This window comes from Phreatobacter sp. AB_2022a (assembly GCF_026847585.1).
Classification (GTDB): domain Bacteria; phylum Pseudomonadota; class Alphaproteobacteria; order Rhizobiales; family Phreatobacteraceae; genus Phreatobacter.
Genome location: NZ_JAPSET010000017.1, coordinates 55,760 through 111,642 on the forward strand (window position 1 = coordinate 55,760; position 55,883 = coordinate 111,642).

51 protein-coding genes and 3 tRNA genes (2 of these 54 running past the window's edge) are annotated in these 55,883 nt (G+C 67.9%); 33 read left to right on the forward strand and 21 right to left on the reverse strand.

Translation table 11 applies throughout. The annotated features are described in order from the left end of the window. On the forward strand, positions 1–258 hold the 3' portion of the coding sequence (gene rplM, locus OZ671_RS14245; RefSeq protein ID WP_268861367.1) for a 50S ribosomal protein L13. It extends 204 nt beyond the left edge of the window; 258 of the gene's 462 nt are visible here — the last part of the coding sequence; its start codon lies beyond the left edge, outside the window; its stop codon occupies positions 256–258. Positions 259–260: 2 nt separating this feature from the next. Continuing rightward, positions 261–737 (forward strand): 30S ribosomal protein S9, encoded by a 477-nt coding sequence (gene rpsI, locus OZ671_RS14250; protein WP_038311693.1) that lies wholly within the window; start codon positions 261–263, stop codon positions 735–737. Between the two features lie 86 nt (positions 738–823). Here rpsI and OZ671_RS14255 read toward each other — a convergent pair whose 3' ends face one another. Beyond that, complete coding sequence (locus tag OZ671_RS14255) at positions 824–1,210, reverse strand: VOC family protein (RefSeq protein ID WP_268861368.1); 387 nt, start codon at positions 1,208–1,210, stop codon at positions 824–826. Positions 1,211–1,398: 188 nt separating this feature from the next. After that, positions 1,399–3,414 (reverse strand): PhoX family protein, encoded by a 2,016-nt coding sequence (locus OZ671_RS14260; protein ID WP_268861421.1) that lies wholly within the window; start codon positions 3,412–3,414, stop codon positions 1,399–1,401. Positions 3,415–3,686: 272 nt separating this feature from the next. Between OZ671_RS14260 and OZ671_RS14265 the strand changes: the two genes are divergently transcribed. Beyond that, positions 3,687–3,899, forward strand: coding sequence for a hypothetical protein (locus tag OZ671_RS14265; protein WP_038311695.1), 213 nt, complete (start codon positions 3,687–3,689; stop codon positions 3,897–3,899). A 206-nt stretch (positions 3,900–4,105) separates the two neighbouring features. Here the strand turns inward: OZ671_RS14265 and glnA are convergent, their stop codons facing one another. Both glnA and OZ671_RS14275 read right to left on the reverse strand, forming a co-directional pair. Beyond that, a complete protein-coding gene (glnA, locus tag OZ671_RS14270; protein ID WP_038311696.1) occupies positions 4,106–5,515 on the reverse strand; it encodes a type I glutamate--ammonia ligase in 1,410 nt (469 codons plus the stop codon). Between the two features lie 61 nt (positions 5,516–5,576). Continuing rightward, positions 5,577–5,915: a P-II family nitrogen regulator gene (locus tag OZ671_RS14275; RefSeq protein WP_038311697.1), complete on the reverse strand. Its 339-nt coding sequence runs from the start codon at positions 5,913–5,915 to the stop codon at positions 5,577–5,579. Between the two features lie 356 nt (positions 5,916–6,271). Here OZ671_RS14275 and OZ671_RS14280 point away from each other — a divergent pair, with 356 nt between their 5' ends. Further along, positions 6,272–7,750: an NAD(P)H-hydrate epimerase gene (locus OZ671_RS14280; protein ID WP_268861369.1), complete on the forward strand. Its 1,479-nt coding sequence runs from the start codon at positions 6,272–6,274 to the stop codon at positions 7,748–7,750. Between the two features lie 35 nt (positions 7,751–7,785). Here the strand turns inward: OZ671_RS14280 and OZ671_RS14285 are convergent, their stop codons facing one another. Then, positions 7,786–8,409 (reverse strand): TetR/AcrR family transcriptional regulator, encoded by a 624-nt coding sequence (locus tag OZ671_RS14285; RefSeq protein ID WP_103168614.1) that lies wholly within the window; start codon positions 8,407–8,409, stop codon positions 7,786–7,788. A 193-nt stretch (positions 8,410–8,602) separates the two neighbouring features. Here OZ671_RS14285 and OZ671_RS14290 point away from each other — a divergent pair, with 193 nt between their 5' ends. Genes OZ671_RS14290 through OZ671_RS14300 form a run of 3 tightly spaced genes read left to right on the forward strand, consistent with a single transcriptional unit; the run spans position 8,603 to position 13,168 of the window. Next, a complete protein-coding gene (locus OZ671_RS14290) occupies positions 8,603–8,827 on the forward strand; it encodes a hypothetical protein (RefSeq protein ID WP_268861370.1) in 225 nt (74 codons plus the stop codon). Between the two features lie 2 nt (positions 8,828–8,829). Then, positions 8,830–11,994 carry an efflux RND transporter permease subunit gene (locus tag OZ671_RS14295; protein WP_268861371.1) on the forward strand — a complete coding sequence of 1,055 codons (3,165 nt, stop codon included), beginning with the start codon at positions 8,830–8,832 and terminating at the stop codon, positions 11,992–11,994. Between the two features lie 16 nt (positions 11,995–12,010). Continuing rightward, positions 12,011–13,168, forward strand: coding sequence for an efflux RND transporter periplasmic adaptor subunit (locus tag OZ671_RS14300; protein WP_268861372.1), 1,158 nt, complete (start codon positions 12,011–12,013; stop codon positions 13,166–13,168). A gap of 146 nt (positions 13,169–13,314) precedes the next feature. Here OZ671_RS14300 and OZ671_RS14305 read toward each other — a convergent pair whose 3' ends face one another. Next, entirely contained in the window at positions 13,315–14,667 is a 1,353-nt protein-coding gene (locus tag OZ671_RS14305) for a multicopper oxidase family protein (RefSeq protein WP_268861373.1), read from the reverse strand. A 403-nt stretch (positions 14,668–15,070) separates the two neighbouring features. Between OZ671_RS14305 and OZ671_RS14310 the strand changes: the two genes are divergently transcribed. The 4 genes from OZ671_RS14310 (at position 15,071) to clpX (ending at position 18,971) form a co-directional block, all read left to right on the forward strand. After that, positions 15,071–15,155: transfer RNA gene (locus OZ671_RS14310), tRNA-Leu, on the forward strand. A gap of 55 nt (positions 15,156–15,210) precedes the next feature. Next, on the forward strand, positions 15,211–16,566 hold the full coding sequence (gene tig / locus OZ671_RS14315; RefSeq protein ID WP_268861374.1) for a trigger factor: 1,356 nt from the start codon (positions 15,211–15,213) through the stop codon (positions 16,564–16,566). Between the two features lie 222 nt (positions 16,567–16,788). Next, the gene (clpP, locus tag OZ671_RS14320) at positions 16,789–17,424 is read left to right on the forward strand and encodes an ATP-dependent Clp endopeptidase proteolytic subunit ClpP (protein ID WP_268861375.1); all 636 of its coding nucleotides are present in this window, start codon (positions 16,789–16,791) and stop codon (positions 17,422–17,424) included. 290 nt (positions 17,425–17,714) lie between these two features. Next, positions 17,715–18,971: an ATP-dependent Clp protease ATP-binding subunit ClpX gene (gene clpX / locus OZ671_RS14325; RefSeq protein WP_038311711.1), complete on the forward strand. Its 1,257-nt coding sequence runs from the start codon at positions 17,715–17,717 to the stop codon at positions 18,969–18,971. An 859-nt stretch (positions 18,972–19,830) separates the two neighbouring features. Here clpX and OZ671_RS14330 read toward each other — a convergent pair. Continuing rightward, positions 19,831–20,193 carry a hypothetical protein gene (locus tag OZ671_RS14330; RefSeq protein WP_268861376.1) on the reverse strand — a complete coding sequence of 121 codons (363 nt, stop codon included), beginning with the start codon at positions 20,191–20,193 and terminating at the stop codon, positions 19,831–19,833. 246 nt (positions 20,194–20,439) lie between these two features. Next, positions 20,440–21,891: an aldehyde dehydrogenase family protein gene (locus tag OZ671_RS14335; protein ID WP_268861377.1), complete on the reverse strand. Its 1,452-nt coding sequence runs from the start codon at positions 21,889–21,891 to the stop codon at positions 20,440–20,442. 499 nt (positions 21,892–22,390) lie between these two features. On the opposite strand from OZ671_RS14335, the gene lon reads away from it, so the two are divergent. The 3 genes from lon to OZ671_RS14350 all read left to right on the forward strand — a co-directional run bounded on the left by lon (position 22,391) and on the right by OZ671_RS14350 (position 25,606). Further along, positions 22,391–24,817, forward strand: a complete 2,427-nt coding sequence (gene lon, locus OZ671_RS14340) for an endopeptidase La (RefSeq protein WP_268861378.1) — start codon at positions 22,391–22,393, stop codon at positions 24,815–24,817. A gap of 199 nt (positions 24,818–25,016) precedes the next feature. Further along, positions 25,017–25,292, forward strand: a complete 276-nt coding sequence (locus OZ671_RS14345; protein WP_038311714.1) for an HU family DNA-binding protein — start codon at positions 25,017–25,019, stop codon at positions 25,290–25,292. A 238-nt stretch (positions 25,293–25,530) separates the two neighbouring features. Further along, a tRNA-Val gene (locus tag OZ671_RS14350) sits at positions 25,531–25,606 on the forward strand. Positions 25,607–25,649: 43 nt separating this feature from the next. Here the strand turns inward: OZ671_RS14350 and OZ671_RS14355 are convergent. Continuing rightward, entirely contained in the window at positions 25,650–26,765 is a 1,116-nt protein-coding gene (locus OZ671_RS14355; RefSeq protein ID WP_268861379.1) for an oxidoreductase, read from the reverse strand. Positions 26,766–26,994: 229 nt separating this feature from the next. Between OZ671_RS14355 and OZ671_RS14360 the strand changes: the two genes are divergently transcribed. Together OZ671_RS14360 and OZ671_RS14365 are read left to right on the forward strand one after the other, a co-directional pair. Next, positions 26,995–28,209 (forward strand): MFS transporter, encoded by a 1,215-nt coding sequence (locus OZ671_RS14360; protein ID WP_268861380.1) that lies wholly within the window; start codon positions 26,995–26,997, stop codon positions 28,207–28,209. 425 nt (positions 28,210–28,634) lie between these two features. Continuing rightward, positions 28,635–30,776, forward strand: a complete 2,142-nt coding sequence (locus OZ671_RS14365; protein WP_268861381.1) for a sodium-translocating pyrophosphatase — start codon at positions 28,635–28,637, stop codon at positions 30,774–30,776. A 121-nt stretch (positions 30,777–30,897) separates the two neighbouring features. Here OZ671_RS14365 and OZ671_RS14370 read toward each other — a convergent pair whose 3' ends face one another. Next, complete coding sequence (locus OZ671_RS14370; RefSeq protein ID WP_268861382.1) at positions 30,898–31,404, reverse strand: outer membrane protein assembly factor BamE; 507 nt, start codon at positions 31,402–31,404, stop codon at positions 30,898–30,900. A 125-nt stretch (positions 31,405–31,529) separates the two neighbouring features. Between OZ671_RS14370 and OZ671_RS14375 the strand changes: the two genes are divergently transcribed. The 7 genes from OZ671_RS14375 to OZ671_RS14405 all read left to right on the forward strand — a co-directional run bounded on the left by OZ671_RS14375 (position 31,530) and on the right by OZ671_RS14405 (position 36,657). Beyond that, positions 31,530–32,060: a ubiquinol-cytochrome C chaperone family protein gene (locus tag OZ671_RS14375; RefSeq protein ID WP_268861383.1), complete on the forward strand. Its 531-nt coding sequence runs from the start codon at positions 31,530–31,532 to the stop codon at positions 32,058–32,060. Between the two features lie 163 nt (positions 32,061–32,223). Next, positions 32,224–32,769 (forward strand): YceD family protein, encoded by a 546-nt coding sequence (locus OZ671_RS14380; RefSeq protein ID WP_268861384.1) that lies wholly within the window; start codon positions 32,224–32,226, stop codon positions 32,767–32,769. A 138-nt stretch (positions 32,770–32,907) separates the two neighbouring features. Then, positions 32,908–33,972, forward strand: coding sequence for a phosphate acyltransferase PlsX (gene plsX / locus OZ671_RS14385; RefSeq protein WP_038311719.1), 1,065 nt, complete (start codon positions 32,908–32,910; stop codon positions 33,970–33,972). Further along, positions 33,966–34,943 carry a beta-ketoacyl-ACP synthase III gene (locus OZ671_RS14390; protein WP_268861422.1) on the forward strand — a complete coding sequence of 326 codons (978 nt, stop codon included), beginning with the start codon at positions 33,966–33,968 and terminating at the stop codon, positions 34,941–34,943. The genes plsX and OZ671_RS14390 overlap by 7 nt, the downstream gene beginning before the upstream one ends. A gap of 158 nt (positions 34,944–35,101) precedes the next feature. Next, entirely contained in the window at positions 35,102–35,416 is a 315-nt protein-coding gene (locus OZ671_RS14395; protein ID WP_038311727.1) for an integration host factor subunit alpha, read from the forward strand. A 120-nt stretch (positions 35,417–35,536) separates the two neighbouring features. Further along, complete coding sequence (locus tag OZ671_RS32080) at positions 35,537–36,364, forward strand: MerR family transcriptional regulator (protein ID WP_268861385.1); 828 nt, start codon at positions 35,537–35,539, stop codon at positions 36,362–36,364. A gap of 38 nt (positions 36,365–36,402) precedes the next feature. Next, complete coding sequence (locus OZ671_RS14405; protein WP_268861386.1) at positions 36,403–36,657, forward strand: hypothetical protein; 255 nt, start codon at positions 36,403–36,405, stop codon at positions 36,655–36,657. A gap of 170 nt (positions 36,658–36,827) precedes the next feature. Here the strand turns inward: OZ671_RS14405 and rpsU are convergent, their stop codons facing one another. From rpsU to OZ671_RS14425, 4 genes are all read right to left on the reverse strand, one after another. Beyond that, complete coding sequence (gene rpsU, locus OZ671_RS14410) at positions 36,828–37,112, reverse strand: 30S ribosomal protein S21 (RefSeq protein WP_268861423.1); 285 nt, start codon at positions 37,110–37,112, stop codon at positions 36,828–36,830. A gap of 32 nt (positions 37,113–37,144) precedes the next feature. Beyond that, on the reverse strand, positions 37,145–37,390 hold the full coding sequence (locus OZ671_RS14415; protein WP_268861387.1) for a hypothetical protein: 246 nt from the start codon (positions 37,388–37,390) through the stop codon (positions 37,145–37,147). Between the two features lie 171 nt (positions 37,391–37,561). After that, complete coding sequence (locus tag OZ671_RS14420) at positions 37,562–37,774, reverse strand: cold-shock protein (RefSeq protein ID WP_268861388.1); 213 nt, start codon at positions 37,772–37,774, stop codon at positions 37,562–37,564. Between the two features lie 363 nt (positions 37,775–38,137). Then, on the reverse strand, positions 38,138–38,629 hold the full coding sequence (locus OZ671_RS14425) for a hypothetical protein (RefSeq protein ID WP_268861389.1): 492 nt from the start codon (positions 38,627–38,629) through the stop codon (positions 38,138–38,140). A gap of 187 nt (positions 38,630–38,816) precedes the next feature. On the opposite strand from OZ671_RS14425, the gene OZ671_RS14430 reads away from it, so the two are divergent. Further along, positions 38,817–39,155: a YnfA family protein gene (locus OZ671_RS14430; protein ID WP_268861390.1), complete on the forward strand. Its 339-nt coding sequence runs from the start codon at positions 38,817–38,819 to the stop codon at positions 39,153–39,155. Between the two features lie 94 nt (positions 39,156–39,249). Here OZ671_RS14430 and OZ671_RS14435 read toward each other — a convergent pair. The 3 genes from OZ671_RS14435 to OZ671_RS14445 form a co-directional block, all read right to left on the reverse strand. Then, a tRNA-Pro gene (locus OZ671_RS14435) sits at positions 39,250–39,326 on the reverse strand. Positions 39,327–39,340: 14 nt separating this feature from the next. Beyond that, positions 39,341–40,636 carry an O-antigen ligase family protein gene (locus tag OZ671_RS14440; RefSeq protein WP_268861391.1) on the reverse strand — a complete coding sequence of 432 codons (1,296 nt, stop codon included), beginning with the start codon at positions 40,634–40,636 and terminating at the stop codon, positions 39,341–39,343. Continuing rightward, entirely contained in the window at positions 40,633–42,177 is a 1,545-nt protein-coding gene (locus OZ671_RS14445; protein WP_268861392.1) for an undecaprenyl-phosphate glucose phosphotransferase, read from the reverse strand. Before OZ671_RS14445 ends, OZ671_RS14440 begins: the two co-directional genes overlap by 4 nt. 407 nt (positions 42,178–42,584) lie before the next feature. Here OZ671_RS14445 and OZ671_RS32085 point away from each other — a divergent pair, with 407 nt between their 5' ends. Continuing rightward, on the forward strand, positions 42,585–42,803 hold the full coding sequence (locus OZ671_RS32085) for a DUF1127 domain-containing protein (protein ID WP_268861393.1): 219 nt from the start codon (positions 42,585–42,587) through the stop codon (positions 42,801–42,803). A gap of 101 nt (positions 42,804–42,904) precedes the next feature. Here OZ671_RS32085 and OZ671_RS14455 read toward each other — a convergent pair whose 3' ends face one another. Both OZ671_RS14455 and OZ671_RS14460 read right to left on the reverse strand, forming a co-directional pair. Next, a complete protein-coding gene (locus tag OZ671_RS14455; RefSeq protein ID WP_268861394.1) occupies positions 42,905–44,029 on the reverse strand; it encodes a glycosyltransferase in 1,125 nt (374 codons plus the stop codon). Then, on the reverse strand, positions 44,029–44,688 hold the full coding sequence (locus OZ671_RS14460) for a polysaccharide biosynthesis/export family protein (RefSeq protein ID WP_268861395.1): 660 nt from the start codon (positions 44,686–44,688) through the stop codon (positions 44,029–44,031). Before OZ671_RS14460 ends, OZ671_RS14455 begins: the two co-directional genes overlap by 1 nt. Positions 44,689–44,820: 132 nt before the next feature. Between OZ671_RS14460 and OZ671_RS14465 the strand changes: the two genes are divergently transcribed. Continuing rightward, positions 44,821–47,169, forward strand: coding sequence for a GumC family protein (locus OZ671_RS14465; protein WP_268861396.1), 2,349 nt, complete (start codon positions 44,821–44,823; stop codon positions 47,167–47,169). A 19-nt stretch (positions 47,170–47,188) separates the two neighbouring features. Here the strand turns inward: OZ671_RS14465 and OZ671_RS14470 are convergent, their stop codons facing one another. Further along, positions 47,189–48,127, reverse strand: a complete 939-nt coding sequence (locus OZ671_RS14470) for a LysR family transcriptional regulator (protein ID WP_268861397.1) — start codon at positions 48,125–48,127, stop codon at positions 47,189–47,191. A 133-nt stretch (positions 48,128–48,260) separates the two neighbouring features. Here OZ671_RS14470 and OZ671_RS14475 point away from each other — a divergent pair, with 133 nt between their 5' ends. The 7 genes from OZ671_RS14475 to OZ671_RS14505 all read left to right on the forward strand — a co-directional run bounded on the left by OZ671_RS14475 (position 48,261) and on the right by OZ671_RS14505 (position 54,841). Next, complete coding sequence (locus tag OZ671_RS14475) at positions 48,261–48,797, forward strand: flavin reductase family protein (RefSeq protein WP_268861398.1); 537 nt, start codon at positions 48,261–48,263, stop codon at positions 48,795–48,797. Between the two features lie 82 nt (positions 48,798–48,879). Beyond that, entirely contained in the window at positions 48,880–50,103 is a 1,224-nt protein-coding gene (locus tag OZ671_RS14480) for an LLM class flavin-dependent oxidoreductase (RefSeq protein WP_268861399.1), read from the forward strand. Positions 50,104–50,253: 150 nt separating this feature from the next. Further along, the gene (locus OZ671_RS14485; RefSeq protein ID WP_268861400.1) at positions 50,254–51,393 is read left to right on the forward strand and encodes an ABC transporter substrate-binding protein; all 1,140 of its coding nucleotides are present in this window, start codon (positions 50,254–50,256) and stop codon (positions 51,391–51,393) included. Between the two features lie 57 nt (positions 51,394–51,450). Then, positions 51,451–52,338 (forward strand): branched-chain amino acid ABC transporter permease, encoded by an 888-nt coding sequence (locus OZ671_RS14490; protein WP_268861401.1) that lies wholly within the window; start codon positions 51,451–51,453, stop codon positions 52,336–52,338. Continuing rightward, complete coding sequence (locus tag OZ671_RS14495) at positions 52,335–53,345, forward strand: branched-chain amino acid ABC transporter permease (protein WP_268861402.1); 1,011 nt, start codon at positions 52,335–52,337, stop codon at positions 53,343–53,345. Before OZ671_RS14490 ends, OZ671_RS14495 begins: the two co-directional genes overlap by 4 nt. Beyond that, positions 53,342–54,118, forward strand: coding sequence for an ABC transporter ATP-binding protein (locus OZ671_RS14500; protein ID WP_268861403.1), 777 nt, complete (start codon positions 53,342–53,344; stop codon positions 54,116–54,118). Before OZ671_RS14495 ends, OZ671_RS14500 begins: the two co-directional genes overlap by 4 nt. Positions 54,119–54,121: 3 nt before the next feature. After that, a complete protein-coding gene (locus OZ671_RS14505) occupies positions 54,122–54,841 on the forward strand; it encodes an ABC transporter ATP-binding protein (RefSeq protein WP_268861404.1) in 720 nt (239 codons plus the stop codon). 48 nt (positions 54,842–54,889) lie between these two features. On the opposite strand, the gene OZ671_RS14510 is transcribed toward OZ671_RS14505, so the two are convergent. Further along, positions 54,890–55,883, reverse strand: the 3' portion of a protein-coding gene (locus OZ671_RS14510; RefSeq protein ID WP_268861405.1) for a GNAT family N-acetyltransferase. The gene runs 200 nt beyond the window's last position; only the last 994 of its 1,194 coding nucleotides appear in the window; the start codon falls outside the window, past its right edge — the gene reads right to left on this strand; the stop codon is at positions 54,890–54,892.

Below are 55,883 nucleotides of genomic sequence, written 5' to 3' on the forward strand. Positions count from 1 at the left end.
TGGGACCAGAAGGCCTACTATCACCACACCGGCTATCCCGGCGGCATCAAGGAGCGGATCGCCAAGAAGATCCGCGACGGCCGTTTCCCGGAGCGGATCATCGAGAAGGCCGTGGAGCGCATGATTCCGCGCGGCCCGCTCGGCCGCCAGCAGCTGTCGAACCTGCGCGTCTACGGCGGCGACCAGCATCCGCATGAGGCGCAGTCGCCGGCCAAGCTCGACGTCGGCGCCATGAACTCCAAGAACGTGAGGAACTGACGATGGCCGAGACCGTCTCGTCTCTCGAGGGCCTCGCTTCCCTCAAGCCGGCCGCCGCCGAGGCGCCGAAGCACGTGCAGAAGCTCGACAAGCAGGGCCGCGCCTATGCCACCGGCAAGCGCAAGAACGCGGTCGCCCGCGTCTGGGTCAAGCCGGGCAAGGGCACGATCACCGTCAACGACCGCGCGCTCGACGTCTATTTCGCGCGCCCGGTGCTGCGCATGATCCTGAAGCAGCCGCTGGTGCTCGCCGGCCGCGACACCCAGTACGACATCGACGTCACGGTGGCCGGCGGCGGCCTTTCCGGCCAGGCCGGCGCCGTGCGCCACGGCATTTCCCGCGCTCTCACCTTCTACGAGCCGGAACTGCGCGGCGTGCTGAAGAAGGAAGGCTTCCTGACCCGCGACAGCCGCGTGGTCGAGCGCAAGAAGTACGGCAAGGCCAAGGCCCGCCGCAGCTTCCAGTTCTCGAAGCGCTGATCCGGGCTCGCCCCGACCGAACCATGGAAAAGCCGGGCCTCGTGCCCGGCTTTTTCTTTGGAGCGGCGATGCGACGCAGGGCCCGCTCAGACCGCGGTCGCGATCCACCAGGTATTGCCGGCAGGATCGGCAAAGCCGCCGCGCCGGTCGCCGTCGCCCTTTTCGGTCGGCGACTGGACGACGGTTGCGCCGTGGCCGAGCGCCGTCGCATAGGTCTCGCCGACATCGGGCACGTAGACGTGCAGCCAGACCGGGAAGGCCGGGTATTCGGGCGTGGCGTCGGCGATCATCACGACGCTGTCGCCGATCCTGACCGAGGCATGCATGACGCTGCCGTCCGGGCGGTCGTGGCGCAGCACCGTGGTGGCGCCGAAGACGGTGCCGAGAAAGTCGATCAGCCTGGCGGCGCCGGCGACCATGATATAGGCCGAAACCGTGGAGTGGTCGGCGCGCTGGAAGTTTCCGCTCGTCATGGCATGGCCTCGTTGCCCGCTCTGGTGCGACGCTCTCGGGCCCGGCCAGGCCTCGCGTGCCGCCGCATGCTACGCCCATCCGCGCGCAACGCGCGAGATCGCGGCTTGCCGCGCGCCGATGGCCTTCACCTGAACCAACGAGCCGGACAGAGCCGCGTTCCCGCGGCCCGTCCGTCGTCATGCATGGGTCAGACGGCGATCTTGCCGCCGCCCTTCCTGGTGATGGCCACCACGGAGGGCCGCGGCGGCATGTCCGGCTTGAAGTCGGGCCAGCGGGTCGACGGGTTTTCGAAGGTCGCCGGCTCGGCGCGCGGGTTCTCGTCGTCGGCCTCGCCCGGGTGCTGGACCGCGACGAAGAAGGTCTCGCCGTCGGGAGTGAATTCGGGCCCGCACATTTCCGCGCCCATCGGCACCTTGAAGAACAGTTTCGAGGTGCCGCGCGCCGGTCCTTCGGTCTCCATGGCCCAGATGCCGTCGTTGCGGCCGGTCTTCGAGGGCATGTTGCCGTCGGTCGCGACCCACAGCCGGCCTTCCGAATCGATGGCGCAATTGTCGGGCATGCCGAACCAGCCGTCCTTGGTGGTGGCGGCATTGAAGGTGGCGCCGACCGCCGCCACCGAAGGATCGCCGCAGCGCACGAGAATGTCCCAGGTGAACTTCGCCGCGGCATGGTCGCGGCCATCGGGGAGCATCTCGATGATGTGACCGAAACGGTTGTCGGAGCGCGGATTGGCCGCGTCGACCTGGTCGCCGGTGCGCCGGACATTGTTGGTCAGCATCACGTAGACCTTGTCGGTTTTCGGATTGGCCTCGACGTCCTCGGGACGGTCCATGCGCGTGGCGCCGAGGAGATCGGCCGCCCGGCGCGCCTCGATCAGAACGTCGGCCTGCGAGGCGAAGCCGTTTTCCGGCGTCAGCGGTCCCTGGCCGTGGACCAGCGGCAGCCAGTCGCCGGTGCCGTCGACATTGTAGCGCGCGACATAGAGCGTGCCGTTCTCGAGGAGATTCATGTCCTCGGCGCGGTTGCCGGTGACGCGGCCCGCGGTGACGAACTTGTAGACGTGGTCGAAGCGCTCGTCGTCGCCGGCATAGATGACGTACTGGCCGCCCTTGGCGGTGATGCCGGCGGCGCCCTCGTGCTTGAAGCGGCCGATGGCAGTGCGCTTCTTGGGCACGGAGTTCGGATCGAACGGGTCGATCTCCACCACCCAGCCGAAGCGGTTGGCCTCGTGGGGCTCCTTGTTGATGTCGAAGCGGTCGTGATAGTCCGACCAGTTCATCGCCCGCGTCGGGATGCCCATGCGCTTGAAGTTGCGATATTCCGGGTGGTCGTCGGCGAGCGTGCCGCCGAAATAGAAGTTGATGTTCTCCTCGCAGGTCACCCAGGTGCCCCAGGGCGTGCGGCCCCCGGCGCAGTTGTTGATCATGCCGCGCACCTTGCGGCCGCCTGGATCATAGCTTGTGCGCATGCGCGGGTGGCCGGCCGCGGGGCCGGTGATCTCCATCTCGGTCTCGGCGGTGATGCGCCGGGCATAGCGGCTGTCGGGCACGACGCTCCAATGCTCGCCCTCGCGCCGGATCTCGATGACCGAGCCGCCGTGGGCCATCATCTCGACGCTGGCAAGCTCGGGCGTCATCTTGGCGAAGGGCGTGCCGCCACGCGCCTGGACCCGGACGTCCTGCACGCCGATGCCAGGGAACATCAGCTCCTCGTTGGTATATTCGTGATTGATGCAGAGCAGGCCGTGGCGCGAGGGATTGGCCGCGCCTGGCATCGGAATGTAGCCGAGATAGTCGTTGTTGTAGCCGAACTGGCGGGCCTGCGAGGCGCCGGTCTGGTTGCGCGGATCGAAGGCCGGCGCGTCCGGCAGAACCGGGTCGCCCCAGCGGATCAGGACATTGGCGTCGTAGCCCTCGGCGACCTCGGCCCGCTCGGTCGGCGCCGAGGAGAGCTCGGTGAAGGCGAAGGACGGCGTCGTATTGGTGCCGGCGGCCTGCGCGGCGGTCGCCAGCGCCAGCGGCGAGACGGTCGCGGTGATCGCGCCGACGCCGAGAATGCCCTTCATCAGGTCACGCCGGTTGAAGCGCTGGGCGATGATGTCGCCGATGGTCGGATTGTCGGCCGGGCTGGAGCCGCGATTCTCGGCCTCCTCGGCCTGCTGGGAGCGGCTGAGCACCTGGGCTGCCGGGTCCGCGGCCGCCATGGCATTGAGAGGATTGGGCTCGGATTCGCCGGTCATGACACGCTCCAGGATCAGGTTCGCATCGAACTTGCATGGCAAGCGCGACAAAGCCGTGACTTATACGCCACGCCTCCCGGTTTGAAACATTCGTCCCATTTCGGCCGTCCGGACGTCATCCGACGGACATGCGGCGCAGCTAATCGGGACAGCATTCCGAGGCTAAAGGCATCGTTTACGGCCTTCGGCTATTTTGAAATGTGGTGGGTCAGACAGTATCGCGTTGGAGTTGAGCCATGGACCGGGTTCTGGGTTTCCAGACGATCGAAGCCGATCTCGCAAAGCTGATGCGGGTCGCCGAGCGCGCCGGTCTTGCCCTCGGCTGCATCGATCCGGAAGAAACCCAGCTCGTCCTGCCCGGCGACGACACCGCGCCGCGCTGGAGCCTCGGGCGCATCGGCGCCTGGACCATCACCGGAGCCCTGGCGGTCGCCTTCCTGGTGTTGTGACCGCGCCGCCCGATCCATCCCGGACGAATCTCTGACGCGACGCCTTGCCCGGCGGCGCATGGGCCGTGGTCTGCCGCGTCAGCCCGGCGCCGGCGATGTGCCGTTGCGCCGCGCGCAAAAAAAACGGGCGCCGCGCGGCGCCCGTTTCCCATCGATGCGTGATCCGGCGAGGGGAGCCCGGCGCGGTGCCGCGCCGGGACGACGCCTCAGACCGAGTAGTACATGTCGAACTCGACCGGGTGCGGCGCCATTTCGAAGCGCATCACCTCGGTCATCTTCAGCTCAATATAGCTGTCGATGAAGTCGTCGTTGAACACGCCGCCGGCCTTCAGATAGGCCCGGTCCTTGTCCAGGGCGGCGAGGGCTTCGCGCAGGCTGCCGCAGACGGTCGGGATCTTCTTCAGCTCCTTCGGCGGCAGGTCATAGAGATCCTTGTCCATGGCGGCGCCCGGATCGATCTTGTTGACGATGCCGTCGATGCCGGCCATCAGCAGCGCGGCGAAGGCGAGGTAGGGATTGGCGGTCGGGTCGGGGAAGCGGACCTCGACGCGCTTGGCCTTCGGGTTCGACGTCCACGGAATGCGGCAGGACGCCGAGCGGTTGCGCGCCGAATAGGCGAGCAGGACCGGCGCCTCATAGCCCGGAACCAGACGCTTGTAGGAGTTGGTCGACGGATTGGTGAAGGCGTTCAGCGACTTGGCGTGCTTGATCACGCCGCCGATGTACCACAGGCATTCCTGGCTGAGGTCGGCATATTTGTTGCCGGCGAACAGCGGCTTGCCGCCCTTCCAGATCGACTGGTGCACGTGCATGCCCGAGCCGTTGTCGCCGAAGACCGGCTTCGGCATGAAGGTGGCGGTCTTGCCGTAGATGTGGGCGACCTGGTGGATGCAGTACTTGTAGACCTGCATCTGGTCGGCCATGTGGGTGAGGGTGTCGAACTTCATGCCCAGCTCGTGCTGGGCGGAGGCGACCTCGTGATGGTGCTTTTCCACCTTCACGCCCATTTTGGCCATGGACGAGAGCATCTCGCCGCGCATGTCCTGCAGGCTGTCGACCGGCGGGACCGGGAAATAGCCGCCCTTGACGCGGACGCGGTGGCCGAGATTGCCGCCTTCATAGTCCGTGTAGGAATTGATCGGCAGCTCGCTCGAATCGAGCTTGAAGCCCATGTGATAGGGCTCGGCGGAGAACTTCACGTCGTCGAACACGAAGAACTCGGCCTCGGGGCCGACGAACACGGTGTCGCCGATCTTGGTCGACTTCAGATAGGCCTCGGCCTTCTTGGCCATGCCGCGCGGGTCGCGGCCATAGGGCTCGCCGGTGGTCGGCTCCAGAACGTCGCAGACGATCGACAGGGTGGTGTCGGCGAAGAACGGGTCGATGACCGCGGTCGCCGGGTCGAGCATCAGAAGCATGTCCGACTCGTTGATCGCCTTCCAGCCGGCGATCGAGGAGCCGTCGAACATCGTGCCCTCGGCGAAGATCTCCTCGTCGATCATCGAGATGTCGAAGGTGACGTGCTGCCACTTGCCACGCGGGTCGGTAAAGCGGAGATCGACATACTTCACGTCGTTCTCCTTGATCATCTTCAGAACGTCCTTGGCAGTCGTCATTGGTGCTTCCTTTTACGTTTGCACGTTCGGTAGAGCGGCAGGCCCCCCGGGGCCGCCGGAATCAGATGGCGTCGAGACCGGACTCGCCGGTGCGGATGCGGATCGCTTCCTCGATGCTGGACACGAAAATCTTGCCGTCGCCGATGCGCCCGGTCTGGGCGGCCCTGCGGATCGCCTCGATGGCCTTTTCGACCATCTCGTCGGGCATCACGATCTCGATCTTCACCTTGGGCAGGAAGTCAACGACATATTCGGCGCCGCGATAGAGCTCCGTATGCCCTTTCTGACGCCCGAAGCCCTTCGCCTCGGTGACGGTGATGCCCTGGAGGCCGACCTCCTGCAGGGCTTCCTTCACCTCATCGAGTTTGAACGGCTTGATGATCGCCTCGATCTTTTTCATTCCGGTCTGCTCCTATGGTTCCAGGACCGATGAAGGGCACCGGCGCTCGAACCATTTCGCGGGCTTGCAGGACGCGTGCCAGAACCGCCCGGCGGGAAAAGGCACGTGTTTTCAAGGGGCCCAGGTGTTCGCCCGGGAAAAGGATCGCCCCGCGGCCGGGAGTTTGACATCAGATTGGGCATGATGACTAAATTTAAGGCAGATTGTTCGTGCTGCGGCGCGGCAAAGTGGGAGACCGTCCTTCCGATCTGCATGCTTTTTAGGCAATTCGGGGCGATCCGGCCAATTTTCACCATGCCGGCAGCCGTGTTCAACGCGCGGTTGACGCAAACGACCGCTTCCGACCAGTCTTTCGCATGTCCGCGCTGCTCACGCCCGCCGAAATGGCGGAGGCCGATCGACTGACCGTCGCCTCGGGTCTGTCCGGTCAGGTGCTGATGGCGCGTGCCGGCCTGGCCGTCGCCGATGCCGTATCGCATCAGGCTCCGCTCGGCGGCCGCGTCGCGATCCTCTGCGGCCCCGGCAACAATGGCGGCGACGGCTATGTCGTGGCGCGCATCCTCAAGCACCGCGGCTACAGGGCGAGCGTCTTCGCCGACGCGCCGCCGGAAGCCCGGGCGGCGGATGCCGCCGCGGCCCATGCCGAATGGCGGGATGCGGTGGCCCCGCTCGCGGACTGGTCGGAAGGCTCGGCCGGCGTCGTCGTCGATGCGCTCTACGGCGCGGGCCTGTCGCGTGACATAGCGGGGCCGACGGCGGAGGTGATCGCAAGGCTCAATGCGTCGTCCTGCCGGGTCGTGGCCGTCGACATTCCCTCCGGCATCGATGGGGCGACGGGCGCGGTGCGCGGCGCCGCGGTGACGGCCGCCGAAACCGTGACCTTCTATCGCCGCAAGCCGGGTCACCTCCTGCTGCCCGGGCGGCTCCACTGCGGCATGGTCAGGGTGGCCGACATCGGCATTTCCGACACGGTGCTCGATACGATCAGGCCGAAGACCTTCGCGAACGCGCCGGCGCTGTGGCGCCCGCTGTTCCCATTCCCGCGCATCGACGCCCACAAGTATGATCGCGGCCATGCCGTGGTGATGTCGGGCGGGCCGGCGGCGACCGGAGCCGCGCGGCTCGCGGCGCGCGCGGCGCTGAGGGCAGGGGCGGGGCTCGTGACGCTCGCAAGCCCTGCCGAAGCCCTGCACGTGAATGCCGCGCATCTGACCGCCGTGATGCTCGCGCAGGCGGACGGACCAGCCGACCTTGCCGGTCTCATGAGCGACCACCGGCGCAATGCCATCTGTCTCGGGCCGGCGCTCGGCATCGGCGCGCCGACCCGCGCGCTGGTCGAGGCGGCGCTGGCCAGCGGCGCGGCGACGGTGCTCGATGCGGACGCGCTGACCAGCTTCGCCGATACGCCGGCCGATCTTTTCGCGGCCATCGCCACGCTCGCCGACCGGCCCGTGGTGCTGACGCCGCATGGCGGCGAATTCGCCCGGCTGTTCGGCGCGCCGGCCGACGCGAAACTCGCCGCGGCGCGGGCGGCGGCGGCAGCCTCCGGCGCGGTCGTGGTGCTGAAGGGGCCCGATACGGTGGTCGCGGCGCCCGATGGCCGCGCTGCGATCGCCGCCAATGCGCCGCCCTGGCTCGCCACCGCCGGATCCGGGGACGTTCTGGCCGGCATGGTGACCGGGCTGCTGGCGGCGCGCATGCCGGCTTTCGAAGCCGCATCGGCGGCGGTCTGGCTGCATGGCGAAGCGGCCGGCACGGTCGGCGTCGGGCTGATTGCCGAGGACCTGCCAGATGCGCTGCCGGTGGCCTTGCGGGCGCTGCTCGCTATGCAGTGACCGGCGCGCGGGCGGAGATCGCCGGGCCGGACTGCCTAACGGCCGTTAGGGTTATTCGAGCGATCAGCCGCCGTGATCATGGCCTCGGCCATCCGCTTGAAATGGGCGCAGGGGCCTTCGGCGCCTTCGCTCTGGCGGCTGATCCGCGCGCCCTCGAACAGCAGCCACAGCGTGTCGGCGAGTTGCTCGGGCTCGGCAAGGCCGGCCCGCCGGCACAGGTCGATGAAGCGGTCGCGATGCTGTTTCTTGCCGGCTTCGATGACCTTGCGGGCCGGGTGATCGTCTTCGGTCAGCTCGACCGCGGTGGTGGCCATCTCGCAGCCGCGCTCATCGGAGACGAGACAGTCGTTGCAGCGTTCCAGCCAGACCTTGAGCTGGGTCCTGGCATCGCCGGGGTGTTCGACCTCCAGGCTGTCCCACCACTGCAGGGATTCGTCGATCGCCCGCTGCATGCACTCGACGATCAGGTCGTCCTTGGAGCCGAAATGGCGGTAGAGCGTCATCTTGTTGGTGAGCGCCGTCTCCGCGATGGCATCGACGCCGACGCCCTTGACACCGTGCTTCTGGAACAATTCCCGGGCGGTGACCACGATGCGCTCCCGCGGACGGAGGGCCGCGAGCTCAACGTTACCTGAATTGTGCAAAATGACGTCCGACATGGCTTGACGAGGATGTTACAGGCTAGTAACAGATGGCGCCTGTTACCGATCGGTAATCCTCCGGGCGGTAACTGTCAAGGCATAGCCGGTTCCAGGGCCTGCGACCCAGCGTATTCGAGGGCGTCCCAGGGCCGGCCCCACCAGAACGGACTGTATATCAGGGGACGCTCGCGTCCCCGGAAAGGAGGACTGCATGGTTACGCGCTGCGCTGACCTGACCGTAGACCAATTGCTCGACGATCCGATGATCCGGACGCTGATGCGCGCCGACGATGTCGACCCGCGCGCCCTTGGCGCGATGTTGCGCGGGGTTGCCGATAACCTGAGGCGCAATGCGCCGCGTGCCACGCTTCCGCCTTCCCGTGTGTACACGATGACGCGGGCCGGCAAGGCCGCGGAGCTTCCAAGAGCCTGCTGAACATGGTCGGATTTTTCATTCACCGTCCCATCTTCGCCTCGGCCATCGCCATCATCATGGTGCTGGCCGGGGCGATTGCCTATTTCCTGCTGCCGGTCGCACAGTTTCCGAACATCACGCCGCCGCAGGTCGTGGTGGCGGCCAACTATCCCGGCGCCAGCGCGCAGGTCGTCGCCGATACGGTGACGACGCCGCTCGAGCAGGCCATCAACGGCGTGCCGGGCATGACCTACATGTCCTCGACCAGCTCGAACGACGGTTCCGCGCGCATCACGGTCACCTTCGAGGTCGGCTATTCGCTGTCGATCGCCGCGGTCGACGTGCAGAACCGCGTGTCGCAGGCCGCGCCCGCGCTGCCGGGCATCGTCAACCAGAGCGGCGTGACGATCCTCAAGCAGAACCCCAATTTCGTGCTGATCGTCAACGTCGTCTCGCCCGACAATTCGGTGGATGCCGTCGGCCTCAGCAATTTCGCCTATCTGCAGATCGTCGACCCCCTGAAGCGCGTGCACGGGGTGGGCGACGTCCAGATCTTCGGCGAGCGGCGCTATTCGATGCGCATCTGGCTCGATCCCGACAAGCTCGCCAATCTCGGCATCACCGCCGTCGACGTCCAGCAGGCGGTGCAGGAGCAGAACGTCCAGGTCGCCGCCGGCAAGATCGGCCAGCCGCCGACGCCGGCCGGCACGGCCTTCGAGGTCCAGGTCAATGCCCGCGGCAGGCTGAGCGATCCCGAACAGTTCGGTGAGATCGTCGTGCGCGCCAATTCCGCCGCCGGCTCGCTGGTGCGCCTGCGCGACGTCGCGCGCATCGAGCTCGGCGCGCTGCTCTATTCGTCCAGCACCTATTTCAACGACAAGCCGACCATCGTGCTCGGCGTGTTCCAGGCGCCGGGCTCGAATTCGCTGCAGCTGAAGGAAAATGTCGAAGCCAAGATGAAGGAGCTCGCCGAGCGGTTCCCGCAGGGCATCAGCTACGGCATCTTCTACGACACGACGCGTTTCGTCTCGGCGGCGATGGAGGATGTCGTCAAGACCCTCCTGGAGGCGCTCGCGCTGGTCGTGCTCGTCGTCTTCGTCTTCCTGCAGAGCTGGCGGACCACGATCATTCCCATCATCGCCATCCCGGTCTCGCTGATCGCGACCATGGTGGTGATGCTGATGCTCGGCTTCTCGCTGAACATGCTGAGCCTGCTCGGCATGGTGCTGGCGATCGGCCTGGTGGTCGACGACGCCATCGTGGTGGTCGAGAACGTCGAGCGACAATTGGAGGCCGGGCACCCGCCGCTGGAGGCGGCGCATCTGGCGATGAAGGAAGTGACCGGGCCGATCATCGCGACCACCGCGGTGCTGATGGCCGTGTTCATTCCCGTCGCCTTCATTCCCGGCGTCACCGGCCAGCTCTACAACCAGTTCGCCCTGACGGTCGCGATCTCGGTCGGCATATCCGCGTTCAACTCGCTGACCCTCAGCCCGGCCCTGTCGGCCGCTTTCCTCAGGCACCGGCCGCCGAGCAACTTCTTCTTCTACCGCTGGTTCAACAACGGCTTCCATTGGATGTCGCACGCCTATGCCGCCTCGGTGCATGGGCTGGTCCGGTTCCGATGGCTGCTGATGGCCGCCTTCGTGGGCATTATCGGCGCGACCTACCTCATCTCGACGCGCGTCCCTTCGGCCTTCCTGCCGGTTGAGGACCAGGGCTACTTCTTCGTCGTCATGCAGCTGCCGGACGGCGCCTCGCTCGAACGTACCGATGCGGTGGCGCGGCAGGCGCGCGACACGCTGCTTGCCACGCCCGGGGTCGAGAACGTCATCTCGGTCACCGGCTTCAACTTCCTGACCTTCGCGGCGCAGTCGAATGCCGGCGTGTTCTTCGCGATCCTGAAGCCATGGAAGGATCGCGGGCCGGACCAGAGCGCCACCGCCATCGTCAACGGCGTCCGGCCCAAGCTGTTCTTCATGCCGGACGCGATGGTGCTGGCCTTCGAGCCGCCCTCGATCCAGGGCCTCGGCACGACCGGCGGCTTCGAGTTCCAGGTCGAGGACCTGTCCGGGCGCGGCGCCTTCGCGGTGAACGAGGCGACGCAGGCGCTGATCGCGGAAGCGCGCAAGCAGCCGGAGCTCAATCCGCAGACGCTGTTCACGACCTTCTCGACCTCGACGCCGCAGTACCGCTACGACCTCGACCGGAACAAGGCGAAGATGCTCGGCCTGAACATGCCCGACGTGTTCAGCACGCTGCAGATCTATCTCGGCTCGCTCTATGTGAACGACTTCAACCTGTTCGGCCGCACCTTCCGCGTCACCCTGCAGGCCAACCAGGCCTCGCGCGCCGAGGCGACCGACCTCACCAAGCTCTATGTGCGCAACAACCAGGGCGCCATGGTGCCGCTGTCGACGCTCGGCTCGCTGCAGCCGATCGTCGGCCCCGAGACGGTCTCGCACTACAACAATTACGGCTCGGCGCTGATCAACGGCAATGCCGCGCCGGGCTTCTCGTCGGGCCAGGCGATCCAGGCCATGCAGCGGGCCGCCGCCGCCGCGCTGCCGCGCGATTTCGGCTACGAATGGACCGGCATCACCTATCAGGAGCTCCGGGCCGGTTCGGTCGCCATCGTGGTGTTCGCCCTCGCGCTCGTCTTCGTCTTCCTGATCCTGGCCGCGCAGTACGAGAGCTGGTCCATGCCCTTCATGGTCCTGCTCTCGGTGCCGCTCGCCCTGTTCGGCGCGCTCGGTGCCATCTGGCTGCGCGGCATGCAGCTCGACGTCTATTCGCAGATCGGTTTCGTCATGCTGATCGGCCTTGCCGCCAAGAACGCGATCCTGATCATCGAATTCGCCAAGCGCCGGCGCGAGGACGGCCTCTCCATCCTCGACGCCGCGACGGAGGCCGCCCGCCTCAGGCTCCGGCCGATCCTGATGACGGCGTTCGCCTTCATCCTCGGCGTCGTGCCGCTGGTGCTGGCGACCGGTGCGGGCGCGGCCAGCCGCCAGTCGCTCGGCACCGCCGTCTTCGGCGGCATGCTGGTGGCGACCGTCCTGACGCTCATCTTCGTGCCGGTCTTCTATGCGATGATCGAAACCTGGCGCGAGAAAACCTTGAAACATCCGGTGGCGACGCCGGGCTCCATGCACGGGTCGGCGGGACACGCCCATCCCGCAGAATAAGACGGGGGACAACCTCATGCCGATTGGAAAAGTCAGATTCGGCGCGGTGCTGGCGGTGGCAGCCGCGGCCGCTGGCACCTATGGCGTGCTGCGCTATCAGCCCGGCCTCGTGCGGGCGACCGCAGCCACGGGCCAGCAGCAGCAGCAGGCCATGCCGGTGCCTGTGACCAATGTCGTCAAGCGGACCATTCCGGTCTATCTCGAATATGCCGCGCGGACGGAAGCCATCCGCAACGTCGTGCTTCAGGCGCGAGTCACGGGCTACATGGCCCAGCAGACCCGGCCCGACGGCTCGGACGTGAAAGAGGGCGAGCTGATCTATCAGATCGATCAGCGCGACTATCAGGTGGCGCTCGACAGCGCCAAGGCCCAGGTCGATCGCGACACGGCCTCGCTCGCCTATCAGCGCGCCAACCTCAATCGCGGCAACGACCTTGCCCGCAACGGCTATCTGGCGCGGGATTCGTTCGAGCAGCGCCAGAGCTCCGTGCAGCAGGGCGAAGCGACGCTCGCCATGTCGCGCGCGGCGGTGCGCACCGCCGAGCTCAATCTCGGCTATACCGAGATCCGGGCGCCGTTCAGCGGCCGGCTCGGCCGCAACCAGGCACCGGTCGGCACTCTGATCAGCGCGGCCGGTACGCCGCTCAACACGCTGGTGCAGCTCAGCCCGATCTACGTCACCTTCAATCCGAGCGAGGGCGACCTCGTCGAGATCCAGAAGGCGCGTGCGGCCGGCAAGGTCGAGGCCCTGGTGCGGGTGCCGAACGAGGCCGAGGCGCGCCATCGCGGCGAGCTCACCTTCGTCGACAATGCGGTGGACCGCTCGACCGGCACGATCATTGCGCGCGCAACCATCGAGAATGCCGATTTCAGCCTGCTGCCGGGCCAATACGTGAATATTCGCCTGCATATCGGCGAGCGTCCGGACACGCTGCTGGTGCCGCAGGTGGCGATCGGCTCGAACCAGCTCGGCAAGTTCGTCTATGTCGTCGAAGAGGACGGCAAGGTCGGTGTCAGGCCGGTCCAGCTCGGCGCCATCGAAGGGCCGCTGGTCGCGGTGACCCGCGGCATCCGCGAGACCGACCGCATCATCAGCGGCAATTTGCAGAAGATTTTCCCGGGAATGCCGGTTGCACCCATGCCGGCGCAGACCGCCACTGCGCCGGCGTCGTAACCGCCTGGGAAGAGGGCCCGGGGCGCCGCCCGCCCCGGGCCAACCTTTTTTTGAGCCGCGGCCGGGCCGCTCGGCCCGATATGGGGCTGTGGAGGCCTGGCGCGCGCGGTCGTCGCCGGCGTCCGCAGCGCGCGGCCGCTCCTGCCTCAGCCCACCTCGAACCATGTGACCAGCGGCCCGTCGGCCGTGCCGATCGGCTGCGCCGAGATCACCCACTTGCCGGGATTGTCGGCGAGAAAGGCGACGCGCGAGGTGCGGCCGGGCGGCACCACGACGGTATCGACGAAGAAGGGCTTCCAGCCGTCGTCGAGGCCGTCGAGCAGCCGCGCCTGATGGCCGTGCAGGTGCAGCGCCTGAAACCGGTCCGTCGCATTGCGCAGGCCGGCCATGACCACCGTGCCGCGGCGGACCTTGAAGGCGGGCTGCGGCGGCGGAGCACGGTCGGCGCGGCCGTTGAACACGGTGGTCCCGGCCCGCGCCTCGATGCCGAGATCGAGCCGGAAGGCGCGCCGGAAATCCATCTCGGCGGCGATCGGGTTGGCCGCGAGCGGCGCCGGTGCCCCGAGCGGCTCGGGACGGGCGGGGGGCTCGGCCGCGATCGCGATCCGTCCCTCGAGCGTCGCGCCGGCAAGATTGGAGACGACGAGCGGCATCGTCGCGCCGGGGGCGCCGGTCACATCGAGCATGAGCTCGGCGCGCTGGCCGGGGCCCAGCGCGATCGTTCCGCCTTCGAGCGGGAAGGGCTCGCAGGGCTGGCCGTCGAGCGCGACCAGCGTCACCGGCTGGCCTGGCGCGCCGAACTGCAGGATGCGGGCCGGTGTCGCGTTGGCGAGCCGCAGCCACAGCCGCTCGTTGGCGCGCGCGGCCAAGGCGAGGGTCGGCGCGCCATTGACCGTCAGGTGCCGGCCGGCCGTGCCAGGTGCCGCTTTCGCCGCCAGCGGCAGGCCGGCGGCGGCGACCGCCCCGGAGGCGTCGAGAGCCCAGTCATCCAGCACGAAGGCGAGTTCGCGATCGGCCTCGGGCGGGTTGGGGCCGTCGACGATGAAGAGGCCGGCAAGGCCGCGGGCGACCTGCCCGACCCCGAACTCGGGATGCCAGGGCCGGTAGAGAAAGGTGCCGGCGTCGCGCGGCGTGAAGGCGATCTCGCTCGCCCCGCCGGGAGCGACCGCGTCCTGCGTCAGGCCCGGCACGCCGTCCATGCGGTTGTCGATGCGCAGGCCCTGCCAGTGCAGCGCCGTCGGCTCGTCGAGGCCGTTGACGAAGCGCAGGCGGAACGGTTCGCCCCGGCGGGCGCGCAGGACCGGGCCGGGGGCGGCGCCGTCGAACCCCCAGATCGGGGTCGGCGCCTCGTCCGGGCCGCGCAGCCGGGCCTCGCCGCGCAATGCGGTGAGCGTCCGCAGCGCCGGATCGGCGAAGACGGGGGCGAGCGCCGCCGAGCCGGCGAGGGCTCCGAGCGCATGAAGCGCCCGGCGACGGCTGATGCTGGGGGAACGGACCATGGAGCCGCCTCTCTCGCCGGTGAACCGCCTGCTGTTTAAGCCAGGCACGCGCCGGATAGAATGGGGTCGGCGGCCATTCCGGCATGATGCAGCCTGCCGTACCGGGACATGGGACATCTCACCGCAGCTCCAGCCGGCGCCGCCGCCTGCATGTGCGCGGCCCGCGGCGAATCGTGCGTCAGCAGCTATCGGCCGCGCGGCCCGCCGAGGGCATCCAGGCAGGCTGGATGACCGCATCGGCCGAGGCGCGGCGTCGAAGGCGCGCCGCGATACAGGCGTACGAAGCGGTTGCGCAATGGCGCCGTCATTTTTTTGATGCATGACCGGAAGCCGGGTGCTAAGAGGCCGCGCCCGGTGGCGGTCTGCGCTTCCGGGACGAGAAGCTATTTTCGAGCGGCCCTCGGCGGGCGTGGTGGAATTGGTAGACACGCGGGATTTAGGTTCCCGTGGCGAAAGCCGTGGGGGTTCAAGTCCCTCCGCCCGCACCACCCGACCCGATCGGGACGGTCCCTTAAAGACCACGAACACGAAAGAAACTGAGCCATGCAGGTGACGGCCACCCTGTCCGAAGGTTTGAAGCGCGAGTTCCGCGTCGTGGTTCCGGTGACCGATCTGGCCGCGCGGGCCGACGCGCGGCTGAACGACCTGAAGGGTCAGGTCAATCTCAACGGTTTCCGTCCCGGCAAGGTGCCGGTGGCGCACCTGAAGCGCCTCTACGGCAAGTCGGTGCTGGCCGAGACCATCGAGACGCTGGTCGGCGAGACCAATCAGAAGATCGTCGCCGACAACGGCTTCAAGCTGGCCATGGAGCCTTCGGTGAAGCTGCCGGAGGAGCAGTCCGCCGCCCAGGCCGTGTTCGACGGCAAGGCCGACCTCGACTACACCGTGGCCTTCGAGGTCCTGCCGACCATCACGCTCGCCGACTTCAAGGGCATCAAGGTCGAGAAGCCGGTCGTCGAGCCGACGGATGCCGACGTCCAGGACATGCTGGACACCATGGCCAAGCAGAACCGCCCGTTCGAGCCCAAGACCAAGGGCAAGGCCGAGGCCGGTGACCGCCTGACCGTTTCTTTCGTCGGCACCATCGACGGCGAGAAGTTCGACGGCGGCACCGCCGAGGACATCCAGGTCGAACTCGGCTCGAATTCGTTCATCCCGGGCTTCGAGGACCAGCTCGTCGGCACCAAGGCCGGCGAGGAAAAGGTCATCAAGGTCAAGTTCCCGGCGAACTACATGGCCCAGCAGCTGGCCGGCAAGGATGCCGAATTCGCCACTACGGTGAAGAGCATCGAGAAGCCGGGCGAGCGCAAGATCGACGATGAATTCGCCAAGATGGTCGGTTTCGACGATCTGGAGAAGCTGAAGGGCGCCATCCGCGACAAGCTGAAGGAAGAATATGCAAGCGCCTCGCGGCGCAAGGTGAAGCGTGTCCTGCTCGACGCCCTCGACGAGAAGCATGCCTTCGAGCTGCCGCCGACCCTGGTCGAGCAGGAGTTCCAGAGCGTCTGGCGCCAGGTGACGCAGGATCTCGAGGCGCGCGGCAAGAGCTTCGCCGACGAGGACACCACGGAAGAAAAGGCCCGCGAGGAATATCGCAAGATCGCCGAGCGCCGCGTGCGCCTCGGCCTGGTCCTTGCGGAGATCGGTGACAAGGCCCAAATCAAGATCAGCGACGAGGAAGTGACGCGCGCGGTCGTCGAGCGGGCGCGGCAGTTCCCTGGCCAGGAGCAGCAGGTCTGGGACTATTATCGCAAGACGCCCGAGGCTCTCGCTCAGCTCCGCGCCCCGATCTTCGAGGAGAAGGTCGTGGACTATATCCTGGAACTCGCCGACGTGACCGAGAAGGCCGTCTCCAAGGACGACCTTCTGAAGGACAACGAGGACGAGAGCGCCGCGTGAGGCGCTTGCGCGCTCGTGAACCTTCGCTTGGTGTTGGGGAGGGCCGCCTTCGTGCGGCCCTTCGTGCGTTCGGTGCGATGCTGCGGCGGAAACCGCCTTCCAGCCATGGTGGCTGTGGGCAATCCGCGCTAGTTCTGCGTGAATGGAGGCGATCCGGCTAGGATCGCTTCGGAAGAATCGGCGCGGCGCGCCGGACATGGGCCCCTTGAGGATTGCAAGACGATGCGAGATCCGATCGACACCCTGAACAACTACCTCGTGCCGATGGTGGTCGAGCAGACCAACCGGGGCGAGCGGTCCTACGACATCTATTCGCGCCTCCTCAAGGAGCGCATCATTTTCCTGTCGGGTGCGGTCGAAGACCAGATGGCGACGCTGATCGTCGCCCAGCTCCTGTTCCTCGAGGCGGAGAACCCGAAAAAAGAGATCAACATGTACATCAATTCGCCGGGCGGGGTCGTCACGGCGGGCATGTCGATCTACGATACGATGCAGTTCATCAAGCCGCCGGTGACCACGCTCTGCATGGGCCAGGCCGCCTCCATGGGCTCGCTTCTCCTGACCGCCGGCGCGCCGGGCCAGCGCCTCGCCCTGCCGAATTCGCGGATCATGGTGCACCAGCCCTCGGGCGGCTATCGCGGGCAGGTGACCGACATCCTGATCCATGCCGAGGAGGTCAAGGAACTGAAGCGGCGGCTCAACGAGGTCTACGTGAAACACACCAAGCGCACGCTCAAGGAGATCGAGGATGCGCTGGAGCGGGACAATTTCATGTCGGCGCAGAAGGCCAAGGAGTTCGGGCTGATCGATCAGGTGATCGAGCAGCGTCCGGACGACCCGGAAGCCGGCAAGGCGTGATGGGGCGGCGGCCGCGGGCTTGTGTCGTTTTTGGGACACATGGCGCGGTCCAAAGCTTGCATCGTGTCACACGAATGTCTCACGATGGCGTGTGGCGGGGTTTACCCGCCTCGCAAGCGTGCCGAAATATAGCGTTAATCGTTTCTTGATCCGGATCGGGCCAGCATAGTCGACTCAAGGGCGGCAACGACCGCTCCGGATCTTGAAGAAGCCTGAAGGAGGCAACCCGGTTCGGGGTTGCTTCGTTAGCAAAGGAGCCCGTGGTTTCACGGGTTCGCGTGGAGAGACAGATGAGCAAGGCCGGCAGCGACGCGAAGAACACGCTCTATTGCTCGTTCTGCGGCAAGAGCCAGCACGAGGTTCGCAAGCTCATTGCGGGGCCGACGGTGTTCATCTGCGATGAATGCGTCGAGCTGTGCATGGACATCATCCGCGAGGAGTCGAAGTCCGCGCTGGTCAAGTCCAAGGACGGCATCCCGACGCCGAAGGAAATCTGCAAGGTCCTGGACGACTACGTGATCGGTCAGTTCCACGCCAAGCGCGTCCTGTCGGTCGCGGTGCACAACCACTACAAGCGGCTGAACCACGCGACCAAGCACAACGACGTCGAGCTGTCGAAGTCGAACATCCTGCTGATCGGCCCGACCGGCTCGGGCAAGACGCTGCTGGCGCAGACGCTTGCCCGCATTCTCGACGTGCCCTTCACCATGGCGGACGCCACGACGCTGACCGAGGCCGGCTATGTCGGCGAGGATGTCGAGAACATCATCCTGAAGCTGCTGCAGGCCTCCGACTACAATGTCGAGCGGGCGCAGCGCGGCATCGTCTATATCGACGAGATCGACAAGATCTCGCGCAAGTCCGACAATCCCTCGATCACCCGCGACGTGTCGGGCGAGGGGGTGCAGCAGGCGCTCCTGAAGATCATGGAGGGCACCGTCGCCAGCGTTCCGCCGCAGGGCGGCCGCAAGCATCCCCAGCAGGAATTCCTGCAGGTCGACACCTCGAACATCCTGTTCATCTGCGGCGGCGCCTTCGCCGGGCTCGAAAAGATCATTTCGAGCAAGGGGCAGGGCACCTCGATCGGCTTCGGCGCCAAGGTGCGTGCACCCGAGGATCGCCGGACCGGCGAGATCTTCCGCGAGGTCGAGCCTGAGGATCTGCTGAAATACGGCCTGATCCCCGAATTCGTCGGCCGCCTGCCGGTGCTCGCGACGCTAGAGGATCTCGACGAGACGGCCCTGAAGCGCATCCTGACCGAGCCGAAGAACGCGCTCGTCAAGCAGTATCAGCGGCTGTTCGAAATGGAGAACGTCGATCTGTCGTTCCACGAGGACGCGCTCGGCGCGGTGGCGCGCAAGGCGATCGAGCGCAAGACCGGCGCCCGTGGCCTCAGGTCGATCATGGAGAGCATCCTGCTCGACACCATGTACGACCTGCCCGGCCTGGAAGGCGTCGAAGAGGTGGTGATCTCGGACGAGGTGGTGCAGGGCAAGGCGAGGCCGCTCTACATCTATTCCGAGAAGGAGAAGGCCGCGAGCGCCTGACGCGCGCGGCACGCGATCATATCTGAGAGAAGGCGGGCCTCGGCCCGCCTTCTGTCGTTGTGCGCCCAGCATGGGCGCATTCTTGCGGGTGGAAGTCCCGTCGTGCGCTGGTCACAGCGAGTGAAGAGAAGCGCAACTGCGGACGGGTGACCGACCGTGGGGAGGAAGCGTGGATCGAAGCTGCGGGCCGATGGACAAGAACCGGATAGCAGGCGGTGTCGACCAGGGTGGGCGGGCAACGCACCGCGAAGCTCTCCTGACCAGGGGTCGGTGGCGTAAATCCGGCGGTCGTGCAGTGAAGGAGTGCGTCCTTGCCTGGGGAGATCTCGCCTTGTGCCCGAAAGGGCGACGAGGACCGTGAGGTCGGCGGAGCGAGAAGTCAGCAGAGGCGGTAGTCGCCGGCGACAGTGAAGGGCCGAACGAGAGGGAGAGAGCGTGACCTGGGTTTCTCGGGCAGGCATGGCATCAGATGCCGGATGCAGATCCGGGCACGCCAGCGATGGGCGGGGTGAAGCCGAATCCACGCTGCTCGTGTGACGAAGCCTGAACGGCGGCACCAAGGACGAACGGCTCGGGGCAACCTCAACTTCTCGAACCGCCCGGTGCGGACCGGCATGCCGGGTGATGTGGGAGGGGTGGAGGCCACAAAGGCTTCGCCCTATCCCGATTCCGACATCCCCCACGGTCCAGACGCGGGCCGACCCGTGCGATGCCTGCCGCCGGCAGCCGGCGAGACGGTCGCCGCGCGCCATCAGCGTGCCCGCCCGGCGCGGTCGGGGCCCGATCCAAAAAGAACGGGCGGGTCCCGGAAGGGCCCGCCCGAAGGTGGAGGTCTGCGGAGGAAACCGATCGCGGGCGATTAGTCGTAGGAAAAGCGGGTGGCGCGGCCGGTGAAGGTCAGGGTGATGTTGCTGACCTCGCACAGGTTGATCTCGCGCGCCTCCGACCGGTCGCCGTCCTCGTAGACAATGCGCAGGTCGAACATGCAGGCGCGGGTGCGCTGGGGGAAGGTGATGTTGCGGCGGGTGCCGGAGGGCATCACGCCGTCGCCCAGAATGTCGCGGCCCCAGGAATTGCTGGCGGACGGGCTGACATAGACCTCGTTGATCTGGAACCCGGTGCGGTTGATCAGCGAGAAGTTCTGCTGGGCCTGGGCGAAGGCGCCGGTCGAGCCGAAGACGGAGGCCGCGGCGAAGGCAGCGAGGACAAGGCGGCGGCGCATGGCAAAGTTCCGGATATTGTCGAGACCGAAGGCATCGCGTCGAGGTTCGGTTCGGGAGCCGTTGCCGTCGTCGAGGCGTGGATCCAGGATTTAGGCCGCGCCTGTTTCAGCGTTACGCCGCGCCCCGTCCAAGGTTGTGGCCTGCGCGGGCCTTTCGTTTCGAGGTTGTTTCGTGCGGCGCTGATCGCACCGCGTGCCGGGCGCGCCGACGGGCGAAGCGTGCTTCGCCCGCCTTGCGGCCAGCGGTCAGCTGATCACGGTCTGGATGGTCGTGTTCTCGAACAGGCCCTCCTCGCCGAATTCGACGCCGATGCCCGACTGCTTGACACCGCCGAACGGTGCGTTCGGCTGGATGGCGCCATGCTTGTTCACCCACGCGATGCCGCAGTCGAGGCGCAGAGCGAGGGCGCGGGCCTTGGCCGTATCCGCCGACCAGATCGAACCGCCGAGGCCGTTGGCATTGTCGTTGGCCTTGGCGATCACCGCTTCGACGTCGGAATAGCGGATGATCGGCAGGGCCGGGCCGAACTGCTCCTCGTCGACCAGCCGGATGCCGTGGTCGACATCGGCGACCAGCGTGACCGGATAGAAATGGCCAGGCGCGCCTTCCGGCGGCGTGCCGCCGATCAGGACACGGCCGCCACGGGCCTTGGCGTCCTCGACGAGCTCGCGCACCCGGTTGAACTGCATCGCGTTCTGGATCGGGCCGAGGGCGGAGGACTCGTCCAGGCCGTTGCCGACGCTGACCGTCGCGGCGACCCTGACGAGTTCGGCGCAGACCGCGTCATAGATGGAATCGTGGACGTAGAGGCGCTTCAGTGCCGCGCAGGTCTGGCCATTGTTGACGAAGGCGCCCCAGAACAGGCCCTCGGCGATCTGTTTGGGATCGACATCGGGCAGCACGATGCCGGCATCGTTGCCGCCGAGCTCGAGCGTCAGCCGCTTCAGCGTCTGGGCGGCGGCGCCCATGATCTTGCGCCCGGTGGCGCTCGAGCCGGTGAACACCATCTTGTCGATGCCGGGATGGGCCGACATGGCGGCGCCGAGCGCATCGTCGCCGGCGACGATGTTGACGACGCCCGGCGGCAGCACCGCGTTGATCAGTTCGACCAGCCGGATGGTGGCGAGCGGGGTATGGGGCGAGGGCTTGATCACCACGGTGTTGCCCGCCCGTACCGCCGGCACGATGTGCCAGCAGGCGATGAGGACGGGAAAGTTCCAGGGCGTGATCGAGCCGACCACGCCGATGGCCTTGCGATGCAGCTCGACGCGGCCCTGGTTGTCGTCCTGCAGCACCTTGACCGGGATGTCGAGCGCGGCCGTGGCGGCGGTCCAGGCCTGCGCGCCGCCGATTTCCCAGCGCGAGCCTAGGCCGTTGAGCGGCTTGCCCTGTTCGAGCGTCAGCAGGTGGGCGAGCTCCTCGGCATGGTCCTTCAGAGCGGCCGCGATGGCCAGGCAGGCCTGTTTGCGGGTTTCGGAGGGCGTCGCGCTCCAGGCCGGAAAGGCCGCGCGCGCGGCCGCCACCGCCGCGTCGAGGTCATCTGCCGTTCCGATCGGCATGTGGCCGACGATCTCGCCGGTCGCGGGATTGGCGACCGGCAGGTGGCGGCCGGCCGGCGTGGGCCGGCCGCCGATCAGGTTCGCGTAGCGTTTCGCCGCGTCGGCTCGCGCGCCCAGGCTTCCCGGTTCCAATGTCATGAACGTGATCCTCCCCGACAGCCTTCAGAAGCTGCGGAACCGATGATAATTAACATGTTAAATTGCGCAAGCCGCCTTGTTTTCGGGCATTAGCCCGGGAATCGGGCAGGGCGGTCCCCGGCGGCCGCGCCGCGCCGGCCCTGCCTGGCACGTCAGCCTGCATTGCGAAGCGGTGCCCGGCGAGCCATGCGCCGGGCCGGCAGCGGCCAAGCTGTGCGGGGCGGTGGCCGGGCCGCTCGGCCGCCTTGACACCTCATGGGTGCACCGCCACCTAATGGTGACCGACAGACCCCCGGGTCAGGTTCATGCCAGGGGTCGGCCAAGCGCCCCGAGCGCCTTTGGGTTGCCGCAGCGGCTCCCCAGCAGGGCCTCATTCTCGCCGCCGTCCCCGTGCCAAGCCATGGTAGCATGTGCACGCCCCGGATCATCCGAGCGCCGCGTCGGAACGGGCCCATGAGGGCCGTTTTCAACGGCGTGTCGAGCAAAGGACGAGAGCATCATGAGCGAGACCAAAAAGCGTCCGCCCCTCACCCCCGGCGAAGTCAAGAGCTTCCCCGTCCTGCCACTGCGCGACATCGTGGTGTTTCCCCACATGATCGTGCCGCTTTTCGTCGGCCGCGAGAAATCGATTCGTGCGCTCGAGGAGGTCATGCGCGCCGAAACGCATATCCTGCTCGCCACGCAGATGAACGCGCAGGACGACGATCCGGCGCCGGACGCGATCTATGAGATCGGCACGCTGGCGAGCGTGCTGCAGCTGCTCAAGCTGCCCGACGGCACCGTCAAGGTGCTGGTCGAGGGCGTCGCGCGCGCCAAGATCGCCGGCTATTCCGGCCGCGAGGATTTCTACGAGGCCGAGGCGACCGTGGTCGCCGACGAGATCTCCGACAAGGTGCAGGTGCAGGCGCTCGCCCGCTCCGTGGTCACCGAGTTCGAAGGCTATGTGAAGCTGAACAAGAAGGTTTCGCCCGAGATCGTCTCGGTGGTCGGCCAGATCGACGACGCCTCCAAGCTCGCCGATACGGTCGCTTCCCATATCGCGGTCAAGATCTCCGACAAGCAGACCGTGCTGGAGACGCTCGACGTCGCCAAGCGCCTGGAAAAGGCGCTGGGCCTGATGGAGAGCGAGATCTCGGTGCTGCAGGTCGAGAAGAAGATCCGCACCCGCGTCAAGCGGCAGATGGAGAAGACCCAGCGCGAGTACTATCTCAACGAGCAGATGAAGGCGATCCAGAAGGAGCTCGGCGACGAAGAGGGCCGGGACGAACTGGTCGAGCTCGAGGAGAAGATCAAGCGCACCAAGCTGTCCAAGGAAGCGCGCGACAAGGCCAATCACGAGCTGAAGAAGCTGCGCCAGATGTCGCCGATGTCGGCGGAAGCCACCGTCGTGCGCAACTATCTCGACTGGCTGCTGTCGCTGCCCTGGGGCAAGAAGTCCAAGATCAAGAAGGACCTGGCCGGCGCCCAGCAGACGCTGGACAACGACCATTTCGGCCTGGACAAGGTCAAGGACCGGATCGTCGAATATCTGGCCGTGCAGCAGCGTTCCAACAAGCTGACCGGTCCGATCCTCTGCCTCGTCGGCCCTCCGGGCGTCGGCAAGACCTCGCTCGGCAAGTCGATCGCCAAGGCGACGGGGCGCGAATTCGTGCGCATCTCGCTCGGCGGCGTGCGTGACGAGGCCGAGATCCGCGGCCACCGGCGCACCTATATCGGCTCGATGCCGGGCAAGATCATCCAGTCGATGAAGAAGGCGAAGACGGCCAACCCGCTGTTCCTGCTCGACGAGATCGACAAGATGGGCCAGGACTTCCGGGGCGATCCCTCGGCGGCCCTGCTGGAGGTGCTCGACCCCGAGCAGAACGCGACCTTCAACGACCACTATCTGGAGGTCGATTTCGACCTCTCGAACGTCATGTTCGTGACGACGGCCAATACGCTCAACATCCCGCCGGCCCTGCTGGACCGGATGGAGACGATCCGTATCGCCGGCTACACCGAGGACGAGAAGCGCGAGATCGCCAAGAAGCACCTGATCCCCAACGCCATCAAGAAGCATGGCCTGGCGGAGAAGGAGTGGACGATCGACGACGAGGCGCTGATGACCGTGGTGCGCCGCTACACCCGCGAGGCGGGCGTGCGCAACCTCGAGCGTGAGGTCTCGAACCTCGTCCGCAAGGGCGTCAAGGACCTGACCCTGACGAAGAAGAAGTCGATCAAGGTGACGCCGAAGGTGGTCGAGGACTATCTGGGCGTGCCGCGCTTCCGGTATGGCATGGCCGAGACCGAGGATCAGGTGGGCGCCGTCACCGGCCTCGCCTGGACCGAGGTCGGCGGCGAGCTGCTCACCATCGAAGCGGTCAGCATGCCGGGCAAGGGCCGCATGACGGTCACCGGCAATCTCAGGGACGTGATGAAGGAGTCGATCAGCGCGGCCGCATCCTATGTGCGTTCGCGGGCACTCGCCTTCGGCATCAAGCCGCCGCTGTTCGACAAGCGGGACGTGCACGTCCACCTGCCCGAGGGCGCGACACCGAAGGACGGTCCTTCGGCCGGCATCGCCATGTCGACCGCCATCGTGTCGGTGCTGACCGGCATCCCGATCCGCAAGGACATCGCCATGACCGGCGAGGTGACCCTGCGCGGCCGGGTGCTGCCGATCGGCGGCCTGAAGGAAAAGCTGCTCGCGGCGCTGCGCGGCGGCCTGAAAGTGGTGCTGATCCCCGAGGAAAACGCCAAGGATCTGGCGGAAATCCCCGACAATGTGAAGAACGGGCTGGAAATCATCCCGGTCTCGCGCATGGACGAGGTGATCAAGCATGCCCTGGTGACGCAGCCCGTCCCGGTCGTCTGGGACGAGGAGGCGGAGCCGCTGGCCTCGCCCAAGCCGGGCGAGGATGACGCGGCCGGTGCGCTCGCGCACTGACCTACCGTTGCGTGCAGAACGGTTGCGAACCCCGGGCCAAGGCCCGGGGTTTTCTGTTGAAAGCGCTCGAAATCGACATGGCGGCGCCAGGAAACGCAGCGCCAGCCTTGATTTCCGGCCCGTCGCGCGGCAAGGGATGTCGTCCTTGCCGGCTAGGGAATCCCTGATTCCCGATCCGGCTCGATCAAGGAGAAGACTCGTGACCAAGAACGAACTGATCGCAGCTGTCGCCGAAAAGGCGGGCCTGACGAAGGCGCAGGCGGGTTCTTCCGTGGATGCCACGTTCGAAATCATCGAGGCCACGCTGAAGGCTGGCGGCGAAGTGAAGCTGGTTGGCTTCGGCGCCTTTTCGGTGAGCAATCGCGCTGCCCGCGACGGCCGCGATCCGCGCACCGGCAAGCCGGTCAAGATCGCTGCTTCGAAGGCTCCGAAGTTCTCGGCCGGCAAAGGCCTGAAGGATGCCGTCAACAGCTGACGCGTGACGTTAAGTGCCTTGCGAACGCCGCCGGATATCCGGCGGCGTTCGCCGTTTCAGGGCCCGATGCCGCGACCTCGGGTCGCGATCGGTCCCCAGGGGCCTTGCCTCGGCTGGCCCGGCCGTCTACATGGCGCTGGTTCGCGGTCTCGGTCCCGTCCGGCTCAGCCGGCCAGGACCGGCGGCCAGCGGCGCAGTCGCGCATGCCTTTTCGAGCCGGCGCGCCAGCGCGCGGCGAGGGCGGTTAGCTCAGTTGGTAGAGCGCCTGTTTTACACGCAGGATGTCGGCGGTTCGAGCCCGTCACCGCCCACCAGTCCCTTCCGGTCCGCTGATCCGCCGCTGCGCCCCGCGGGGCCTCAACCCGCCCGCGGACGTGCCAGCGCGGCCCCTGGCCAGGCCCGCGCGCCCGCCCGCGCATATTGCGGCGGCAAGGCGAGCGTGGCGCCCAGGGCCTCGGCGGCGTGCCAGCCCCAGCGCGGATCATCGAGAATGGCGCGGCCGAGCGCCACCTGGGTGGCGCTGCCATCGGCGATGACGGCCTCGGCATGCTCCGGACGGGCGATCAGGCCGACCGCGCGGGTGGCAAGCCCCGTCCGCGCCTTTACCTCGCGGGCGAAAGGCACCTGGTAGCCGGGCGCGACCACGACGCGGGCATGGGGGTGGATGCCGCCCGAGGAGAGGCACGCGAAATCGAGGCCGATCTCCTTCAGCGCGCCGGCGAGAGCCACCGCGTCCTCGACCTGGAGGCCGTCGTCGAGCCAGTCCTGGCCGGTGATGCGCGCGCCGAGCGCGATATGACGGGGCAGGGCGGCGCGCACCTTGACCGCCACCTCCAGCGGCCAGGCGAACCGGTTCGCCCGGCTGCCGCCGAACCGGTCGTCGCGCCGGTTCGAGACCGGGCTCATCACATTGTGCAGGAGATAGCCGTGCGCCATGTGCAGCTCGACCATGTCGAAGCCGATGCGGGCGGCGCGCAGGGCGGCGGCGACGAAAGCCTCGCCGATGCGGGCCATATCGGCCTCGTCGAAGGCTTTCGGCCGGTGCCAGCCCTCGTCGAAGGCGATGGCCGACGCGGCGACCACCGGCCAGGGATCGGCGTCCGGCTTCAGGGCCCGGCCACCCTCCCAGGGCCGCTCGGAGGAGCCCTTGCGGCCGGCATGGCCGATCTGGATGCCGAAACGTGTGCCCGGCAGCGCCACCGCGCGCGCCGCCGCGAGCGCGCGGGCGAGCGCGGCCTCGTTGGCGTCACTGTAGAGGCCGAGGCAGCCATGGGTGATGCGGCCGGCCCGCTCGACGGCGGTCGCCTCGACCACGACGAGACCGGCGCCGGACATGGCGAGCGTCATCAGATGCTGCAGGTGCCAGTCGCCAGCGCAGCCGTCGGCCGCCGAATATTGGCACATCGGCGCGACGACGATGCGGTTGGGAACGGTCAGGGGGCCGATCTCGGCCGGCGTGAACAACTGGCTCATGGGGGTCGCTCCTCTGGCCGGGATGTTGCGCAGAGACCGCGTTCCCGCAAGGGCGCCGAAGGGGCGGCGCGCATGTCCCTGGCGCAGGTCACCCCCCGCCGCCGAGAGGTGGCTGGCATCGGCCATTGCGGCTAATCGAACGGCTTGTGCTCCGGAGCTGGCCGTCTGCGGTATGGCTGTTCTTCGGAACGGCTCCGTGAAGACATCGTAGTTTCCCTTAAAGGTCGCCATGACCACGACGACGCCCGAGATGCTGGCGGCCGGCGACCGGCTCGCCCGCCGCAATGCCTTCATCCTGTCGCTGGCGACCGCGCTGGCGGGCGCGAACACCACCGTCATGTTCGCGACCGGGGCTATTGTGGGGGCAGGGCTCGCGCCGTCGCGCTCGCTCGCCACCCTGCCGATCTCGATCTTCGTCGTGGGCCTTGCCGCCGCCTCGCTGCCGGTCGGCATGCTGATCCAGCGCGTCGGCCGCAGGACGGCCTATCAGATCGCGACCTCGGCCGGCGTCCTGACCGGCCTGTTCGGTTACCTCGGCGTGACGCTCGCCAGCTTTCCGATCTTCTGCCTCGCCACCTTCTGCGCCGGCTTCTATGCCTCGGCCGCCCAGAGCTATCGCTTCGCCGCGGCCGACACGGCCTCCGACGCCTTCCGGCCGAAGGCGATCTCCTGGGTGATGACGGGTGGCATCATTGCCGGCGTGGTCGGGCCGCAGCTCGTGGTCTGGACCAAGGATGCGCTGCCGCCCGTGCTGTTCGCCGGCACCTTTATCGGCCAGGCCGTCGTGGCGCTGCTCGCCGGCGTGATCCTGTCGTTCATCGACATACCCAAGCCGAAGCTCGCCGCGGTCACGGCACGCCGTCCGGTGACGCAGTTCTTCCGCGACCGGGCCTTCGTCACCGCGGTCGTCTGCGGCGCCGCCACCTACATGCTGATGAACTTCGTGATGACGGCCGCCCCGCTCGCCATGATCGGCTGCGGCCACGGTGTCGACGATGCCGCCTATGGCATCCAGTGGCATGTCATCGCCATGTACGGGCCGAGCTTCTTCACCGGCAGCCTGATCACCCGCTACGGCGCCCCGCGGGTCGTTGCCGCCGGGCTCATCCTGACCGGGCTCGCCGCGGTGAGCGGCCTTGCCGGCCTGACCGTCGCGCACTTCTACGTCGCGCTGGTCCTGCTCGGGCTCGGCTGGAACTTCGGCTATATCGGGGCCAGCGCCATGGTCGCCGCGACCGCCCGGCCGGAAGAGCGCACCCAGGTGCAGTCGATCAACGATTTCTGCGTCTTCGGCGTGATGGCCATCGGCTCGTTCTCGTCGGGCCAGATCCTGACCAATTACGGCTGGGACATGGTCAACTGGGTGGTGTTTCCGATCGTCGGCCTCGCCGGCCTGTCGCTGGCGCTCGGCAGCATGCGCCGGCGCGCGGCCGCGGCCGGCTGACGCCACGGCGCCCCGGGCATCGCGGCTGCGGGCCTGGTTCGCGGCGCGCTGCGCCCAGGCCGCCTTGCGCGGCGCCGGAGCATGGCTGCGGCCGCCATGCCAAAGGTCTCCTCCAGATCCCCCGATGAAGGCCCGCTATGCGGCGCGGTTGGCCGGCCGCGTGTCCATGCGCCCGCCATGCCCGGCACATGCGGGCCCGAGCAAGGCCTCGTGCCGTCACGGCAGCTCGACCGAGGCGAATGGCGGAGGGCGGGCGGAGCTCCGTCAGCGTTGCTTACCGTTTCAGACTTTGGCAAAAAAGCGACGGTCCTCGCGCCAGTCTGAGGAGTCGCAGCGCTGCGCGCGGTGAACAACAGGCAAGAAGAGCCGGCGGAAGTCGCCGGACGGTCGTCCATCCGGACGGCCGGGCGAGAGGAACGTTTTCAATGAGCACAGCCCTTTGGGTAATCATCGGCTGCGGATTGTTATCCGTGGTCTACGGCGCTTGGGCGACCAAGTCGCTGATGGCGCAGGATCCCGGTTCAGCGCGAATGCAGGAAATCGCCGGCGCCGTCGCAGAGGGCGCACAGGCTTATCTCCGCCGCCAGTACCTGACCATTTCGGTCGTCGGCATCGTCATTCTCGCAGCCCTCTACTACCTGCTCGGCGGCGTCGTGGCCGTCGGCTTCCTGATCGGCGCCGTGCTCTCCGGGGCCGCGGGCTTCATCGGCATGAACGTTTCGGTGCGCGCGAACGTGCGCACGGCCCAGGCCGCGACCAAATCCCTGGCCTCCGGCCTCGACATCGCCTTCAAGGCGGGCGCGGTCACCGGCCTCCTCGTTGCCGGTCTCGCGCTGCTCGGCGTCGCCGCCTATTTCTGGGTGCTCACCGGTCCGATGGGTCTCGGGGTCGCCAGCCGGCAGGTCATCGACGCGCTGGTGGCGCTCGGCTTCGGCGCCTCGCTCATCTCGATCTTCGCCCGTCTCGGCGGCGGCATCTTCACCAAGGGCGCCGATGTCGGCGCCGACCTCGTCGGCAAGGTCGAGGCGGGCATTCCGGAGGATGATCCGCGCAACCCGGCGACCATCGCCGACAATGTCGGCGACAATGTCGGCGACTGTGCCGGCATGGCGGCGGATCTCTTCGAAACCTATGCGGTGACGGTGGTGGCAACGATGGTGTTGGCCGCCATTTTCTTTGCCAAGGCCTCGCCCGCAGTGCTCGGCGCGGCGCTGATCTATCCCCTGGCGATCTGCGCGGTCTGCATCGTCACCTCGATCATCGGCACCTTCTTCGTCAAGCTCGGCGCCTCCAATTCGATCATGGGCGCGCTCTACAAGGGTCTCATCGCCACCGGCGTCCTGTCGGTCGTGGGCCTTGCCGGCGCCACCCAGTTCGTCACCGGCTGGGGTGAGCTCGGGGTCGTTGCCGGCCAGTCGATCACCGGCAAGGCGCTGTTCATCTGCGGCCTCATCGGCCTCGTCGTCACCGGCCTGATCGTCTGGATCACCGAATATTACACCGGCACCGGCAAGCGGCCGGTGGTCTCGATCGCCCAGGCCTCGGTCACCGGTCATGGCACCAACGTCATCCAGGGCCTGGCGGTCTCGCTCGAATCGACGGCGCTGCCGGCGCTGGTCATCGTCGGCGGCATCATCGCCACCTTCCAGCTCGCCGGTCTCTACGGCACGGCGATCGCGGTCACCACCATGCTCGGCCTTGCCGGCATGATCGTCGCCCTCGACGCCTTCGGCCCGGTCACCGACAATGCCGGCGGCATTGCCGAAATGGCCGGCCTGCCCAAGGAGGTGCGCCAGTCCACCGACGCGCTCGACGCTGTGGGCAACACCACCAAGGCGGTCACCAAGGGCTATGCGATCGGTTCCGCCGGCCTCGGCGCCCTGGTGCTGTTCGCCGCCTATACCAACGACCTGCAGCAGTTCATCGATGCCGGGCTGCCCTACTTCAAGGACGTCGGCAGGGTCTCGTTCGACCTGTCCAACCCCTATGTCGTCGCCGGCCTGATCTTCGGCGGCCTCATTCCCTACCTGTTCGGCGGCATCGCCATGACCGCGGTCGGCCGCGCCGCCGGCTCGGTGGTCGAGGAGGTGCGCCGCCAGTTCCGCGAAAAGCCGGGCATCATGGCCGGCTCCGATCGGCCGGACTACGGCCGGGCGGTGGACATGCTGACACGGGCGGCGATCAAGGAAATGATCGTGCCCTCGCTCCTGCCGGTGCTGGCGCCGATCGTCGCCTATTTCGCCGTGCTGTGGATCTCGGGCTCGAAGGCCTCGGCCTTCGCCGCTCTGGGCGCTTCGCTGCTCGGCGTCATCGTCAACGGCCTGTTCGTCGCCATTTCGATGACCTCCGGCGGCGGCGCCTGGGACAATGCCAAGAAGTCCTTCGAGGACGGTTTCGTCGACAAGGACGGCGTGAAGCACCTGAAGGGCTCCGACGCACACAAGGCGTCGGTGACCGGCGACACCGTCGGCGACCCCTACAAGGACACGGCGGGCCCCGCCGTCAATCCGGCGATCAAGATCTGCAACATCGTGGCCCTGCTGCTGCTGGCGATCCTCGCCCACTAGGGCCGGGCGCGCCTCGCGACGAAAAAACCCCGCGGAGCGATCCGCGGGGTTTTTTGCAAGGGCGAATGGCGAATAGGGAAGCGGCAGCGACCGTCGCCTCATCCCCATTCGCTAGTCGCGATCAGGTCCTCGGTCCCTGCAGGATCTGGCGCAAGAGGCTCGCTTCCTCGCCGCCGGCGGTGGTCGAGCGGCTGATGAAGTCGAAGACCTTGCCGTCCTGCAGCCCGTAATTGGCGATCCGCTCGACCCGGCGCTCGCGGGTGAAATAGACCGCGATGACATTGCGCTCGACTGTACGTGGCGTCTGGAAGGCAAAGGAGCGGTACTGCTTCTCGTTGATGTAGTAGAAGACGTCGCCGTTGATGGTCGAAATGGTGGTGGGGGTGCCAAGCGCCACCAGGACCTGGTCCTGGCTGTTGCCGGGCTTCACCTGGGCGAGGGCTTCCTCGGAAATCACATAGCCGCGGTTGAAGGTCTCGCCGGTCTGGAACGACAGCGGCTGCGGCAGCGTCGGCGCGAGGGAGGGCGTGTCGGAACAGGCGCTGGTGATCAGGGCGGCGCCGGCGAGCAGCGCGGCCCTGGCAAGCACGGACTTGGCAAGAGCGGACTTGGAAAGAACGGACTTCACGGGCACCATCAAACCAACCTTCAACCTCAGGCGGTGTCGGCGACACCACCCCGCGCTTGAATGCGAGGGCGCGTTGACGTACCCCGCATGCGCATTCTTTTCAACCCGATGCCGGACTGAACCTCATGATCTTCGGCCTTTTCCGCCGGAACAAGGGCGACGAGACGATCCGCAGCCTTTACGGCGCCATCGTGGCGCAATCCCGAAATCCCGCGTTCTTCCGCGACCACGGCGTGGCGGATACGGTGGAGGGGCGCTTCGAGATGGTGGCGCTGCACATGTTCCTCGTCCTGCACCGGCTGAAGGAGGAGAGCGCGGAGCGGCGCGAGCTCGGCCAGGCGCTCGTCAACCTGATGTTCTTCGATCTCGACCGCGGCCTGCGCGAGCTCGGCGTCGCCGATACCAAGGTGCCGCGGCGCATCAAGAAGATGGGCCAGGCCTTCTACGGGCGCGTGAAGGTCTATGACGAGGCGCTGGCGAGCGGCGAGCCGCGGCAGCTCGAACAGGCCCTGCTGCGCAACGTGCTCGGCCGGCCGGAAGGCGAAGCCGCTTCGCTCGCCGCCTATGTCCGCGCGGCGGTCGCGGAGCTCGCCGCCCTGCCGTTTGAACATCTGGCCAGTGCCCGGATATCCTTTCCGCGCGTGGAGCGGATTTGACATTCGTCGTCTCCCTGGCGTCTGACAGGGGGAATGCATGCCGCAGCCGCGGCGCGACGAGCCGCTCATGAAGGGCCGATGGCGCTCCGATTCCAGCTCCTGCCGGGCCGCCGGTGGCGGCGAGGACCGGAACCAGGCCACGGATTCGCCAGGGAGATGTGTCATGACCGAGGACGAAGCGAGAGCCGCCCTGCCGCGCTGGCCCATCCGCATACACGACGTGCCGCCGAATGGCCGCCATGTCAGGCGCGACCGGCTCGACCCGGCGGACGGGGCGGCCCTGGCCGCCGCCATCGGCGTCGAGGCGATCGAGAGCTTCCTGCTCGACGTCGACGTCAAGCCTTACCATGGCGATGGTCTGGCGGTGACCGGAACGGTGAAGGCCGGCGTCGTGCAGACCTGCGTCGTCACCCTCGAGCCGGTGACGAACCTCATCGAGGAGGAGGTCGACGCGACCTTCCGGCCGGCCGACAAGCTGAAGGCCCATCTCGTCCACGACGAGGAGGACGGGCTTGCGATCGATGCGTCCGTGGCCGCCGACGATCCCCTGATCGGCGGCGAGATCGACCTTGCCGGCGTTGCCGCCGAATTCCTGGCGCTGGCGGTCGATCCCTATCCGCGCCGGCCGGACGCCGTGTTCGAGGCTCCCGACGCCGGCGCCGAGGTCTCGCCCTTCGCCGGCCTCGTCAAGCTGCGGCGCGAAGACTGATGGGCCTCATCAAAGTCGCGTGCGGGGGCCGCTGCCTCTTGTGCCGCCGGTCCCAGACGCTATTGTCCCGGCTCCCTGGGCCGATTGGTTCCAAGCTCTGCAACAGGCGCCGCGCGCGGCGCGCGAACGGGATGGCGAATGTCTGAGAAGGTCAGGCTGGCCCTTGATGCGATGGGGGGCGATTTTGGACCCTCGGTCATCATTCCGGGCGCCGAGATCGCCCTGTCGCGCCATCGCGACCTGGAATTCGTGCTGGTCGGCGACGAGAAGCAGATCGCGCCGCTGCTCGCCGCCAATCCGCGCGTCAAGGCGCACGCCGAGATCGTCCATACCGACATCGCCATCCGCATGGACGACAAGCCGTCCAAGGCCCTGCGTTACGGCCGGCGCGTCTCGTCGATGTGGAAGGTGCTCGACGAGGTGAAGTTCGGCCGTGCCGCAGCCGCCGTGTCGGCCGGCAATACCGGCGCGCTGATGGCCATGGCGGCCTTCAACCTGAAGACCATGGCAGGCGTCGAGCGCCCGGCCTTGGCGGCGCTCTGGCCGACGCTGCGCGGCGAATCCATCGCGCTCGACATGGGGGCCTCCATCGGGGCCGATGCCGAGGCGCTGTCGGTGATGGCGGTGATGGGCGCGGCCATGGCGCAGGTCGTGTTCGACCTGGAGCGGCCGACGGTCGGCCTCCTCAATATCGGCGTCGAAGAGGTCAAGGGCCTGGAATTCATCCGCGAGGCCGGCCAGATCCTGCGCGAGGCGAGCCTTGCCGGCATCGACTATCGTGGTTTCGTCGAAAGCGACGATATCGGCAAGGGCGTGGTCGACGTGGTGGTGACCGAGGGCTTCACCGGCAATATCGCGCTGAAGACCGCCGAGGGCACCGCCAAGCAGATCGGTGAATATCTGCGCGGCGCGATGTCGCGGACCTGGCGCTCGCGCCTCGGCTATCTCCTGGCCCGCACCGCCTTCGCGACGCTGCGCGAGAAGATGGATCCGCGCAAGAGCAACGGCGCGGTCTTCCTTGGCCTCAACGGTGTCGTTATCAAGAGCCATGGTGGCACCGATCCGCTCGGCTTTGCGAGCGCCGTCGATATCGCCTACGACATGGCGCGGTACGATCTGCAATCCAAGATTCGCGCGATGGTCGACGCCTATCATGCAACGCGGGCCGCCCAGGCGCCCGCATCCCTTGAGGCCGCATCGTGACCCTGCGTTCCGTTGTCATCGGCGTCGGCAGCTATCTGCCGGAGCGAATCCTGACCAATGACGAGCTGTCGCGGCGCGTCGACACGTCGGACGAATGGATCGTGCAGCGCACCGGCATCCGGCAGCGCCACATCGCCGCCGAGGGCGAGACGACCTCCGATCTCGGCCTGAAGGCGGCCGAGGCGGCGCTGGCGGCGGCCGGCATCACGGCCGCCGACATCGATCTCATCCTGCTCGCCACCTCCACGCCCGACCGCACCTTTCCGGCGAGCGCCACGGCCATCCAGGCACGGCTCGGCATCACCCACGGCGCCGCCTTCGACCTGCAGGCGGTATGTTCGGGGTTCGTCTTCGCCATCGCCACCGCCGACAAGTTTCTGCGCTCGGGCAGCCACAAGCGCGCGCTGGTGATCGGCGCCGAGACCTTCTCGCGCATTCTCGACTGGGAGGACCGCGGCACCTGCGTGCTGTTCGGCGACGGCGCCGGCGCGGTGGTCCTGGAGGCGCAGGAGCAGCCGGCCGGCATCCATGGCCGCGGCGTGCTCACCACGCATCTGCGCTCCGATGGCCGGCACACGCCGAAGCTCTATGTCGACGGCGGCCCGTCGCTGACCGGCACGGTCGGCCATCTGCGCATGGAGGGCCGGGAAGTCTTCAAGCACGCGGTGGGCATGATCACCGACGTGATGAACGATGCCTATGCCGCGACGGGCACCAGCTCGGCCGATCTCGACTGGTTCGTACCACATCAGGCGAACAAGCGGATCATCGACGCCTCGGCGGAAAAGCTGAAGATCGCGCCGGAAAAGGTGGTCATGACCGTCGACAGGCACGGCAATACGTCGGCGGCCTCGATCCCGCTCGCGCTCGATACGGCGGTGAAGGACGGCCGCATCCGGCCGGGCCATCTGGTCATGCTCGAGGCCATGGGCGGCGGCTTCACCTGGGGCTCGGCGCTGATCCGCTGGTGAGGCCGGTCGCGGCGCGGCGGAGGCGGCCCGGCACCGAGGTGGTTGACCGGCGGCGCCCGAAGCCATAGTGATAACGAAATCAGAGTGATAAGCGCAGCGGCCTGATCAATTGTCAGGCAGCGGTATCGTTTTCCGGGGCTTTTTGTTTGGGGGTCGACATGACGGGCAAAACCGTCACGCGCGCGGATCTGTGCGAGGCTGTCTATCAGAAGGTGGGACTGTCCCGGACCGAATCGGCGCAGCTCGTCGAACTGGTCCTGAAAGAGATCACCGATTGCCTGGCCGAAGGCGAGACGGTGAAGCTGTCCTCGTTCGGCTCCTTCGTCGTGCGCTCGAAGGGCGAGCGGGTCGGCCGCAATCCCAAGACCGGCCAGGAAGTGCCGATCGCGCCGCGCCGGGTGATGGTGTTCAAGCCCTCGAACATCCTGAAAGCCCAGATCAACGGCCAGAGCACCACCGGCCTGAAGGACTGAGCCGCCGCCTGCGGCCGAACCTTTTTTGCGTTTTGGATTGTCGAGCGGTCACGAATCCGTCACCGTTCCGCCGCCGGTCCCGGCTAGGGATCGAGGTTCCGCAACAATTGGTTCGCTTGAGTGGACAAGGCACCGGACGCATATCGCACGATCAGCGAGGTCGCCGAAGATCTCGATCTGCCTCAGCACGTCCTGCGCTTCTGGGAAACGCGGTTTGCCCAGATCAGGCCGCTGAAACGAGGTGGCGGACGGCGTTATTACCGTCCCGAGGATATCGACCTGCTCAAGGGCATTCGCCATCTGCTTTATGGCGAAGGCTATACGATCCGCGGCGTGCAGCGGATCATCAAGGAAAACGGGGTCAAGTCGATCCAGGCGCTGGGCCGCGGCGAGGGCGGTGCGGCGCTGCCGAAGCCGGGCGGACCGGAGGTCGTCGCCCCGGATCATGGCGAGGAGGCAGGCGCCGATCGCGATCATCATGATCGCGTGCCGGAGGATCGGCCTGCGCCGGGCGGGCTCAGGGCCAGCCTGAAGGGGCTCATTCCGGGCCTGCGCGGCGAGGCGGCCGACCATGGCGGCGCGCCCTATGAGCGTACGGAGCCCGGCTTTGCCGAGGACGACGGAGAGCCCGGTTCCGGCATGGACCGGGGCGAGGACGAGGCCGACGCGGCCGAGACGGCCGGCCAGCGGGACTTCGCGCCGCCGCAGCGCAGCGGCGCGCCGACCCGGACCATGAGCGAGCCGAGCCCGCCCTGGGCCGCGGCCGGTTCGGCGCCCCGGCAGGGCATATCCCGCGTCGAGACCGGCGGGCCGGGTCCCGTCGGCGGCCCCCCGCGGCCGGCCCCCGTGCGGCAATTGGCCACCGACGACATCCGCAGGCTGCAGGCCGCACTCAACGAATTGACCGAGTGCCGCCGCCGGCTCGATCAGGCTTTCGCGGCCCGCTGACGCCGATCTGCGCGCCGCCTCGGGAAATGGCCAGGACCATGCATGCTTTCTTCAATCCGAAGGCCCTGGCGGCCGGCTTGCTCGTCGGCCTCGCCGCGTCCGGCGGTGTCGTCACCTTTCACGCCTTGCGCGGGCCGGACCATGCGGCGGCGCAGCTGGGCTCGGTCATGGTGCGGCCGGTCGTCCGGGACAATGCCACCAAGCGCATGACCTTCGCCGCTCTCGCCGGCCTCTTCGCCTTTGCCGGCGGCACCTATTATGCAGGCAAGCGTTTGGCGGCGCGCAAGGGCTGAGGGCTGATCGACTGTCCGGCAACGGCGGAAGCCCGGCCCTGCAGGTCCGGCGTGCTGGCCGAGCAGGTCGCGGGTGCGGCGCCGGGCGCAGGCAGCGGCCGCCGCGCGGTCTCGACCGAGCCGAGATCGCCGGCGGCGCAGGGAGAGGAGCTTGGTCGAGCGGCGCGGCGTCAGGCCTTGGCCGGCGGCGGAGCGGCGGTGACGGCGGGACGGGCCCGGTTCTGCGGCCGCGGCTTGGCCTTCGGCGCAGGCAGCAGGCCGTCGCGCTGCGCCTGCTTGCGGGCGGCCTTGCGCGCCCGGCGGATGGCTTCGGACTTTTCGCGGGCCTTGCGTTCGGAGGGCTTTTCGTAGGCCTTGCGCTGCTTCATCTCGCGGAAGATGCCTTCGCGCTGCATCTTCTTCTTGAGTACGCGCATAGCCTGATCGACGTTGTTGTCCCGAACCAAAACCTGCATGTAGTCCTCTGCTTTCTGTGGGGAGGGTGAAGTCAGCTCGTGGTCGGCGCGGTCTCCTTCTTCCGCCACAGCTGGAAGCCGTGTTCGGAAATGCCCGCTTCGATGGCGTTCCGGCTCATGCCGTGCGGCGGGCGCTCCTCGGGGCGGACGATGCCATAACTCGTCCAGGGCCCGAGGCGTTCCGGCAGCTTGGTGCCCCGGCCGTCGGCTGCGAAGCTGTAGAGGCCGGGCTTCGCGTCCGACTTGAACATGAACAACTTGAGTCCGGCACGCGTCATCGCTGGTTCCCGGCGGGCGCCGGCGGACGCTGCCCGTGCAGGCCGCCAGCAGGAGACATCACATCCGTTCGCGGCCCGGTGGGGTCTTCATGCAGACCCCACCGAAGCCCTTCGCGCGGTTCGCATGGCCGCCGGTACATCCGCGGTCGGGCATGCAAGGGCGCATGAAATTCAGCCGACGGCGGTCAGCTTGTCGGCGGCCGACTTGCCGGTGCGGCGGTCGGCGACGACCTCGAACGAGATCTTCTGGCCTTCGTTGAGGCCGTACATGCCGGCCCGCTCGACGGCGCTGATATGGACGAAGACGTCGGAGCCGCCATCGTCAGGCTGAATGAAGCCAAAACCCTTCTGGGAATTGAACCATTTCACGGTTCCAGTTTGCATTGGTCGTCCTCTGGATAAATGAAAGCACCGCCCTTCGAGCCGAAGGGCGATCGAGCGATACGTTTTCGAGGGTTTTTGATCAGCGTGCGTCGCGAATTTTTCGACGCGCAGCCAAGGAGAAAGGCCGAAACGTCTTTCCTTGATAAACGTACAATATGAAAATTTCAAGGACAATATTTTGAGGCGTTTTTGGGGCTACTGTCATTGTAACGAGAAAAACCAGTCTCGGGCTGGCTTTATCGACACTCGCAGGCGATCCGTCCCGCGTAGTGGCCCGCCGCTGAACGGAGTTTCCAGGCCGGCGACACGGCATCGCCCGGTGCGCGCTGCCTCGGCGCCTGTCGTCCGCGGAGGGAGCGGCGCTCAGTGCGCGCCGGCCGTCGGGCTTCGGGCGCCGCCTTGGCGTCGGGGAGCCGTGTTCTGCTCCATCCGCTCCTTCCGCCAGAGGCAGCTCTGCACGATCGGGGCGCAGAAGGCATCGCGCGCGGCGCCGATGCTGGTCTGGCCGGCATAGTCGACCTCGACCAGCTTGCCGTCGACGAAGCGAATCTGAACGCGGCAATAACCGTCGGTCGCGACGCCGATCGAGACCGGGCCGGTCGGGGTCGGCACCGAAAGGCCGGGCGCCACCATGCCGCCGGGGGTCGTGCCGCCGTGCTCATACATCCAGATCTCGCCGCGGCCGTCCGGCGCCGTGCTGTTCGGCATGCCCGCGCACATGCGGATGTCGCCTTGGCTGAGCCCGGCGAGCCGGTAGCGGGCGAACTGGGCCAGGCGGGCCTCATAGGCGCCGCAGCCGGACAGAATGAAGATCATCGCGCAGCAAGCGGCGATGGACCATGCACGTTGCACCATGGGCACTGAACCAGGCGGAGCTTGAGGGACGAGGCCTGGCCCCGGCCATCGGGAGCCAGCCTGCCGATAAGCAACGCCTCGATCGTTCGAGGGTTGCGCCGTCTGGCCGTTGCGGTCTGGCGCAAGGCGGGGTTCGCCGCGCGGCGCCGCGGCTTCACCGGAGCCGGGAATCTGGCACGCTGCAGCGATGACCTATTCGATCAGCATCATCCTCGCCTTCGCCGGGGCGGCGGTCGCGGAAATCGCCGGTTGTTTTGCGTTCTGGGCCTGGCTGCGCCAGGGCAAGTCCATCCTCTGGCTGGCGCCCGGCATCGCCTCGCTCATCCTTTTCGCTTATCTCCTGACCCTCGTCCCGAGCGATCACGCGGGCCGCGCCTATGCGGCCTATGGCGGCATCTACATCGTCGCCTCGCTGGTCTGGCTGTGGCTTGCCGAAGGGCAGGCGCCGGATCGCTGGGACCTGACGGGCGGAGCGGTTGCGCTCGTTGCTGCGGCCATCATCCTGCTCGGACCGCGGGGGGCCTGAACGGCCGGGAATCCGCCCGGCCTGCGCCGTTGCGCAAGGCGTCCGGCCACGGACGCGGCCGGGATTGACCTGAAACATCAAGGGGAAGGGAAACTGGTCGGAGTGCCGAGATTCGAACTCGGGACCCCTTGCACCCCATGCAAGTGCGCTACCGGGCTGCGCTACACTCCGACCGTGAGCGGGATTTAGGCGTTTTCGCCGCGCGCCGCAAGCCGGCCGAGCCGAATATCCAACGGGCTGTTGCGGTTGGCCAGCGCGACGCCCCAGATCACGCCCGAAAGAACCCAGAAATGGCGCCAGTGCTCGGTGTCGATGATCTTGCCCTCGAAGGCGAGGCCGCAATAGGTCGCGACGGCGGCAAGCGCGGTCGCCTGCCATGGCGTGCGTTTGAAACTGGCGAAGATGCCGGCGAACAGGGTCATGCCGACCAGCACCAGATAGGTGGTACCGGCGATCCAGCCGCCGGCGATGAACGAGTCGAGATAGACGTTGTGCACGTCCTCGACGAAATATTTGGCGAATTGCAGGGGGCCGAGGCCGAGCGGCCGGTCGAGCGCCAGCTGCCAGCCATAGGCATGCCGGCCGAACCGGCCCATCGGGCCGTTGTCGTAGGACTGGTTGAAATTGGCCCGCTCGCGCATGAGGTCGGCGACGCGGTCGATGGACAGCAGCACCAGCACGAAGGCGGCGGCGACGACGAGGCCTGCGGCCACCACGAGCACGATGCGCCAGCGCTCCGCCCGGCTTTCGGCGGTGATGAACATCAGCGCCACCATGATCGCCGCCGATACGACGAAATGCGCCCAGGCGCCGCGCGAGAACGACAGGAGCAGCGCGATGGTGAGCAGGCCGAGCAGGGCGCCGGCACGCAGCATGGCGCCGGCGCCGCCGCGCAGGAAGGCCTGCATGGCGATCAGCATCGGGAAGATCAGGAACGGTCCGAAGACATTGGGGTCGTTGAAGGTACCCTTGGCGCGGCCATAGAGCGTGAAGAGATCGAAGGCGGCGGGGAAGAGCCGGAAATAGCCCGATATGCCGGCGAGCGCCGCGATCAGCGACGCGAGCGTCCAGCCGCGCACGATGGCGTCGAGCCGCGCCCCGGTGTTGTCGGCGAGAACCGCCGCGAAGAACACCATGGTGACCGCGAGGTACCAGGAGACGGCGGTCCAGGGCACCACCTTGGCATCGCTCATCACCTGCACCGAGGAGATGGTGAGGCCGAGGCAATAGACGATCAGCACGAAGACGACGGGCATCAGCGCCGGCCGCAGAGCGATGGCGCCGGTGACGGCGAAGGCGCCGATGGTGACGAGCGCGCCGATCTCGTAGGGCGAGGGCTCGGCGAAGACGAAGGCGCCGCCGATCATCATCAGCCAGAGCAGGCGCAGGCGCAGGCCTTCGCCGACGACGAGGCTCAGCGGCGGCCGCCGGCGCCCGGCGATGTCGATCGCGGCGGCCGGGGCGGGCAGGGCGGTGCTCAAAAGGCGTTCTCGTGATGGCGCGCCAGCGACAGCGGCGTCTTGGCGAGAATGTAGAGGTCGAACAGCACCGACCAGTTCTCGATGTAGTAGAGGTCGTGCTCGACGCGCCGCTGGATCTTCTCCTGCGTGTCGGTCTCGCCGCGCCAGCCGTTGACCTGGGCCCAGCCGGTAATGCCGGGCTTGACCTTGTGGCGGGCGAAGTAGCCGTCGACGACGTCGTCATAGAGCTGGTCCGCTGCCTTGGCGTGCACGGCATGCGGACGCGGGCCGACGAGCGACAGGTTGCCCTTGAACACGACATTGATGAGCTGCGGCAGCTCGTCGATCGAGGTCTTGCGGATGAAGCGGCCGACCCGGGTGACGCGCGGGTCGCCCTTGGTGACGAGCTTTGCCGCCGTCGCGTCGCTCTTGTCCGTGTACATGGAGCGGAACTTGAAGACCTCGATCAGCTCGTTGTTGAAGCCGTAGCGCTTCTGCCGGAAGAACACCGGACCCTTGGAATCGAGCTTCACGGCGATGGCGGTGGCGAGCAGCAGCGGCGACAGGGCGATCAGCGCCAGGGTGCCGACGATCTTGTCGAAGACCCATTTCAGCACCACGTCCCAGTCCTGGATCGGCTTGTCGAAGACGTCGAGCACCGGGACGTTGCCGATATAGGAATAGGCGCGCGGCCGGAACCGGAGCTTGCCCGAATGGGCGGCGAGCCGGATGTCGACCGGCAGCACCCAGAGCTTGCGCAGCATCTGCAGGACGCGCGTTTCCGCGCTCATGGGAATGGTGACAATGACCAGGTCGACGCGGGTGCGTCGGGCGAATTCGACGAGATCGTCGACCGTGCCGAGCTTCGGCACGGTCGGGTTGGCCGGCGAGCGATCGTCGGAGCGGTCGTCGAACGTGCCGCAGAGGCTGACGTCGCTGTCCTTCTGCGCCTGGATCGAGCCGATGAGCTCGTCGGTCGCCTCGCCGCCGCCGACGATGACGACGCGCCGCTGCAGCCGTCCGGCGCGCGACCAGGTGCGCACGACATGGGCAAGGCCGGTGCGGAACAGTGCGAGCAGCACGAGGCCGACGAGGTACCAGGAGCCGAGCCAGACGCGCGACAGCTCGTCGCCCGCCTTGGCGAAGAAGGCGACCGCGGTCGCCACCAGGAAGACCAGTGTCCAGGCCACCAGCAGCCGTCCGAACTGGGCGACATGGGTGCGGAAGACGTGGACATCGTAGAGGCCGGCCGCCTGGAAGGCGAAGAGCGCGAGCATGGCAAGGCCGAACAGGCCGACGGTCGACGGCCACTGGACGCCGTAGGTCGGGTAGACCCAGCCGAGATAGATGGTCGCGCCGAGCGACAGCACGAGCACGAATTCGATCAGCCGGATGAAGCCGCCGAGCACGACCGGCGAATAGGCGGTGCCGACAGCCTCCTCGGCGATCCTGGCCGCACGTTCCGGCAGGGGGCGGCGCGGGCCGTCGGCGCCGGCCTGGGCCGCGCCGTCGGCTCCCGCCTCGACGGCCTTGATGATGTCCCGCCCCGTGAAGCCCAGCATGATGGCATCTCTTGCCTTGCGCGAGCCTCGGCGGACATCGCCGATCCCCTCGTGCCGCTGCAGCCTAGGGTGGCAAGTGTTGCTTTTGGTTTGAGTTTGCGGGTGCCGTCCCGGCGGAATCGGTCATGCTGCGCTGCGTCATAAACCTATTGTTAATCGCGAATTAATAGATCTCCGACAATCCGCACCGTCACCGGGAAAAAGCCTCAATTCAGGGCCGCGATAAGTCGTCGCGATCACGAACTGAAACAATAGAAACCGTTCTTGTAATAATTGATCCCGGCCTTCAAAAACTTTGATCGGTCGCGTCCGAACATCTTCACAATCGCAGGATACTAACGGGGCGAACGAGGCGGTTCGGTCCGTCGACGTCCTTTCCAAAAACAAACTCGATCCTGGAGAATGACATGTCCCTCTCGACCCTTCACTCTGATGCAGTGCACAATGCCGGCGACGGCCTCCTGGCCCGCGTCCAGACTCAGGCCGTCAAGCTCTTCGAGGCGCTTGCCGAGGCCTATGCGGCCCACCGCACCGCCGCCGAGCTGCGCACCCTGAGCGACCACGCGCTGCGCGACATCGGCATCAGCCGCGACGACATCGCGCGGGTGGCCCGCTACGGCCGCTGAGCGCGAGGCGGGGCGACCCGCACCGACGCTGTTCGCTCATCGCCCTGCGCCGGTCCGCCCGGCGCGGGGCGATGCTTTTTGGGGTGGGTGGAAAAACGAAATCAGCGCGGGCGCTGCGCCAGCGCGTCGCGGTAGGCGGCAAGAACGCCATCGGTCATGGCCGTCACCGAGAAGGCGCCGCGCACACGCTCGCGCAGCCTGACCGCCTGCGCGTTGGCCTCGGCCGGGTCGTCGAGGCGCGCCGCAATGGCCGCCGCGAGCGCCGCGGCATCGCCCGGGGCGACGAGAAGGCCGGCATCCGGCCCGAAGATCTCGGCAAGGCCGCCGACCGCGGTCGCGATCTGCGGCAGGCCGGCGGCGGCGGCTTCCAGCACCACATAGGGCAGCGATTCGGCACGCGAGGGCACGATCATCAGCCGGCCGCGGGCGAAAGCGGCGCGTGCCGGCAACGGGCCGGGCCAGACGATCGAGCCGACGAGGCCGCGCTTCGCGGCGAGGTCCTGGAAGGCCTGGCTGTCCGGGCCGGCGCCGACGATAGTCGCTGTCAGCCGGCGGCCGCGCTCGGCCAGGGCGGCCAGCGCCTCGATCAGCACGTCGACGCCTTTCAGCCGGCGCAACTCCCCGATGAACAGGAGGTCGGTGATGGCGCTGCCAGCTTCGCCGTGCGCCACCGGCTCGAATTCGTCCGGGCCGACACCGTTGTGAACGACCCGGACGAGGCCGCGCGGCTCGCAGACCTTGGCGCGGAAAGCGTCGCGGCCATAGTCGCTCTCGAACAGGAAGAGGTCGGTCCGCGCCGCCAGCAGCCTCTCCAGGCCGAGATAGACGAAGCCGACCGGGGTCGAGCGGCGATAGTGCAGGCTGCCGCCATGCGGCGTGTAGACCTTCAGCGCCCGGCCGCCGACGAGCCGGGCGTAGGCGCCGCCCTTGGAGCCGTGGCCGTGGACGACGTCGACATCGAGGGCGGCGAGCTTCTGCGCCACATGCCGCGCCGCCGACCAGTCGGAGGGACCGAGCTCGCGGCTCATGGCGATACGCGTGACGCCGAGCGCGAGCTCCCCGGCCAGCGAGGACAGCAGCGCGTCGGCCCGCGCGCCGCCGGTCGAGGCGTCGGCGACGAGGCCGACGCGATGTCCCCGCGCGGTCTGCTCGCGCGCAAGATCGACGACGTGACGGAACAGCCCGCCGACCGGCGAGCGCATCACATGCAGGACGGCGAGGTTCATCAGAACCAGCGTTCGCGGATGACGACGGTGTCGCCGGGCATCAGCGGGTGCGTCGGCGGCACGTCGGCGCGGTAGAGCTGGCCGTTGACCTTGCGCGTGACCTCGATGTTCCAGCGATTGGCGCGCGGGGTGAAGCCGCCGGCGATCGCCACGGCATTCTGCACGGTCATGCCGCTGACATAGGGGAACTGGCCGCCTGCGGCGACCTCGCCCATGATGAAGAAGGGCCGGTAGGTCTCCACCTCGACCGAGACGCTGGGATCGCGGATATAGCCGCCGCGCAGCTTCGCGGCGATTTCGGTGCCGAGCGTCTGGGTCGAGCGGCCGGCGGCGCGCAGCGAGCCGATCAGCGGCATGGTGATGTTGCCGGTCGCGTCGACGGCATAGGCATTGGTCAGCCCGTCCTGGCCGTAGACGACGACGCGCAGCCGGTCGCCGGTGTCGAGGAGATAGGGGCCCTGCGGCGCGATCGCCTCGTGCGGCACCACCGTGCCGGCCTCGCCATTGAGCGGGCCGACCACGCCGCGGGTCGTGTCGACCAGAGTGCCGGGCCCGGCGCCGGGCGCGCAGCCGCCCAGCATCAGCGCAACGACGGCCGTCGTCGTGAGCACGATGAACTGGCGCATCACGCGCGACCTCTGATCCTGTCGGTCTTTCATGGCGGGGATCATGCGTCGACGTGGTTAAGAAAAGCCCAACGCGGGTCCCGCCGCCGCCAGTGCCGTTAACACGATGGCAACCCTAATGATTTCTTATGCTAAGCTGAATTGCAGCAGTTCAAGGTGCCTTTGATGCGTGGGTTTGGTGGCCACAAGCGGCCGGCGGAGGAGGGGGCTGCGCCGCGCGGCGAGCTTGATCTCGCCGCGCTCGGCCGGGCGATCTGGGCGCGCCGGCTGTGGGTCGTCGTGCCCTCGGCCCTGGCGCTGGCCGGCAGCCTCGTCGCGGTCAACCTGACGACGCCGACCTACCGCTCCGAAGCCCGTATCCTGGTCGAGAGCGGCGACAACGCCTATACGCGCTCGGAGGGCGACCGCGGCAGCGCAGACCGTGCCACCATCGACCAGGAGGCGGTGCAGAGCCAGGTGCAGGTCGTCATGTCGCGCGACATCGAGCGCGCCGTGGCGGGCGAGCTCGATCTCGCCAAGCGTCCGGAATTCGATCCGGTCCTGCGCGGCATCAACCCGGTGAAGCAGGTGCTGATCCTGCTCGGCCTCGCCGAGAATCCGCTGCGCATGACCACCGACGAGCGGGTGATGCGCAGCTATTTCGAAAAGCTCACCGCCTATCAGGTCGACAAGTCGCGGATCATCGCGGTGCAGTTCGAATCGCACGATCCGCAGCTGGCGACTGATGCCGCCAACGCCGTGGCCGAGCGTTTCCTCGATGCCCAGCGGGCCAACAAGCGCGCGCAGGCCCGTTCGGCCTCGCAGTGGCTGGCGACGGAGATCGACGGCCTGCGCGGCAAGGTGGAGGAGGCCGAGGCCCGGGTCGAGAGCTTCCGCGCCCGCGCCAATCTGTTCGTCGGCGCCAACAATACCAGCCTCACCGCCCAGCAGCTCGCCGAGGTCAACAGCCAGATCGCGACCGCCAAGGCGCAGCAGACCGACGCCCAGACACGCGCCCGCCTGCTGCGCGACTTCCTGCGCGCCGGCAGGCCGATCGAATCGGGTGATGTCGTCAATTCCGAGATCATGCGGCGGCTGAACGAGCAGCGTGCCTCGGTCCAGGTGGCGCTTGCCGAACAGGCCTCCACGCTCGGACCGCGCCATCCGCGGATGGCCGAGCTGCGCGCCCAGCTGGCCGGCCTGGACGGCCAGATCCGGACCGAGGCGGAAAAGCTCGTGCGGGTTCTCGAAAACGACGCGCGCCTTGCCGGCGCCCGGGTCGAGGCGCTGAGCCAGACCCTCGACCAGGTCAAGCGCCAGGCGAGCCAGGCGAGCGAGCAGGAGGTGCAGCTCAGGGTGCTGGAGCGCGAGGCGAAATCGCAGCGCGACCAGCTCGAGGCGCTGCTGGCGCGTTATCGCGACGCCACGACACGCGACAGCGTCAATGCCGCGCCGCCCGATGCCCGCATCATCTCCCGCGCGGCCATTTCGAGCGTTCCGGCCTATCCGAAGAAGCTGCCGACCATGCTGATCGCAACGCTTGGCACGATGCTGCTGGCGCTCGGCTGCGTGGCGACCGGCGCGCTGCTCAACGGCGAGGGGCAGCGGACCGCGGGCGCGGAGGATCCGGAGCAGGATCTGGCCGAGCCCGAGACGCCGCTCCGCGCGGACATCAGGATCGAAGCGCCGGGGGCTGCTCCGGTTCATGCGTCCCGGCGGGCGGCCGATCCCGGCCACATCACGGCCGCGCCGATCATGGCGGCGGCGATGCCTGCGGCCTCGGCCGAAGCCGCCGCGCCATCCGACGGCGCGCGTCCGCAGGCCGGTGACCCCGCTGGCGGCATCGACAGCGACAGCAGCGCTTTCGAGCACGACCTCGCCGAAGATCTCGCCGGCACCGAAGCCGAGGCGGAAGCCGAGGTTCAGACCACGGATGGCGAACCGGTGCAGAGCATCAGCGGCCTTGCGGCCCGGCTCGACGCCACCGGTCAGCCGGTGCGGCGCAGCCTGGTGATGGCGACGGCGCCCGGCCTTGCGGCCACCGGCGTGACGCTGGCGCTCGCCCGCCAGTTCGCGAACGGCGGCCGGCGCGTCGTCATGATCGACCTCGACGAAGGTAATGCGGCGCTGTCGGCGCTGGCCGGACACGGCGCGCCGGGTCTTGCCGATCTGCTTGGCGAACGCACCTCCTTCGCCGAGATCATCCACCGCGATCCGGCCTCGCGCGCGCATCTCGTGCCGCTCGGACAGCGCCTGCCGGGCGGTCCGGCGGTCACCGACGACGAGCGCCTATCGTTCGCGGTCGGCGCGCTGACCCGCACCTATGACGTCGTGCTCATCCTGGTCGGCCAGCTTGCCGCCGATGGGCCGGGCTTCGAGCGCGTCGCCGCCTTTGCCAGCGATGCCGTCATCATCGGCCATTCGACCGCCGAGGATCCGGCGGTGCTCGCCGCCTATGCGGCGGCCGAGGCGGCGCGCCTGAACCCGATCACGGTCATGCTGGCCGTGGCCGAGGCGGCGGTCGCGGCGGCCTAGCGATCCCGATCGTCGCGCCCTAGCGGATCGTCGCGCTGACGGTTTCGTCGGCGACGAGGTGGGCCCATTCGGCCTGCGATACGCAGAAGGCCTGTTCCAGCCGCGCGACGAACAGGGCGGCAGCGGCCGAGAGGGCGCGCCGTGCCGGGTGGATCAGATAGAATTCCAGGTCGACCGGCGGGTCGGTGCGCCGTGCCGCGAGCTCGCCGCGGTCGAGCTCGCGCAGGATCGAGGTGATCGAGAGGAGCGTGACCCAGTCGCTGCGCTTGACCACCTCCAGCGTGCCGTGAAGGCTGTCGACCTCGATCAGCCGGTCGATCGGCAGGCCGACCGCGTGGATGTAGCGGTCGAGCATGATGCGCAGGCCGTTGCGCGGCGAGGGCATGACCAGCTTCAGTGGCGCCATGGCGGAGAGCGGCCCGGTGGTGGTCGCCGCAAGCCCGCCGGCCGCCGAGATCAGAAAGATCGGATCGGGCGCGAGCCGCCGGATGACCAGCCGCCGGTCGACCGGCGGCACGGCGACGACGGCGAAATCGACCTCGCCTGAGAGGGTCCATTCGGCGAGCGGGCCCGAGAAGGCTTCGGCGACGCGCAGCTGCACGTCGGGATAGTCAGCGAGATAGCCGGCGATGAAGCGCGGCATCAGGCCCTTGGCGACGGTCGGGGCAAGGCCGATATGGACAGGCCCGGCGACGCGGTCGGCGCCGTTGGTCACCGCCTTGCGGGCGGCGTCGATCTCGGCCAGCACGCGCAGGCAATGCTTGTAGAAGGTGTCGCCGGCAATGGTCGGCCGCGAGCCGCGGGCCAGCCGCTCGAACAGCGGGCCGCCGATCTCCGCCTCGAGGTCCCTGAGGATGCCGCTGACGCTCGGCTGCGCGAGGTTCAGCCGCTGGGCCGCGCGGTTGATGCTGCCTTCCTCATAGGCCGCGACGAAGGCCGTGATGTGTCGGAGGTCCACCGCCTATACCCTCTGCCTATAACTGGCATCGTCTCTTATCGCATTCTCAAGGGGTGTGGAACCGCCCAGTCTGCGTCTCATCGCTTGAGGCCGCGACCCGAGGGAGGGGCGGCGGCAGCCATCGGGAGGCTCCATGGGATATCCGGCGTTGAAGGAGGAGGGGAGCGCGGCCTGCCTCGACCCGCGCGCCTTTCGTGACGCGCTCGGCCGTTTCACCACGGGTGTCACCGTCGTGACCACCGGGGCTCGCGGCCACCGCAGCGGGGTCACTGTCAACTCGTTCAGCTCGCTGTCCCTCGATCCGCCGCTGATCCTCTGGAGCCTGGCGCGCAGCTCTTCGAGCCATGCCGCCTTCGTGGACGCCACCCATTTCGCGGTCCATGTTCTGGCCGAGGACCAGGAGCCGCTGGCGCGCCAGTTCGCGCGCTCGGGCATCGACCGTTTCGCCGGCATCGCGGTCGAGGAGGGGCCCGGCGGCCTGCCGGTGCTGCCGGACGCCGCCGCCCGCTTCGAATGCCGCACGCTCTGCCGGCATTGGGGCGGCGACCATGTCATCTTCGTCGGGCAGGTCGAGGCCTTCAGCCTCGCGGCGGACAGACGGCCGCTGATCTTCCACGCCGGCGCCATGTGCCGGCTGGCCGCTCCTGCCGCCTATAGCGCGAACCAATAACACCCATAGCCGGTGCCTTGATCTCAGGATCCGGCAAGCGGTCTAGGATTTGTCGAAAAAAGTCAGTGAAAGGGAGGCGCGCATGGCGCGGCCGAAGGTCATTCTCCAGCTCTATCCGATGTTTCCGAGCGACGGCTTCGAGGACCGGGTGAAGCAGCGCCCGATGGGCGTCGACCGCGACATGTACCAGTGGATCGTCCACGAATGGACCGACGTCGTGCTGGCGGCCGAACGGATGGGCGTCTGGGGTGCCTCGACCATCGAGCATCATTTCCATTCCGAGGGCTACGAGGTCGGGCCCAATCCCGGCATTCTCAATGCCTATTGGGCGGCCAAGACCTCGACCATCAATGTCGGCGCGATCGGCTATGTCATGGCGACGCAGGATCCGATCCGCGTCGCCGAGGAGACCGCCATCCTCGACCACCTCACCAAGGGTCGCTACTGGGTCGGCGTGGCGCGCGGCTACCAGTCGCGCTGGGCCAACGTGCTCGGCCAGTGGGCCGGGTCGGTCGCCACCGTCTCCGACGGCAGCGCCTCGGACCAGAAGAACCGAGACGTCTTCGAGGAACGCGTCGACCAGCTCATCGCCTGCTGGACCAAGGACGCGGTCGTGCTGGATGGCCCGACCTACAAGGCGCCTTATCCGATCAGCGGCATCGAAGGCTATCCGGCGGCGCGCACGGCGCGCGAGGCGGGCGTCGTCGGCGAGGTGGATGACCAGGGCCGGGTCGCCCAGATCGCCGTCGTGCCGAAACCCTACCAGCGGCCGCATCCGCCGCTCTTCGTCGCCACGACCAAGAGCAAGGAGAGCGTCGAGTTCTGCGCGCGCCGCGGCTTCAACCCGACCTATTTCTCGCCGGTGGCCCAGGTCGCGGACGGCGTCCGGCTCTATCACGAGGTCGCGCGCCGCGCGGGCTACGATTTCCAGCTCGGCGAACGCCAGAACATCGTACGCTTTCCGCATGTCACCGCGACGCGCGCCGAGTTCGACGAGCGCCTGCGCAAATACGACCTCGACATCTACAGGAACTTCTACGGGCCGTTCTTCCCGCAGCTGCCGCAGGGCGACGATGCCACGCTCGTCGAGGGCATGAAGAAGAGCGAATTGTTCATCGGCGGCACGCTGCAGGACAACAAGGACGTCTGGCGGCGGATCTACGACCAGGCCCCGTGCGAATACATCACGCTGATCTGGCACTGGGCGCAGTGCCCGAAAGAGGTGATGCTGGAAGAGCTCGACCTGTTCATGCGCGAGGTGCTGCCCGAACTGGAAACGCCGGAATTCCGCGCGGCCGCCGAATGAGCCGGGGACGGCGGGGCGGCGCCGGCCGTCGCCCCGCATAGCCTCCATACGGCAATCGAGGAAGGAAATCGGCTCGGCGAGCCCATAGTCGGACTATCACCATTCGCGTTCAAAGCGGCCGCAGATGCCGCAGCGCCCCGGGAGGACACCATGACCACATTCCATCTATCACGCCGCCGGCTCATCGCGGCCGCCGGCGCCACGGCGCTGGTGCCGGCGCCTTTCGTCGCCAGGGCCCAGGGCACCGATCCGATCAAGGTCGGCGCCGTTCTGTGCCTGACCGGCCCGGGCGCGGGGCTCGGCCAGGCCGAGCGCTCGGCCATGCAGCTCGCCGAGAAGATGATCAACGAGGCCGGCGGCATCGGCGGGCGCCCCTTGCGGATCCTGATCGAGGACGACGGCTCCAAGCCGGACATCGCCAAGAGCAAGGCCGAGGCGCTGATCTTCAACGAGAAGGTCGCGGCGATGATTGGCGGCTCGCTGACCGCCAGCACCGGCGCCATGGCCGCGCTGACCGACGGCGAGAAGATGGCGCAGGTCGCCCTGACCGGCCTCGGTCCGGCGATCGAGCTGAACTACAAGTCGCTCTACCACGTCCTGCCGCCGCAGCCGCTCAACGCCAAGGCGATGCTCGAATATACCAAGGCGCAGAACTTCAAGAAGATCGGCGTGCTGCACGATTCCGGCTACGGCCAGCTCGTCTATACCAGCCTGCGCGGCATGGCGCGCGACTATGGCGTCGACTTCGTCGCCGTCGAGAAGTTCGAGGTGGGCGCGACCGATGTCTCGACCCAGGCCGCCAAGGTGCGCGCCGCCCAGCCCGAGGCGGTCTATGTGGTGGCGACCTCGCCGGTGCCGTTCCGCGGCGCCCGGCAGGTCAAGATCACCCAGCCGATCATCTCGGCCATCGGCTCCTCTCCCTACGACTATGTGCGCGGCATGGGCGAGTTCGCCGACGATATCGTCTTCCCGGAATTCCTGGTCGGCGAGGATCCGGAGCCGCACCAGAAGGCCTTCGTCGAGCTCTATCAGAAGGCCTATGGCTCGCTGCCGAAAAACTACGAGGCAGCCGGCTGGGACGCCGTGCACATCGTCGCCGATGCGCTGAAGAAGGCCGGGCCGACCGACAAGGCGGCGATCGCGGCCGCCATGCGCCAGCCGTTCAAGGGCGTGATGGCGAGCTACGACTTCTCGAAGGACGACCTCACCGGCATCGGCCTGACGAGCTATGTCTATTCCAAGCTCGTCAAGCAGCAGTTCACGCGCCTGCCGTTCAAGGTGGCCGCCTGAGCCGCGCGGGCGTCGGCGCGGCGCCCGCCCTTTGCTTCTCCTGCAGTCCATGGCCCGATGACCACGACGCTTCTCATCCAATCGCTGTTGTCAGGCGTGACCAACGGCTTCGTCTACGGCCTCATCGGCCTTGGCATTTCGGTGATCTACCGCGGCACCCGGGTGGTGAACGCCATGCAGGGCGATTTCGCCCTGGTGGCGGGGATCGCCGCCTATCTCGCCATGGAGCGGCTCGGCGCGCCGACGCTTCTCGCCTTCGCCGGCGGCATGGTCGCCGGCGCGGCGGTCGGCTGGGCGGTCGAGCTCCTGCTGGTGCGCCCGACCAAGCACCGCGGCGGCACCGAGGATTCGTTCCTCCTGGTGACGCTCGGCGGCGCCTTCGCCGTGTCGGCGGCGACGCTCCTGTTCTTCGGCCGGGACTCGCATCCGGTCGCGGGGATCGGCGGCAGCGCCTCGCTCGATGTCTTCGATGCGGCCATCCGAGTCCACGCGGTCTGGCTGATCGTCTCGAGCATCCTGGTCGTCATCGCGCTCAGGCTGTTCTACACGAAGACCTTCATCGGCAAGTCGATCATGGCGGCCTCGATCGACGCGGAAGGGGCGGCGACGATCGGCATCAACGTGCCGCTGATGCGCACGCTGACCTTCGTCCTGGGCGGCGCGGTCGGCGGCATCGCCGGTGTGCTCGTGTCGCCGCTGATCACCCTGCATTATGAAATGGGGCTGCTGCTGACCCTCAAGGGGTTCACCGCGGCGATCATCGGCACGCTCGGCAATCCCTTCGGCGCCATTGTCGGGGGCCTTGCCCTCGGCATCGTCGAGGCACTCGCCATCGTCTTCGTCTCGTCGGGCTACAAGGACGTCATCGCGATGGCCTTCCTGATCCTGATCATGGTCGCGGTGCCGAACGGCATTCTCGGCCGCAGGGGGAGGGCCGGCGGATGAGCGTCGAACCGATCTCGCTGGCGCGCACGGCGGCGGCACGGCCGCGGACCCGCAGCGCCGTCCTCGCCCTCGTCGCGGTCGCCGGTCTCGCCGCCTGGGCGGCGCTGCCGATGGTCGCCTCGCGCGGCACCGTCGACCTCATGGTCTTCACCGCGCTCTACGCCATTGCCGGGCTCGGCGTGGCCTTCCTGCTCGGCCAGTGCGGCATCATCTCGCTGGCGCAGAGCGTGTTCTACGGCATCGGCGCCTATGCGAGCGCCTACGGTGCGACCCATTTCGGCTGGCCCTGGCCGGCCGGGCTCGCCTGCGGCATGGCGATATCCGGCCTGACCGCGTTCTGCCTCGGCTGGCCGATCCTGCGCCTGTCGGGCCACTTCCTGGCCCTGGCGACCCTCGCGCTGGCGACCATCGGGCATGTCCTGTTCCTGGAATGGGACTGGATCACCGGCGGCACGCTCGGCATCGGCGGCATTCCGCGCATCACGCTGTTCGGCTTGTCGCTCAACACGCCGCAGCGCTTCTATTATTTCGTCTGGATCGTGGCGGCCGTGGTGTTCTGGCTGCACTACAATCTGCTCGACTCGCGCGCAGGGTTTGCCATGCGCGCCATGCGCGACGCCCCCCAGGCGGCCATGGTGCTGGGCGTCGACGTGCACCGGCTGAAGGTGAAGGTCTTCATGCTCAGCGCGATGGTCGGCTCGCTCGCTGGCAGCCTCTTCGCCCACTATGTCTCCTTCATCAGCGTCGACAGTTTCGGCATCGACCGGGCGGTGAGCTTCCTGCTGCTGGCGGTGATCGGCGGGGTGCAGACGGTGGCCGGAGCGCTGTTCGGCGCGGCTTTCGTGACGCTCGCGCCGAACCTCCTGAGCAAGCTCGGCGACGTCCATCCGCTGCTGTTCGCGGGGGCGCTCGTCCTCACCGTGATCTTCCTGCCGCAGGGCATCGGCGGCTGGGTCAAGGCGCGGTTCATGCGTCTGGCCGGTTCCGGTGGCGAGGAGCGGCCATGAGTGTCCCTCAAGGCGACGGCGCCGCGCTGATGCAGCTCAGTGGCATCTCGAAGGGCTTCTTCGGCCTGTCCGTCCTGCGCGACGTGACGCTCGACATCCCCAAGGGCCGGATCACCGGCCTGATCGGGCCGAACGGGGCCGGCAAGAGCACGCTGTTCAACATCCTCTCTGGTTTCCTGGCGCCCGATACCGGCGCCGTGCGGTTCCGCGGCGCCGGCATCGTCCGCGCTTCGGTCGCCGCGCGCAGTCGCGCGGGCCTCGTGCGCACCTTCCAGACGCCCCAGGTGTTCAGCCACCTGACCGTGCGCGAGAACCTCATCGCCGGCTGCCACAAGCTCGGCCGCAGCGGCTTCCTGGCCAATCTCCTCGGCCTGCCGTCGTCGCGGGCCGAAAGGCGCCGGCTCGCGGTGCAGGCAGACAAGACCCTCGCGCGCTTCGACCTCGCCGCACTGGCCGACTGGCGCGCCGGCGACCTGCCGGTCGGCCAGCAGCGGCTCGTCGAGCTGGCGCGCGCCGCCATCGCGGAGCCTGACCTGCTGTGCCTCGACGAGCCGTCGTCCGGCCTCAATGCCGAGGAGACCGAGCAGTTGCGCCGCATGCTCGTCCGGCTCAACCAGGACGGCATGACCATCTTCCTCGTCTCCCACGACATGGACCTGATGAGCGTGTCCTCCGCGGTCAACGTGCTGTGCTTCGGCGAGATCATCGCGCGCGGCGACTTCGCGGCGGTGCAGGCCGACCCGCGGGTGCGCGAAGCCTATCTTGGAGCCTGAGCCATGCTGTCGGTCGACAACATCACCGCAGGTTATGGCGCGATCACCGTGCTGCGCGAGGTCAGCCTCGAGGTGAAGGCCAACGAGGCGGTCGCCGTCATCGGCCCGAACGGTGCCGGCAAGAGCACGCTGGTCCGCGCGATCTGCGGGCTCAATCCGGTGCGCGGCGGCGAGATCCGCAAGGACGGCCGGCCGATCCATGGCGAGCCGCCGCATCGCCGCGCCGCGCGCGGCATCGCCGTGGTCCTGGAGAACCGCCGGCTGTTCGGCGAGCTGACGGTCAGGACCAATCTGGACCTTGCGGCGGGCGAGGGCGACCGGCGTGCCGCGAGCGACCGGCGCTTCACGCTCGACAGCATCCTCGCCCTGTTCCCGTTCATGGAGGCGCGGCTCGACGCCCATGTCGAACTCCTGAGCGGCGGCGAGCAGCAGATGGTTGCGATCGGGCGAGCGCTGCTGCTCCAGCCGGATCTCTTGATCCTGGACGAGCCGTCCACGGGGCTGGCGCCCAAGATCGTCAAGAGCCTGACCGGCGTCATCGCCCGGATCCGCGAGGAGGGCGTCAGCGTCCTGCTGGTCGAGCAGAACGCGCAGCTGGCGAGCGAGGCGACCGACCGGGCCTATGTGATGAAGCTCGGCCGGGTGGTGGACGCGATCGCCCCGGATCGCTGGCGCGGCATCATGGCGGGCGACGGTCTGAAGCGGGCCTATCTCGGGGCGTGAGACCTGAGGCAGGCCGGCGCGATCGGGCTTGCGGCGCCGGCGGCGGCGCTAGGCGAGACGGGCGCGCGCGCGCCTGAAGGCTTCGACGATCGGCCAGAGACGGGCGGAGTCCTTGACCTGCCGCTTCAGCCTGACCGCCGCGCCGAGGGCGGCCGCCGCAGCCTGGCCGCGCCAGGTGACGGCCACGTACTGGTCGAACAGCGCATCTGTCCCGGCGCAGAGACTTGCTTTGTAGCGTGCCCGGCCGACGCCGAGATCGAACGTGTCGAGACCGTCGTCGCAGCAGGCGCGCACGACCTTGTGCAGAAGGATCTCGCCGGGGCTATGGCGTGCCAGCGGTCCCGAGGTGACGGCGGTGAACATGCCGGAGAACCGGCCGCGCGCAGCAGCGCCGCCGAACACGGCGACGGGCTCGCCGGCCACGGTCAGGGCGAACAGCGTGATCGCGGGCGGAACTCCGCCTGCCGGGCCGGTCGCGCCGTCGACGATGAAGGCGCGGGCACCGGCGACCGCAAAGGCGTCGGTGATGCCCTGGGCTCGGCAGCGCGTGGCCTTCAGGGCGAGGAAACTGTCCGTGAAGCGATCGATTTCGTCCGACGTGCGGGCCTTCGTCAGTTCGACAGGGCCGTGGGCGGCGAGGGCCCGTTCCTTCTTGCGCAGCTTGCGCCGTGCCGCGGGCGAGACGGCGCCGGCGAGAACGGCCTCGGCATCGGCGCCGAGACGGAGATGATAGCCGTCGGATGCGGCCGGCAGGTGCGGCAGAAGGCGAAAGGGATTGGCAAGGCCGTCCCAGCACGCCGGCTGGCTGGCAAGGCGGAACAGGTCGATCCGCCGCGGCGCCTGCCGGGCCACGCTGTCCAGGATGGCGTCGAGATCGGCCGCGGTGAGGCTCGCCGCGAAGGCCGCGCGCCAGAGCCCCATGCCGAAATTGCAATGCTTGCCGCCGATGAACCCGGCCACGGCGAGGCCGTGCTCGTCGGTGATGGCGAGTGGCAGCAGGCCCTGCGGCTGTCCGTCCGCATCGCCGACGACGGCAAGGCAG

Excerpts from the sequence above, each read along its gene's own strand:
- rpsI (WP_038311693.1), top strand. The coding sequence starts at position 261 with ATGGCCGAGACCGTCTCGTCTCTCGAGGGCCTCGCTTCCCTCAAGCCG.
- OZ671_RS14255 (WP_268861368.1), bottom strand. The coding sequence starts at position 1,210 with ATGACGAGCGGAAACTTCCAGCGCGCCGACCACTCCACGGTTTCGGCC.
- OZ671_RS14260 (WP_268861421.1), bottom strand. The coding sequence starts at position 3,414 with ATGGCGGCCGCGGACCCGGCAGCCCAGGTGCTCAGCCGCTCCCAGCAG.
- OZ671_RS14265 (WP_038311695.1), top strand. The coding sequence starts at position 3,687 with ATGGACCGGGTTCTGGGTTTCCAGACGATCGAAGCCGATCTCGCAAAG.
- glnA (WP_038311696.1), bottom strand. The coding sequence starts at position 5,515 with ATGACGACTGCCAAGGACGTTCTGAAGATGATCAAGGAGAACGACGTG.
- OZ671_RS14275 (WP_038311697.1), bottom strand. The coding sequence starts at position 5,915 with ATGAAAAAGATCGAGGCGATCATCAAGCCGTTCAAACTCGATGAGGTG.
- OZ671_RS14280 (WP_268861369.1), top strand. The coding sequence starts at position 6,272 with ATGTCCGCGCTGCTCACGCCCGCCGAAATGGCGGAGGCCGATCGACTG.
- OZ671_RS14285 (WP_103168614.1), bottom strand. The coding sequence starts at position 8,409 with ATGTCGGACGTCATTTTGCACAATTCAGGTAACGTTGAGCTCGCGGCC.
- OZ671_RS14290 (WP_268861370.1), top strand. The coding sequence starts at position 8,603 with ATGGTTACGCGCTGCGCTGACCTGACCGTAGACCAATTGCTCGACGAT.
- OZ671_RS14295 (WP_268861371.1), top strand. The coding sequence starts at position 8,830 with ATGGTCGGATTTTTCATTCACCGTCCCATCTTCGCCTCGGCCATCGCC.
- OZ671_RS14300 (WP_268861372.1), top strand. The coding sequence starts at position 12,011 with ATGCCGATTGGAAAAGTCAGATTCGGCGCGGTGCTGGCGGTGGCAGCC.
- OZ671_RS14305 (WP_268861373.1), bottom strand. The coding sequence starts at position 14,667 with ATGGTCCGTTCCCCCAGCATCAGCCGTCGCCGGGCGCTTCATGCGCTC.
- tig (WP_268861374.1), top strand. The coding sequence starts at position 15,211 with ATGCAGGTGACGGCCACCCTGTCCGAAGGTTTGAAGCGCGAGTTCCGC.
- clpP (WP_268861375.1), top strand. The coding sequence starts at position 16,789 with ATGCGAGATCCGATCGACACCCTGAACAACTACCTCGTGCCGATGGTG.
- clpX (WP_038311711.1), top strand. The coding sequence starts at position 17,715 with ATGAGCAAGGCCGGCAGCGACGCGAAGAACACGCTCTATTGCTCGTTC.
- OZ671_RS14330 (WP_268861376.1), bottom strand. The coding sequence starts at position 20,193 with ATGCGCCGCCGCCTTGTCCTCGCTGCCTTCGCCGCGGCCTCCGTCTTC.
- OZ671_RS14335 (WP_268861377.1), bottom strand. The coding sequence starts at position 21,891 with ATGACATTGGAACCGGGAAGCCTGGGCGCGCGAGCCGACGCGGCGAAA.
- lon (WP_268861378.1), top strand. The coding sequence starts at position 22,391 with ATGAGCGAGACCAAAAAGCGTCCGCCCCTCACCCCCGGCGAAGTCAAG.
- OZ671_RS14355 (WP_268861379.1), bottom strand. The coding sequence starts at position 26,765 with ATGAGCCAGTTGTTCACGCCGGCCGAGATCGGCCCCCTGACCGTTCCC.
- OZ671_RS14360 (WP_268861380.1), top strand. The coding sequence starts at position 26,995 with ATGACCACGACGACGCCCGAGATGCTGGCGGCCGGCGACCGGCTCGCC.
- OZ671_RS14365 (WP_268861381.1), top strand. The coding sequence starts at position 28,635 with ATGAGCACAGCCCTTTGGGTAATCATCGGCTGCGGATTGTTATCCGTG.
- OZ671_RS14375 (WP_268861383.1), top strand. The coding sequence starts at position 31,530 with ATGATCTTCGGCCTTTTCCGCCGGAACAAGGGCGACGAGACGATCCGC.
- OZ671_RS14380 (WP_268861384.1), top strand. The coding sequence starts at position 32,224 with ATGACCGAGGACGAAGCGAGAGCCGCCCTGCCGCGCTGGCCCATCCGC.
- plsX (WP_038311719.1), top strand. The coding sequence starts at position 32,908 with ATGTCTGAGAAGGTCAGGCTGGCCCTTGATGCGATGGGGGGCGATTTT.
- OZ671_RS14395 (WP_038311727.1), top strand. The coding sequence starts at position 35,102 with ATGACGGGCAAAACCGTCACGCGCGCGGATCTGTGCGAGGCTGTCTAT.
- OZ671_RS14405 (WP_268861386.1), top strand. The coding sequence starts at position 36,403 with ATGCATGCTTTCTTCAATCCGAAGGCCCTGGCGGCCGGCTTGCTCGTC.
- rpsU (WP_268861423.1), bottom strand. The coding sequence starts at position 37,112 with ATGCAGGTTTTGGTTCGGGACAACAACGTCGATCAGGCTATGCGCGTA.
- OZ671_RS14415 (WP_268861387.1), bottom strand. The coding sequence starts at position 37,390 with ATGACGCGTGCCGGACTCAAGTTGTTCATGTTCAAGTCGGACGCGAAG.
- OZ671_RS14420 (WP_268861388.1), bottom strand. The coding sequence starts at position 37,774 with ATGCAAACTGGAACCGTGAAATGGTTCAATTCCCAGAAGGGTTTTGGC.
- OZ671_RS14425 (WP_268861389.1), bottom strand. The coding sequence starts at position 38,629 with ATGGTGCAACGTGCATGGTCCATCGCCGCTTGCTGCGCGATGATCTTC.
- OZ671_RS14430 (WP_268861390.1), top strand. The coding sequence starts at position 38,817 with ATGACCTATTCGATCAGCATCATCCTCGCCTTCGCCGGGGCGGCGGTC.
- OZ671_RS14445 (WP_268861392.1), bottom strand. The coding sequence starts at position 42,177 with ATGCTGGGCTTCACGGGGCGGGACATCATCAAGGCCGTCGAGGCGGGA.
- OZ671_RS32085 (WP_268861393.1), top strand. The coding sequence starts at position 42,585 with ATGTCCCTCTCGACCCTTCACTCTGATGCAGTGCACAATGCCGGCGAC.
- OZ671_RS14455 (WP_268861394.1), bottom strand. The coding sequence starts at position 44,029 with ATGAACCTCGCCGTCCTGCATGTGATGCGCTCGCCGGTCGGCGGGCTG.
- OZ671_RS14460 (WP_268861395.1), bottom strand. The coding sequence starts at position 44,688 with ATGAAAGACCGACAGGATCAGAGGTCGCGCGTGATGCGCCAGTTCATC.
- OZ671_RS14465 (WP_268861396.1), top strand. The coding sequence starts at position 44,821 with ATGCGTGGGTTTGGTGGCCACAAGCGGCCGGCGGAGGAGGGGGCTGCG.
- OZ671_RS14475 (WP_268861398.1), top strand. The coding sequence starts at position 48,261 with ATGGGATATCCGGCGTTGAAGGAGGAGGGGAGCGCGGCCTGCCTCGAC.
- OZ671_RS14480 (WP_268861399.1), top strand. The coding sequence starts at position 48,880 with ATGGCGCGGCCGAAGGTCATTCTCCAGCTCTATCCGATGTTTCCGAGC.
- OZ671_RS14485 (WP_268861400.1), top strand. The coding sequence starts at position 50,254 with ATGACCACATTCCATCTATCACGCCGCCGGCTCATCGCGGCCGCCGGC.
- OZ671_RS14490 (WP_268861401.1), top strand. The coding sequence starts at position 51,451 with ATGACCACGACGCTTCTCATCCAATCGCTGTTGTCAGGCGTGACCAAC.
- OZ671_RS14495 (WP_268861402.1), top strand. The coding sequence starts at position 52,335 with ATGAGCGTCGAACCGATCTCGCTGGCGCGCACGGCGGCGGCACGGCCG.
- OZ671_RS14500 (WP_268861403.1), top strand. The coding sequence starts at position 53,342 with ATGAGTGTCCCTCAAGGCGACGGCGCCGCGCTGATGCAGCTCAGTGGC.
- OZ671_RS14505 (WP_268861404.1), top strand. The coding sequence starts at position 54,122 with ATGCTGTCGGTCGACAACATCACCGCAGGTTATGGCGCGATCACCGTG.